At 73.5% G+C, this 52,259-nt stretch carries 50 protein-coding genes, 3 tRNA genes and 1 pseudogene (1 of these 54 running past the window's edge); 22 read left to right on the top strand and 32 right to left on the bottom strand.

The annotated features are described in order from the left end of the window. Positions 1-553: 553 nt before the first annotated feature. Positions 554-2,755, bottom strand: a complete 2,202-nt coding sequence (recG, locus tag ACIBR0_RS16650) for an ATP-dependent DNA helicase RecG (RefSeq protein WP_396716419.1) — start codon at positions 2,753-2,755, stop codon at positions 554-556. Continuing rightward, entirely contained in the window at positions 2,752-4,365 is a 1,614-nt protein-coding gene (locus tag ACIBR0_RS16645; protein WP_396716417.1) for a DAK2 domain-containing protein, read from the bottom strand. The genes recG and ACIBR0_RS16645 overlap by 4 nt, the downstream gene beginning before the upstream one ends. Positions 4,366-4,559: 194 nt before the next feature. Between ACIBR0_RS16645 and rpmB the strand changes: the two genes are divergently transcribed. Beyond that, positions 4,560-4,751: a 50S ribosomal protein L28 gene (gene rpmB, locus ACIBR0_RS16640; RefSeq protein WP_007456456.1), complete on the top strand. Its 192-nt coding sequence runs from the start codon at positions 4,560-4,562 to the stop codon at positions 4,749-4,751. Between the two features lie 164 nt (positions 4,752-4,915). Here the strand turns inward: rpmB and ACIBR0_RS16635 are convergent, their stop codons facing one another. The 4 genes from ACIBR0_RS16635 to ACIBR0_RS16620 all read right to left on the bottom strand — a co-directional run bounded on the left by ACIBR0_RS16635 (position 4,916) and on the right by ACIBR0_RS16620 (position 7,953). Beyond that, complete coding sequence (locus tag ACIBR0_RS16635; protein WP_396716415.1) at positions 4,916-5,383, bottom strand: GNAT family N-acetyltransferase; 468 nt, start codon at positions 5,381-5,383, stop codon at positions 4,916-4,918. A 63-nt stretch (positions 5,384-5,446) separates the two neighbouring features. Continuing rightward, complete coding sequence (locus ACIBR0_RS16630; protein ID WP_396716413.1) at positions 5,447-6,415, bottom strand: hypothetical protein; 969 nt, start codon at positions 6,413-6,415, stop codon at positions 5,447-5,449. Further along, a complete protein-coding gene (locus ACIBR0_RS16625; RefSeq protein ID WP_396716411.1) occupies positions 6,412-6,945 on the bottom strand; it encodes an RNA polymerase sigma factor in 534 nt (177 codons plus the stop codon). Before ACIBR0_RS16625 ends, ACIBR0_RS16630 begins: the two co-directional genes overlap by 4 nt. Before the next feature lie 57 nt (positions 6,946-7,002). Next, positions 7,003-7,953: a thiamine-phosphate kinase gene (locus ACIBR0_RS16620; protein ID WP_396716410.1), complete on the bottom strand. Its 951-nt coding sequence runs from the start codon at positions 7,951-7,953 to the stop codon at positions 7,003-7,005. 96 nt (positions 7,954-8,049) lie between these two features. Between ACIBR0_RS16620 and ACIBR0_RS16615 the strand changes: the two genes are divergently transcribed. Then, positions 8,050-8,283, top strand: a complete 234-nt coding sequence (locus ACIBR0_RS16615) for an Lrp/AsnC ligand binding domain-containing protein (protein WP_155333652.1) — start codon at positions 8,050-8,052, stop codon at positions 8,281-8,283. Positions 8,284-8,307: 24 nt separating this feature from the next. Further along, a complete protein-coding gene (locus tag ACIBR0_RS16610; RefSeq protein ID WP_396716408.1) occupies positions 8,308-8,925 on the top strand; it encodes a DUF3515 family protein in 618 nt (205 codons plus the stop codon). A gap of 111 nt (positions 8,926-9,036) precedes the next feature. On the opposite strand, the gene ACIBR0_RS16605 is transcribed toward ACIBR0_RS16610, so the two are convergent. Then, complete coding sequence (locus tag ACIBR0_RS16605; protein WP_396716406.1) at positions 9,037-10,143, bottom strand: D-alanine--D-alanine ligase family protein; 1,107 nt, start codon at positions 10,141-10,143, stop codon at positions 9,037-9,039. A gap of 195 nt (positions 10,144-10,338) precedes the next feature. Here ACIBR0_RS16605 and ACIBR0_RS16600 point away from each other — a divergent pair, with 195 nt between their 5' ends. Next, a complete protein-coding gene (locus tag ACIBR0_RS16600) occupies positions 10,339-11,616 on the top strand; it encodes an ATP-binding protein (protein ID WP_396716404.1) in 1,278 nt (425 codons plus the stop codon). Positions 11,617-11,674: 58 nt separating this feature from the next. Here ACIBR0_RS16600 and ACIBR0_RS16595 read toward each other — a convergent pair whose 3' ends face one another. Beyond that, positions 11,675-11,941, bottom strand: a complete 267-nt coding sequence (locus tag ACIBR0_RS16595) for a hypothetical protein (RefSeq protein ID WP_357035731.1) — start codon at positions 11,939-11,941, stop codon at positions 11,675-11,677. Between the two features lie 229 nt (positions 11,942-12,170). Between ACIBR0_RS16595 and ACIBR0_RS16590 the strand changes: the two genes are divergently transcribed. Beyond that, positions 12,171-13,016, top strand: a complete 846-nt coding sequence (locus ACIBR0_RS16590) for a helix-turn-helix transcriptional regulator (RefSeq protein ID WP_357035728.1) — start codon at positions 12,171-12,173, stop codon at positions 13,014-13,016. A gap of 4 nt (positions 13,017-13,020) precedes the next feature. Beyond that, a complete protein-coding gene (locus ACIBR0_RS16585) occupies positions 13,021-13,221 on the top strand; it encodes a DUF397 domain-containing protein (RefSeq protein ID WP_396716401.1) in 201 nt (66 codons plus the stop codon). Between the two features lie 52 nt (positions 13,222-13,273). Here the strand turns inward: ACIBR0_RS16585 and ACIBR0_RS16580 are convergent, their stop codons facing one another. The 5 genes from ACIBR0_RS16580 to ACIBR0_RS16560 are packed head-to-tail and all read right to left on the bottom strand — an operon-like array spanning position 13,274 to position 18,092. Then, the gene (locus ACIBR0_RS16580; protein WP_396716399.1) at positions 13,274-14,326 is read right to left on the bottom strand and encodes an ROK family protein; all 1,053 of its coding nucleotides are present in this window, start codon (positions 14,324-14,326) and stop codon (positions 13,274-13,276) included. Between the two features lie 38 nt (positions 14,327-14,364). Then, positions 14,365-15,180, bottom strand: a complete 816-nt coding sequence (locus tag ACIBR0_RS16575) for a putative protein N(5)-glutamine methyltransferase (protein ID WP_396716397.1) — start codon at positions 15,178-15,180, stop codon at positions 14,365-14,367. Then, on the bottom strand, positions 15,180-16,301 hold the full coding sequence (locus tag ACIBR0_RS16570) for a cystathionine gamma-lyase (RefSeq protein WP_396716395.1): 1,122 nt from the start codon (positions 16,299-16,301) through the stop codon (positions 15,180-15,182). The genes ACIBR0_RS16575 and ACIBR0_RS16570 overlap by 1 nt, the downstream gene beginning before the upstream one ends. Then, complete coding sequence (locus tag ACIBR0_RS16565) at positions 16,298-17,296, bottom strand: NAD(P)H-dependent glycerol-3-phosphate dehydrogenase (RefSeq protein ID WP_396716393.1); 999 nt, start codon at positions 17,294-17,296, stop codon at positions 16,298-16,300. The genes ACIBR0_RS16570 and ACIBR0_RS16565 overlap by 4 nt, the downstream gene beginning before the upstream one ends. 55 nt (positions 17,297-17,351) lie before the next feature. Then, positions 17,352-18,092: a lysophospholipid acyltransferase family protein gene (locus ACIBR0_RS16560; protein WP_396716391.1), complete on the bottom strand. Its 741-nt coding sequence runs from the start codon at positions 18,090-18,092 to the stop codon at positions 17,352-17,354. A gap of 114 nt (positions 18,093-18,206) precedes the next feature. Here ACIBR0_RS16560 and cofC point away from each other — a divergent pair, with 114 nt between their 5' ends. Genes cofC through ACIBR0_RS16535 form a run of 5 tightly spaced genes read left to right on the top strand, consistent with a single transcriptional unit; the run spans position 18,207 to position 23,877 of the window. Further along, positions 18,207-18,869: a 2-phospho-L-lactate guanylyltransferase gene (cofC, locus tag ACIBR0_RS16555; RefSeq protein WP_396716389.1), complete on the top strand. Its 663-nt coding sequence runs from the start codon at positions 18,207-18,209 to the stop codon at positions 18,867-18,869. Positions 18,870-18,879: 10 nt separating this feature from the next. Further along, positions 18,880-19,077, top strand: a complete 198-nt coding sequence (locus ACIBR0_RS16550; protein WP_357040171.1) for a cold-shock protein — start codon at positions 18,880-18,882, stop codon at positions 19,075-19,077. A gap of 54 nt (positions 19,078-19,131) precedes the next feature. Beyond that, entirely contained in the window at positions 19,132-21,462 is a 2,331-nt protein-coding gene (locus ACIBR0_RS16545; RefSeq protein WP_396716387.1) for an RNA degradosome polyphosphate kinase, read from the top strand. Positions 21,463-21,481: 19 nt separating this feature from the next. After that, a complete protein-coding gene (locus ACIBR0_RS16540; protein WP_396716385.1) occupies positions 21,482-23,014 on the top strand; it encodes a CHAD domain-containing protein in 1,533 nt (510 codons plus the stop codon). Beyond that, positions 23,002-23,877, top strand: coding sequence for an NUDIX domain-containing protein (locus tag ACIBR0_RS16535; protein ID WP_396716383.1), 876 nt, complete (start codon positions 23,002-23,004; stop codon positions 23,875-23,877). Before ACIBR0_RS16540 ends, ACIBR0_RS16535 begins: the two co-directional genes overlap by 13 nt. 165 nt (positions 23,878-24,042) lie before the next feature. Here the strand turns inward: ACIBR0_RS16535 and ACIBR0_RS16530 are convergent, their stop codons facing one another. From ACIBR0_RS16530 to leuC, 3 genes are all read right to left on the bottom strand, one after another. Continuing rightward, positions 24,043-24,741 (bottom strand): HU family DNA-binding protein, encoded by a 699-nt coding sequence (locus ACIBR0_RS16530; RefSeq protein WP_396716382.1) that lies wholly within the window; start codon positions 24,739-24,741, stop codon positions 24,043-24,045. Positions 24,742-24,913: 172 nt separating this feature from the next. Continuing rightward, positions 24,914-25,501 carry a 3-isopropylmalate dehydratase small subunit gene (gene leuD, locus ACIBR0_RS16525; protein WP_357038111.1) on the bottom strand — a complete coding sequence of 196 codons (588 nt, stop codon included), beginning with the start codon at positions 25,499-25,501 and terminating at the stop codon, positions 24,914-24,916. Positions 25,502-25,516: 15 nt separating this feature from the next. Continuing rightward, on the bottom strand, positions 25,517-26,962 hold the full coding sequence (leuC, locus tag ACIBR0_RS16520; RefSeq protein WP_396716379.1) for a 3-isopropylmalate dehydratase large subunit: 1,446 nt from the start codon (positions 26,960-26,962) through the stop codon (positions 25,517-25,519). A 49-nt stretch (positions 26,963-27,011) separates the two neighbouring features. Between leuC and ACIBR0_RS16515 the strand changes: the two genes are divergently transcribed. Next, positions 27,012-27,698, top strand: a complete 687-nt coding sequence (locus ACIBR0_RS16515; protein WP_357038117.1) for an IclR family transcriptional regulator — start codon at positions 27,012-27,014, stop codon at positions 27,696-27,698. A 153-nt stretch (positions 27,699-27,851) separates the two neighbouring features. Here the strand turns inward: ACIBR0_RS16515 and ACIBR0_RS16510 are convergent. The 4 genes from ACIBR0_RS16510 to ACIBR0_RS16495 all read right to left on the bottom strand — a co-directional run bounded on the left by ACIBR0_RS16510 (position 27,852) and on the right by ACIBR0_RS16495 (position 29,337). Next, positions 27,852-27,924: transfer RNA gene (locus ACIBR0_RS16510), tRNA-Glu, on the bottom strand. A gap of 223 nt (positions 27,925-28,147) precedes the next feature. After that, positions 28,148-28,220: transfer RNA gene (locus ACIBR0_RS16505), tRNA-Glu, on the bottom strand. 134 nt (positions 28,221-28,354) lie between these two features. Beyond that, positions 28,355-28,426 (bottom strand) — tRNA-Gln (locus ACIBR0_RS16500). A 107-nt stretch (positions 28,427-28,533) separates the two neighbouring features. Then, on the bottom strand, positions 28,534-29,337 hold the full coding sequence (locus ACIBR0_RS16495; RefSeq protein ID WP_396716377.1) for a fumarylacetoacetate hydrolase family protein: 804 nt from the start codon (positions 29,335-29,337) through the stop codon (positions 28,534-28,536). A gap of 186 nt (positions 29,338-29,523) precedes the next feature. Here ACIBR0_RS16495 and ACIBR0_RS16490 point away from each other — a divergent pair, with 186 nt between their 5' ends. From ACIBR0_RS16490 to ACIBR0_RS16480, 3 genes are read left to right on the top strand one after another with little or no spacing between them, the layout of a single operon-like run. After that, entirely contained in the window at positions 29,524-30,822 is a 1,299-nt protein-coding gene (locus ACIBR0_RS16490) for a hypothetical protein (RefSeq protein WP_396716375.1), read from the top strand. A gap of 34 nt (positions 30,823-30,856) precedes the next feature. After that, the gene (locus tag ACIBR0_RS16485; protein WP_396716373.1) at positions 30,857-31,726 is read left to right on the top strand and encodes a 3-methyladenine DNA glycosylase; all 870 of its coding nucleotides are present in this window, start codon (positions 30,857-30,859) and stop codon (positions 31,724-31,726) included. 57 nt (positions 31,727-31,783) lie between these two features. After that, a complete protein-coding gene (locus tag ACIBR0_RS16480; protein ID WP_396716371.1) occupies positions 31,784-34,246 on the top strand; it encodes a low temperature requirement protein A in 2,463 nt (820 codons plus the stop codon). A 7-nt stretch (positions 34,247-34,253) separates the two neighbouring features. Here ACIBR0_RS16480 and arfB read toward each other — a convergent pair whose 3' ends face one another. The 7 genes from arfB to ACIBR0_RS16445 all read right to left on the bottom strand — a co-directional run bounded on the left by arfB (position 34,254) and on the right by ACIBR0_RS16445 (position 39,801). Next, positions 34,254-34,679, bottom strand: coding sequence for an alternative ribosome rescue aminoacyl-tRNA hydrolase ArfB (gene arfB, locus ACIBR0_RS16475; RefSeq protein ID WP_396716369.1), 426 nt, complete (start codon positions 34,677-34,679; stop codon positions 34,254-34,256). Positions 34,680-34,729: 50 nt separating this feature from the next. Continuing rightward, the gene (locus ACIBR0_RS16470; RefSeq protein ID WP_396716367.1) at positions 34,730-35,029 is read right to left on the bottom strand and encodes a hypothetical protein; all 300 of its coding nucleotides are present in this window, start codon (positions 35,027-35,029) and stop codon (positions 34,730-34,732) included. A 109-nt stretch (positions 35,030-35,138) separates the two neighbouring features. Then, entirely contained in the window at positions 35,139-35,999 is an 861-nt protein-coding gene (locus ACIBR0_RS16465; protein ID WP_396716365.1) for a S1C family serine protease, read from the bottom strand. Positions 36,000-36,043: 44 nt separating this feature from the next. Continuing rightward, positions 36,044-37,003, bottom strand: a complete 960-nt coding sequence (locus tag ACIBR0_RS16460) for a VWA domain-containing protein (RefSeq protein WP_396716363.1) — start codon at positions 37,001-37,003, stop codon at positions 36,044-36,046. Beyond that, positions 37,000-38,043 carry a DUF58 domain-containing protein gene (locus tag ACIBR0_RS16455; RefSeq protein WP_396716361.1) on the bottom strand — a complete coding sequence of 348 codons (1,044 nt, stop codon included), beginning with the start codon at positions 38,041-38,043 and terminating at the stop codon, positions 37,000-37,002. Before ACIBR0_RS16455 ends, ACIBR0_RS16460 begins: the two co-directional genes overlap by 4 nt. Next, positions 38,040-39,089: an AAA family ATPase gene (locus ACIBR0_RS16450; protein ID WP_396716359.1), complete on the bottom strand. Its 1,050-nt coding sequence runs from the start codon at positions 39,087-39,089 to the stop codon at positions 38,040-38,042. The genes ACIBR0_RS16455 and ACIBR0_RS16450 overlap by 4 nt, the downstream gene beginning before the upstream one ends. Before the next feature lie 175 nt (positions 39,090-39,264). Next, positions 39,265-39,801 (bottom strand): hypothetical protein, encoded by a 537-nt coding sequence (locus ACIBR0_RS16445; protein ID WP_396716357.1) that lies wholly within the window; start codon positions 39,799-39,801, stop codon positions 39,265-39,267. A 357-nt stretch (positions 39,802-40,158) separates the two neighbouring features. On the opposite strand from ACIBR0_RS16445, the gene ACIBR0_RS16440 reads away from it, so the two are divergent. Continuing rightward, positions 40,159-41,151, top strand: coding sequence for an endonuclease/exonuclease/phosphatase family protein (locus ACIBR0_RS16440; protein WP_396716355.1), 993 nt, complete (start codon positions 40,159-40,161; stop codon positions 41,149-41,151). A gap of 30 nt (positions 41,152-41,181) precedes the next feature. On the opposite strand, the gene cimA is transcribed toward ACIBR0_RS16440, so the two are convergent. After that, complete coding sequence (gene cimA / locus ACIBR0_RS16435) at positions 41,182-42,765, bottom strand: citramalate synthase (RefSeq protein ID WP_357029668.1); 1,584 nt, start codon at positions 42,763-42,765, stop codon at positions 41,182-41,184. A 346-nt stretch (positions 42,766-43,111) separates the two neighbouring features. Between cimA and ACIBR0_RS16430 the strand changes: the two genes are divergently transcribed. The 4 genes from ACIBR0_RS16430 (at position 43,112) to ACIBR0_RS16415 (ending at position 45,564) form a co-directional block, all read left to right on the top strand. Then, complete coding sequence (locus ACIBR0_RS16430; protein ID WP_396716353.1) at positions 43,112-43,672, top strand: peroxiredoxin; 561 nt, start codon at positions 43,112-43,114, stop codon at positions 43,670-43,672. Position 43,673: 1 nt separating this feature from the next. After that, positions 43,674-44,204, top strand: coding sequence for a carboxymuconolactone decarboxylase family protein (locus tag ACIBR0_RS16425; protein WP_396716351.1), 531 nt, complete (start codon positions 43,674-43,676; stop codon positions 44,202-44,204). A gap of 97 nt (positions 44,205-44,301) precedes the next feature. Continuing rightward, on the top strand, positions 44,302-44,760 hold the full coding sequence (locus ACIBR0_RS16420) for a PRC-barrel domain-containing protein (protein WP_357029659.1): 459 nt from the start codon (positions 44,302-44,304) through the stop codon (positions 44,758-44,760). A gap of 60 nt (positions 44,761-44,820) precedes the next feature. Beyond that, positions 44,821-45,564 (top strand): tyrosine-protein phosphatase, encoded by a 744-nt coding sequence (locus ACIBR0_RS16415; protein WP_396716348.1) that lies wholly within the window; start codon positions 44,821-44,823, stop codon positions 45,562-45,564. Positions 45,565-45,616: 52 nt separating this feature from the next. Here ACIBR0_RS16415 and ACIBR0_RS16410 read toward each other — a convergent pair whose 3' ends face one another. Together ACIBR0_RS16410 and ACIBR0_RS16405 are read right to left on the bottom strand one after the other, a co-directional pair. After that, positions 45,617-46,714: a branched-chain amino acid aminotransferase gene (locus tag ACIBR0_RS16410; RefSeq protein WP_396716346.1), complete on the bottom strand. Its 1,098-nt coding sequence runs from the start codon at positions 46,712-46,714 to the stop codon at positions 45,617-45,619. Between the two features lie 265 nt (positions 46,715-46,979). Beyond that, positions 46,980-48,011 carry a 3-isopropylmalate dehydrogenase gene (locus ACIBR0_RS16405; protein WP_396716344.1) on the bottom strand — a complete coding sequence of 344 codons (1,032 nt, stop codon included), beginning with the start codon at positions 48,009-48,011 and terminating at the stop codon, positions 46,980-46,982. A gap of 218 nt (positions 48,012-48,229) precedes the next feature. Here ACIBR0_RS16405 and ACIBR0_RS16400 point away from each other — a divergent pair, with 218 nt between their 5' ends. Next, a complete protein-coding gene (locus tag ACIBR0_RS16400) occupies positions 48,230-49,078 on the top strand; it encodes an FAD:protein FMN transferase (RefSeq protein ID WP_396716342.1) in 849 nt (282 codons plus the stop codon). 335 nt (positions 49,079-49,413) lie between these two features. Next, a complete protein-coding gene (locus ACIBR0_RS16395) occupies positions 49,414-49,770 on the top strand; it encodes a hypothetical protein (RefSeq protein ID WP_396716340.1) in 357 nt (118 codons plus the stop codon). 60 nt (positions 49,771-49,830) lie between these two features. Here the strand turns inward: ACIBR0_RS16395 and serA are convergent, their stop codons facing one another. Together serA and ilvC are read right to left on the bottom strand one after the other, a co-directional pair. Next, positions 49,831-51,429, bottom strand: a complete 1,599-nt coding sequence (gene serA, locus ACIBR0_RS16390) for a phosphoglycerate dehydrogenase (protein WP_357029639.1) — start codon at positions 51,427-51,429, stop codon at positions 49,831-49,833. A gap of 447 nt (positions 51,430-51,876) precedes the next feature. Then, positions 51,877-52,259 (bottom strand): annotated as a pseudogene (gene ilvC / locus ACIBR0_RS16385) (ketol-acid reductoisomerase); its annotated part runs 649 nt beyond the window's last position; the annotation flags it as partial.

Here is a 52,259-nt window from a genome sequence, read left to right as displayed (position 1 = left end):
GGCGGCCAACTGCTCCGGATCGATGTCGCCCTCGGCACCCTCGGCGCCCTCGGCCTTGCCGGCGGCCTTGGTCGCCTTCGCGGTACCGGCGGCGGGGGGGCGGGGGGGGGTGGGGGGGGGGGGGGGGGGGGGGGGGGGGGGGGGGGGGGGGGGGGCGCGCGGGCGCGCCGCGGCCCCCCCCCCCCCCCCCCCCCGCCCCCGGCCGCCCCCCCCCCCCCCCCCCCCCCCCCCCCCCCCCCCCCCCCCCCCCCCTCCCGCCTGTCCACACTCCACAGGAACAGGCCCACCCCCACACCCACTCCCCGCGCGCCCACCGTGCGCGCCGCCTCGCGCGCCCCATCCGCTCGCCCGCTCGCCCGCTCGCCCGCTCGCCCCAAGATCGTGCTCGATCATGGAAGTAGTGGCCTCCATTCGCGATCGAGACCACTACTTCCAGGATCGAGCGCGATCTTGGCAAGGACGACGGACGCCGATCCGACACAGGGCCGCCGCACGGTCAGGGCGATTTTGCCGAGGACGGCGGGGCGAGCCTGGCGGGCGGAGGCCCGGAGGGTCAGCCCTTTTCGAGGTACTCCGCGCGTTCCTCGTCGACCAGCGCCGCGACCGAGGCGGCCAGTGCGGGGTGCCGGGCCAGCTCCGGGTCCTCCTCGACCAGCTCGATCGCCTCGGCCCGGGCGTCCCGGATCAGGTCGGCGTCGCGCAGCAGCGAGAGCAGCCGCAGGTGGGAACGGCGGCCGGACTGCGTCGCCCCCAGCACGTCACCCTCGCGGCGCTGCTCCAGGTCCAGTTCGGCGAGCTTGAACCCGTCGGTCGTGGACGCCACCGCGTCGAGGCGCTCCCGTGCCGGGGAGCCCTCGGCCGCCTCGGTCACCAGCAGACACAGACCGGGAGCGCTGCCCCGGCCCACCCGGCCGCGTAGCTGGTGCAGTTGAGAGACGCCGAACCGGTCGGCGTCCAGCACGATCATGACGGTCGCGTTGGGTACGTTGACGCCCACCTCGACCACGGTGGTGGCGACCAGCACCTCGACGTCACCGGCGGCGAAGGAGCGCATCACCGCGCCCTTCTCGTCGGCGGGGAGCCGGCCGTGCAGGACGCCGATGCGCAGCCCGTGCAGCGGCCCATCAGCGAGCAGCGGCGCCACCTCGGTCACCGCCATCGGCGGGCGCCGCCCGTTGTCGTCCTCCTTCGGCGGCTCCTCCTCCGACGCCGGCCCCTCTCCGATCCGCGGGCACACCACGTACGCCTGGTGGCCGGCGGCGACCTCCTCGCGCACCCGACGCCAGGCCCGGTCCAGGAAGGCCGGCTTCTCGGCCACCGGGACCACGTGCGAGGCGATCGGCGACCGTCCCTGCGGGAGCTGGGACAGGGTGGAGGTCTCCAGATCCCCGTACACGGTCATGGCGACCGTGCGCGGGATCGGGGTGGCGGTCATGACCAGCACGTGCGGCGGCTGGTCGGCCTTGGCCCGCAACGCGTCGCGCTGCTCCACGCCGAACCGGTGCTGCTCGTCGACGACCACCAGGCCGAGGTCGGCGAAGTCGACGCCCTCGTACAGCAGGGCGTGGGTGCCGAGGACGATGCCGGCGGCGCCGCTGGCGACCTCGGCCAGCGCCCGGCGCCGGGCCGCCGCGCCCAGCGAGCCGGTGACCAGCTCCACCCGGGTGGCCTGCTCGGCGGCACCCAGCTCACCCGCCCGGCCCAGCGGCCCCAGCAGATCGAGGATGCCGCGGTGGTGCTGGGCCGCGAGCACCTCGGTCGGGGCGAGCAGCGCGGCCTGCCCGCCGGCGTCGACCACCTGGAGCATCGCGCGCAGCGCCACCACCGTCTTGCCCGAGCCCACCTCGCCCTGGAGCAGCCGGTGCATCGGGTGCGCGGTGCCCAGGTCCGCGGCGATCTCGACGCCGACGTCGTGCTGGCCGGAGGTCAGCTCGTACGGCAGTCGGGCGTCGAACGCGTCCAGCAGGCCGCCGGATGTCGCGGGCCGGGGACGGGCCGGCCAGGCGGCGGCCCGGTGCTTGCGCTGCACCAGGGTGAGCTGCACGGCGAACGCCTCGTCCCACTTGAGCCGCCGCCGGGCCCGGTAGAGCGCCTCCTTGCTGGTGGGGCGGTGGATCTCGCGCAACGCCCCGGCGATGCCGACCAGGTTGCGGGTGGCCCGCACGGTCACCGGCAGCGGATCCTCGGGCGGGGTGAACGTGTCCAGGACGACCCGGACGCAGCGGGCGATCACCCAGGTCGGCACCGCCGCCGCGGCCGGGTAGACCGGGATGAGCGCACCGGCGAACTCCTCGATCTCCTCGCTGGCGGCCGCCTCCCCGTCGCCGCCCTCGCCGAGCAGGACGTACTCCGGGCCGTTGAGCTGCCGCTTGCCCCGGAACTCGGTGACCTTGCCGGCGAACAGCCCCCACCGGCCGGGCCGCAGCTCCCGCTCGCGCCACGCCTGGTTGCCGAAGAAGGTCAGGGTCAGCGACCCGCCGGAGCCGTCGCCGACGGTCACCTCCAGCAGGTTGCCCCGGCGCTGCCGCATCGGGCGTACGGCGGTGCGCTGCACCTGGGCCAGCACGGTCACCTGCTCGCCGACGTCCAGCGAGCGGATGTCGGTGTGCTCGCCGCGCTCGTCGTACCGGCGGGGGAAGTGGTAGATCAGGTCACCGGCCGTGTGCAGGTCGAGGTGGGAGGCGAGGGCCTTCGCCGTCTTCTCACCGACCAGCTTCTTCAACGGGGTGTCGACGGTGGCCGCCTCGGACGTCATTCGACACCTACCAGGAGCGGGTAGTGCGGCTGTCCGCCGGGGTACGCGTGCACCTCGACGAAGGGCCAGCAACGGGTGACATGGTCGCGCACGGCCTCGGTCAGCCCGTCCGGCGCGTCCGCGCCGGCCAGCAGGGTGACCAGCTCCCCGCCGCCGCCGAGCATCCGGTCGACCACGGCCGTGCAGGTCTCGACGAGGTCCGCCCCGATCAGGTGCACCTCGCCCTCGACCAGCGCCAGCACGTCACCCGGTCGGCAGGGACCGGCCACGGTGAGCGCCTCCCGGCTGGCGTGGCACACCTCGGCGTACCGGCAGGCGCCGGCCGCCTCGGCCATCGCGATCACGTCGTCGGAGAAGCGGCGGGCCGGGTCACGGACCGCGAGCGCGGCGAGCGCCTGCACCGGGGAACGGGTCGGCACCACGCTGACCTTCACGCCCAGGCGGTGCGCCTCCTTTGCGGCGGCGCCGGCCACGGCCTGGGTGTTGGGGTCGTTGGGCAGCACGACCACGCGGGCCGCGCCGGTGGCCCGGATCGCGTCGAGCAGCTCACCGGTCGACGGGTTGCCCGGCACCACCGTGGCGCCCTCGGCCGCGAACAGCTCGGCGATGCCGGCGCCCGTGGCGACCACCACCGCGGCACGGCCGTCCGGCAGCGCCGGCACCGGCGGCGGGACCTGGTCGGCGAAGCGGGTCACCGAGATCCGGTGCGGCCGGCCGGCCTCCACCCCCGCCTCGATCGCGGCGCCGACGTCGTTGACGTGGACGTGCACGTTCCAGGTGCCGTCGCCCGTCCCCCCGTCGCCGACCACGACCAGCGAGTCGCCCAGCTCGGCGAGGCGGGTCCGCAACCGGGCCACGGCCCCCGGCTCGGCGTCGAGCAGGAACTGCACCTCGTACGCGTACTCCTCGGAGCCGGTCTCGCGGGCGGCCGTGACCGGCGGTCGGACCGGGCGCGGGGCGGGCGCCAGATGCTCCGGGCTCTCCCCCGTGACGACCTCGACCAGCGCGTCGAGCAGCACGCAGAGGCCCTGGCCGCCGGCGTCAACGACGCCGGCGCGGGCCAGCGCGGGCAGCTGCTCCGGGGTGCGGGCCAGGGCTGCCGACGCGGCCCGCGCCGCCGCCCGGACGACCGCGGCAAGCTCGTCGCTCGCGGTCCGCTCGGCCCCGACGGCGGCGGCGGCCACGACGCTGAGCATCGTGCCCTCGACCGGTCGGGTCACCGCGGCGTACGCGGCGGTGGCCGCGTCGTGCAGCGCGACGGCGAGCTCCCGGCCGCGCAAGGCGGGCACGGCGGTCGCCGCGTCGGCGAAACCGCGCAGGATCTGGGAGAGGATCACGCCCGAATTGCCCCGGGCGCCGAGCAGGGCGCCCCGGGCCATCAGCCGCAACGCGTGCCCGTGCGGCGTCGGCCCGCCGTCCGGCAGCGTGTCCAGGTCCATCGCGAGGGCCTGCTGGGCCGAGGTGAGGGTCAGCACGAGGTTGGTGCCGGTGTCACCGTCGGGCACCGGGTAGACGTTCAGGTCGTCGATCTCGCCCTGGTGCCGTTTCAGCGCGGCCAGCCCGCCCGCGCACCAGCGGCGGACCGCGGCGGCGTCGAGGGTGTCCAGCACGGCGAGTAGCCTACTGGCGCGCACCGACACCCGCCCGGGTCGCCGGACCCCCTCCCGGCGTGTCCCCGCGCGCACCCTCCGCCGCCTGGGCCGGGGCGATTCGTCGCTCCGGCCGGTCATCGGGTAACCTGGCCAGGTTGCCCGGGCAGCGCCTGGCGGCGACCTCATGAACGTTTCAATCCCAGGAGTATCCCGTGGCTAGCGTGTGCGACGTCTGTGGCAAGGGACCGGGCTTCGGCCACAACGTGTCCCACTCGCACCGGCGGACCAACCGCCGCTGGAACCCGAACATCCAGTCGGTGCGTACCCCGGCCGGTGGCGGCAACACCAAGAAGTTGCAGGTCTGCACCTCCTGCATCAAGGCTGGCAAGGTCACCCGCGCCTGACGCGGTAACGAACTGCGGCGAAGCCGACGGCTCCCAAGGGGACCCGTCGGCTTCGCCATGTCCGAACCCCACCCCTGCCCCGCGATCTTGCACTTTCGGCCCCCGATACGCGGCTTTTCATAGGCTCTGTCCGGGCAGAAATGCAAGATCGCGAAAGGCGTTCCTCAGAGGGTCCTACCCAACGAGATGCAGCCCGGGGCATCGGCGTAGAAGCCGAAGTTCGGGATGCGCTCGTAGCCGGATGACGCGTACAGGGCGATCGCCTCGGGCTGCTTGTCGCCGCACTCCAGGACGATCCGCTTGCGGCCCCGTTCCCGTGCCGAGCGCTCCACCGCCGCCAGCACCGCCCGGGCCACTCCCCGACCGCGCGCCTCCGGGGTGACGTACATCCGCTTCAGCTCGGCGATGTCACCCTCTTCGCCATGGCTGCGCCAGCCGCCGCAGCCCACCGGCCGGCCCTCGATCAGGGCCACCAGGAACGTCCCGGCGGGGGGCTCGAAGTCCGCCGCGTCCACCGGCGTTTCGTCGCCGCCGCCCCCGTACCGGGCACCCAGGTCGGCCAGCGCGGCGCGGACCAGCGCCTGCGACTCCGGCGCGTCGAACCGCTGCACTCGGATCTCGATCTCACTCACCGGGCAAGGGTACGACCGCGGCCGGCCCCGGTCCGGGGCCGGCCGTCCCCGTTCGGTCGCAGATCACTCCGTTCGGCTGGTGTCCGGCACCACCGCGAACGTCCAGACCCGCTGGAGGTCCCGCTCCGGGTCGTACGACACGGGGGACGAGGTCGGCGGCGTCCCCCGGTCCCCCCAGCCGACGAACCGGTCGCCCACGACGTGCCCGGTCTCGGCGTCGAAGAGCAGGTTGCTGCCGCGCCCGTACTCGTCGGGCTGCCCCACCGCCCAGATCCGGACGCCGCCAATGGTGCTCTCGGTGACCGCGAGCCCGTCGAGTTCGGCGATCAGGCGGTAGAAGCCGACGCGCAACTCGGGCGAGAGCCGGGGCTCGGACCGGGAGAGCAGCTGGGCGAGAAAGGCTATCGGCCTACCCGTCTCCTCGCGCCGCGTCAAGGACCCGAAGGTCTCCTCGTCGAGCCGGGCCCGCAGCGCCGCCGGGTCGGTCGGCACGTCCGCCAGCCAGCGGGGGGTCGGGAAGTACCAGTTGCCACCGGCGGCGACGATGTTCCGGTTGTCCTCCGCCACGCTGCCCGGGTTGTCGGGGCCGTCGATCGAGGTGTCCGCCCCGTCCACCCGGATCCTCAGCGGCATGATCGTCTGGCCGTCGAACCAGGTCTCCGAGGTGCGTGGACCAGGATCCTCGCCCCCGGTGAGCGCCGTCCGCACGTACAGGATCTGTCCCGCCGGCACGGCGACCGGTTCGATGCCGGCCGCCTTCTCGATCAGCTGGTCCATCACCTGTCGGGCCGTCAACGGGGCGGGCGGAGTCTCCTGCCGGGTCGGCGCGAGCAACACCGCCGCGCCGACGGCCAGCACGGCGACCAGCCCGGCTGCGGCCGCCGGGACCAACCAGCGGCGGAACCGCGAACGTCGGACGGCCGACCGGCGCGTGATCGTGTGCCAGGTACGGGTGACGGACTCGTCGGTGGGCTCCGGTCGGCCGGGCGGCAGATCCCGGACCGCCATGATGTCGGGCTCGGACCCTCTCATCGGGCTTCTCCTTGGGCGGACAGGGCGGCGCGAACCTTGGTCCGGGCGCGGTGCAGGGCGGACTGGACCGAACCCAGCGGGATGTCCAGGGCGGCGGCGATCTCGGCGTACTCCAACTCGGCGACGGCGTAGAGCAGCAGCACGTCGCGCTGTCGCCGGGGCAGGCCGGCCAGCACACCGGCCAACCGGGCCACCGTCCGCTGGGCGTCCACCCGCTCGGCGGTACGCCGCGACGGGCCCTCGGTGTCCGCGTCGCCCCGCGCGGCCGACCGCAGCGCCCGGACCTCGGCGCGACGGTGTCGGCGCAGCAGATTGGTGGCTATGCCGTACAGCCACGGCAGCAACTCACCCCGGTCGCGGTCGTACCGGTCCCGGTGCTCGTACGCCACCAGGAAGGTCTCCGCCACCACGTCCTCGGCGATCTGCTCACCGACCCGCCGGGTGCAGTAGCGCAGCAACTCCCGGCCGTACCGGTGGAAGAGGCCCGCCAGGTCGGCGGGGTCCACCCCGCTGGCGGCTGTCGTGGGCATCGTCATACCCCTACTTGCCGCTGAGCTGGCGCCGTGTTCCCGCGGACGCCGGCGCCGTCAGCGGAAGTGGTCCCAGCCGGCGGGGCCTTCCCAGGGCCGGCCGTCCACCGTCACCCCCGAGCCGGCGGTGACCGTGCCGATCGGCCGCCAGCCCTCCGGCAGCGCCGTCGGGGGGAAGGTCGCGGCCAGCGCGTGGTCGTCGCCACCGGCGAGGATCCAGGCGTACGGGTCGACACCGAGGGCCTGGGCGGCGTCGCGCATCTGCCGGGGCACCTCGAAGGCGTCCCGGCGCACGTCGATCCCGACGCCGCTGGCCTTCGCCACGTGCCCCAGGTCGGCCAGCAACCCGTCCGACACGTCGATCATGGCGGTCGCCCCGGCCTCGGCGGCCTGCGGCCCGGCCGCGTACGGCACCTCGGGCCGCCGGTACGCCTCGACCAGCACCCGGGGTGTCCGGAAGCCCCGGGAGAGCACGGTCAGCCCGGCCGCCGCGTACCCGGTCCGGCCGGTCACGGCGAGCACGTCACCGGGCCGGGCCCCGGCGCGGGTCACCGGCGCCCGACCGGCCAGGTCGCCCAGCGCGGTCACCGCGACGGTCAGGGTCGGGCTGGCGGACATGTCGCCGCCCACCACGCTCGCGCCGACCGTGGCCGCCTCGGCCGCCAGCCCGTCGGCGAGTTCCTCGGCCCAGCCGGTGTCCAGGTCCGGCGGCATGCAGAGGGCGACCAGCAGCGCCGTCGGCCGGGCGCCCATCGCCGCCACATCGGCGAGGTTCGCGGCCGCCGCCCGGTGGCCGACGTCACCCGCCGACGACCAGTCCCGCCGGAAGTGCCGTCCCTCCACCAGCACGTCGGTCGAGGCGACCACCCGTGCGTCCGGTGCGGCCACCACCGCCCCGTCGTCGCCCGGACCGAGCAGAACGGTCGATCCGTACGACAACCGGGCGGTCACCCGGTCGATCAGGCCGAACTCCCCGACCCTGGCGACATTCACGCCGCGCTCGCTCACCGCTTCTCCTCGACCACCGATAGGGATCAGACCTGGTCCGTAAGGTACTTTCTCCCTTCGGGCCGCCCCACGGCGGCGACGGACGGAGGTCTTGTCGTGGTTCAGGCGTACATCCTCATCCAGACAGAGGTCGGCCGGGCACGTGACGTGGCCGGCGAGATCGCGGACATTCCCGGCGTGGTCCGCGTCGACGCCGTCACCGGGCCGTACGACGTGGTCGTGCTCACCGAGGCGAACACGGTCGACGAGCTCGGCAAACTCATCGTCAGCAAGGTGCAGATGGTGCCCGGCATCACGCGCACCCTCACGTGTTCGGTGGTGCGCCTGTAAGTGGACAAGATCACTGACTCCCCCGTGACCGAGAACGATCGGGCCGCTGCCGGCCCGGCAGCGCCGGAACGACCGGCCCCGGACCCCACGACCCGCCGCGCCGCGCTGATCGCGACGGCGGTCGCCTTGCCGATCACGCTGCTGGTGGCGTTCCTCGCGCTGACCGCACTCGCGCCGGACGAGCCGGCCGCCGACCCCAGCCCCAGCGCGTCGGCGCCCCGGGCGCAGTCCACCGCCCCGGTGGAGATGGCGGCCCCGGCGCTGGCCGAACGCCCCGCCATCGTCTGCCGGGCCCTGCTCTCCCAGCTCCCGGACACCGTGCGGGACCTGCCGCAGCGCCCGGTCACCGCCGGCCCGGAACAGAACGCCGCGTACGGCGACCCGGCACTGACCCTCTCCTGCGGGGGTGCCGAGCCGACCGTCGGCCCGACCGACGACGTGTGGACCGTCAACAAGGTCTGCTGGTACGCCACCGAGGAGCCCGACGCGACGGTGCTCACCACCGTCGACCGGGAGACGGCCGTCTCCGTCCGGGTGCCGCGCACCTACGAACAGCCGTTGCAGTGGGTCTCCGGCATCTCGGACACCATCGTCGCCTCGGTCCCCTCCGCCGACCCGATCCCCTCCGGCTGCAAGGGCTGACCCGCACCCGGGCGGTGTGGGCGACAGTTTCGGGGAAGATGCGCACTCCGCGTGGGCGGAGGGGACATCTTCCCCGAAGTTGCGCGGATCAATGGCACGGCGCGGGCGCGGTCAGTGCAGGCCGGTGCCGCGGTGCAGGGCGGTGCGGATGAGGCGGTTGACCAGCTTCGGGTACTCCAGGCCGCTCGCCGCCCACATCCGGGGGAACATCGAACTCGGCGTGAAGCCGGGCATCGTGTTGATCTCGTTGAGGTAGATGTCCAGCTCCGGGGTCACGAAGAAGTCGACCCGGGCCAGGCCGGCGCAGTCCAGGGCGGTGAAGGCCCGCACCGCGTACTCCTGGACCTGGCGGGTCACCCGGTCCGGCAGGCCGGCCGGGATGTCGTACTCGCAGGCGGACTCCGAGTCGATGTACTTCGCCTCGAAGTCGTAGAAGTCGTAGTCGCCGACCACCCGCACCTCGGCGAGCACCGACGCCTCGGGCGCCCCGCCGGCCTCGCCCTCCAGCACGCCGCACTCGATCTCGCGGCCCACGACCGCGCCCTCGACGAGCACCTTCGGGTCGATCTGCCGCGCGGTGGCGACCGCCTCGTCGAGGTCGGCCCAGTCGCTGACCTTGGTGATGCCGAACGACGAGCCGGCCCGGGAGGGCTTGACGAAGACGGGCAGGCCGAGGCGCTGCTTGTCCTCCTCGCTCAGCGTCATCCCGTTGCGCAGCACCGCGTACGGGCCGACCGGGATCCCCTCGGCGGCGCAGAGCTTCTTGGTGAACTCCTTGTCCATCGCGGCGGCCGACGCGAACACGTTCGCCCCGACGTACGGGATGCCGGCCATCTCCAGCATGCCCTGGATGGTGCCGTCCTCGCCGTACGCGCCGTGCAGCACGGGGAAGACCACGTCGACGTCGGCGAGCGCGCGGGGCCCCTCGGTCGGGTCGAGCACCATCAGGCCGTTGCCGGTGGGGTCGGCGCGCAGCACGATGTCGGTGCCGGACGTGGCGGTGATCTCCGGGAGGCGGCGGTCCTGGATCGCCAGCTGGCCCGGTTCGCCGCTGGTCAGCACCCACTGGCCGGCCCGGGTGATGCCCACCGGCACCACCTCGAACTCGTCGGGGTCCAGCGCGCCGAGCACGCTGCCGGCGCTGACGCACGAGATGCCGTGCTCCGGGCTGCGGCCGCCGAAGACGATCGCCACGCGGGTCCTGCCTGGGGTGGTCACTGGGTCACCTCTCGTACGCGAGTCTCTCGCTCGTACGCGCTCACCCGGTTGACCTTACTGTGCGTGGCCAGCGTCGGCGGCCGATACCCGGGCACACAAGCGGCAGCCCGGCAACCGGTCAACGAACGGTATACGGTGCGTCACGGGCGTCGCGGGTCATCGGGGCGCGGGGAGGGCTATTACGCTGCTCGTCCTATGAGCCCCGATCCTCTCATCGCCTCGCTGACGGCGGCCCTCGACAGCCGCCCGGACGATTTGCCGCTCCGTCTCCACCTCGCCACGCTGCTGCTGGACGCGGGCCGGCCCTCCGAGGCGATCGCCCAGATCGGGCAGGCACTCGCCCGGGACCCGGGCAGCGACGCGGCGCAGGCGCTCATGCAGCGGGCGCTGGGCGGTGGGACCGTACCGCCGGCTGCGACGCCGCCCCCGGCGGACCCGCGGCCGCCCGCGCAGCGACCGGGGCCCGCCGGTCCGACCGCGACCGCCGGGCCGGATCCGCTCGCCGCCTACGAGCAGGAACTGGCCGATGTCGTGCCGCCGCGCTTCGCCCGCGCGGGCGACGAGCCGGAGCCGGTGACCGGCGAGGGCGACCGGGTGTACGACGTGGAGGTCTCCGGGATAAGACTGGCCGACGTGGGCGGCATGGCGGCGGTCAAGGAGCGGCTGGAGCTGGCCTTCCTCGGCCCGCTGCGCAACCCGGAGCTGCGCCGGATGTACGGCAAGAGCCTGCGCGGCGGCCTGATGCTCTACGGCCCGCCGGGCTGCGGCAAGACGTTCCTGGCCCGGGCGGTGGCCGGCGAGATGGGCGCGAAGTTCATCTCGCTGTCCATCGTGGACGTGCTGGACATGTGGATGGGCAACTCGGAGCGCAACCTGCACGAGCTGTTCGAGGCGGCCCGCCGCAACGCACCCTGCGTGCTCTTCCTCGACGAGGTCGACGCGCTCGGTCACAAGCGCTCGCAGGTCGGCTCCAGCTCGATGCGGACGCTCGGCAACCAGCTGCTGGCCGAGCTGGACGGCATGGAGGGCAGCAACGAGGGCGTCTTCGTGCTGGCGGCGACCAACACCCCGTGGGACGTGGACCCGGCGCTGCGCCGCCCCGGGCGCCTCGACCGGGTGGTGCTGGTGCTGCCGCCGGACGCCGAGGCCCGTGGCTCGATCCTCGAGTACCACCTGCGGGAGCGGCCGATCGCCAACATCGACCTGCGGAAGGTCGTCGCCGCGACCGAGGACTACTCCGGCGCGGACCTGGCCCACCTGTGCGAGACGGCGGCCGAGTTCGCGATGGCCGACTCGGTCCGCACCGGCGAGGTGCGGATGATCGAGCAGCGGGACCTGGAGCGGGCGCTGAAGGAGGTGCGGCCGTCCACCCGTCCGTGGATGGCGACCGCCCGCAACGTGGCCATGTTCGCCAACGAGGGTGGCGTCTACGACGACCTGGTGGCGTACCTGAAGCGACGCAAGCTGCTCTGAGGCGGACCGGGAGGCCCCCGGCGAGGTCATCGGGCCACGCCGTCGCCGGGGGCCGGTCTCATCCGGTGCGTCGCCGGCCGATGGCGATCACCTTCACCCGCTGCCGCCCCGCCCGCACCATGCCGAGGGCCATGAACGCGCCGGCGATCCGGTCGGCGGCCTCGCGACTGCTCGCGCCGACGACCTGACGCCGGCGTTCCGGTGTGGTGCGCTCGTCACGCCCGCCGCCGTCGCTCGTGCGGACGTCCGTGAGCACCACCAGGAACCGCGTGAGCGTCGAGCCGCCGCCGGCCCGGTCGGTGCGGTGCTGCTGACCAGTACGCACGTCGAGTCCCTTCCGGCTGGCGCCCAACGGGCGAGGCACGCGGTGATCGGGTACGGGGGAGAAACCCGATCACCGCGCGCCCCATCCCCTCCGGTCTCCCACCACCACCGTCGCCACGACAACCGGCGGTGAGGACGCCATGACAGATTGGCATCATCACACCCGTGAATGCAACTCTCATCGACGTTCTCTCATGTACACGTTCCCGGAAACATGCAACCATCGATGCATGGCTCCGAAGACCGCCCGGGCCCGCCGGCTCGGCATCGCCCTGCGCGCCCACCGGGAGGCCGCCGGCCTCACCCTGGAGGCCGCCGCGGACGAGATCAACAGCACCCGCAGCACCCTGTCCCGCTACGAGAACGCGCAGACCCTGGTCAACCCGGCGACCGTGCGCGCCCTGCTCACCCTCTACGGGGTCGGCGGCGACGAGGTCGCGGCAGCGGTGCAACTCGCCAAGGACGCACGCAAGCCCGGCTGGTGGGTGTCCTACTCGTACCTGCTCGACCGCCGCACCATCGACTTCATCGCGCTGGAGGCCGAGGCGACCGGGATCGCCAACTTCGAGCCGTCCGTGGTGCCCGGGCTCCTCCAGACCGCCGACTACGTCCGGGGCGTGATGCGGGGCGGCCCGCACACCCTCGGCGACGACCAGGTCGAGCAGCGGGTCCAGCTACGGCTGGACCGGCAGCAGCGGCTCACCGGGGACGACCCGCCCATCCTCGACGCGATCCTCGACGAGGCCGCGCTGCTCCGGCCGGTGGGTGACCGCTCGGTGATGCAGGGCCAGTTGCGCCACCTGCTCAAGGTGGGCGAGCTGCCGAACATCACCGTGCAGGTCATCCCCCTGTCCGCCGGCTACCACCGGGGCACCCGGGGCTCGCTGCACATCCTGGAGTTCGCCGACCCGGAGGACCCGATCATCGCCTCCGTGGAGACCGTGGCCGGCCAGATGGTCCTCGACCGGCCGGGCGACCTGCGTACCTGCACCAAGATCATGGAGCACCTGCGGACCGTGGCGCTGAGCCCGGCGGACAGCCGGGACCAGCTCCTCCAACTGCTGAAGGGACGGTAGACAGATGACCACGACGACGGGCGCGGAACCGGCGCGGGCCGACTGGCGCAAGAGCAGTCACAGCGGGGACGAGGGAGCGTGCGTGGAGGTGGCCCGGCTGCCGCGGACCGTCGGGGTCCGCGACTCCAAGGACCCGGCCGGCCCCGTCCTGCTCTTCCCACCGGACGCCTGGGCGGCGTTCGCCACCGCACCTCCCCGGGCCTGACCCGGACGTCACGCGCCCCGCTCCCGCCCGGGACCGGGGCGCGTGGCGCGGGTCAGCCGCCGACGAGCGGTCGCGGCGCGGGCCCGGCGCGCAGCGCCTCCAGTGCCGCGATCGCCACCCCCCGGGCACCGGCCATGTCGCGCTCCGGTACCAGCGCGAAGGTGGCCACCGCCGCCTGCTCCTCCCGCAGCACGGTGTGCTCGCGGACCGTCGCCAGGAACCAGTCGCGGAACTCCGGCGCCGCCTCCACCACGCCGCCCCCGACGAAGTACGCGTGCGGGTCGGTGAAGTTGGCCGCGATCGTGAACAGCCGGCCGATCGCCGCCGCCTGCTGCCGGAAGATCTCCCGGGCCAGCGCGTCGCCCCGCTCGCCGTACGCGCGGACCAGCTTCGCCGCCCGGGCCAGTGGCTCGGCCGCCAGCGGGTGCCCGGGGAAACGGGCCAGCCAGTACGGCAGCAGGTTCCGCTCGATGGCGGTCAGCGACGCGACGCTCTCGGCGTCACCGACGAACCCGCACGCGCAGGTCGGCTCCGGCTGGTCGGGAGTGAGCACCCCCAGCAGCGGCAGGTGCACGTGGCCCAGCTCGCCGGCCATCCCGGCCGCCCCGGCGATCACCCGTCCGGCCTCCACCACGCCACCGCCGAGCCCGGTGCCGACGATCGCGGACACCGACGAGCGGCGCATGGCGTCCGCGCCGAAGTACGTGTGGTGGGCGTAGAGCGCGGCGGCGTTGCCGTCGTTGAGGTAGACCACCGGCAGGCCGAGACGTCGTTCCAGCGCGCCCCGTACGTCGTAGCCCCGCCACTCCGGCTGAGAGAAGTTGGTCGAGCCGCGCGACGAGATCACCCCGTCGGCACTGGCCGGACCGGGGGTGTCCAGCCCGACCGCCCGGACCAGCTCGCGGGGCACCCCGGTCAGCGCCAGCACACCGTCGAGCGCGCGGGCCAGCGCCTCGATGGCCGCTTCCGGCCCGACGCGCACCTCGCTGGGGATCTCCACCAGGCCGTCGACGAGGAACCGACCGTCCACGGTGAGGACCGTGGCGTTGTTGCTGGTGCCGCCGTTGTCCAGCCCGACGACCACCGGCACACCTGCGTTGCCCACCCGACCCCGCCCTCCGCCGTCACGAACCTGACGCGAGGCTAGTTCCCTCTTTGCCCGTCGGCCACGCCCGAGCGGCCGGACCCGCTGGCCCGACCGGTGACGGCGACGGCGTCCCGCTCGTCGTCGCGTACGACCACCGGCACCAGGCCGACCGCCGTCATCGCGGCGCACAGCGCCCCCGACTGCCCCTCGCTGACCTCCACCACCAGGTGCCCACCCGGCGCGAGCCACCCGGCCGCGCCCTCGGCCACCCGGCGCAGCACCGCCAGGCCGTCCGGGCCGCCGTCGAGGGCGACCGGCGCCTCGTACAGCCGCGCCTCGGGCGGCATGAGCGCCACGGCGTCCGTCGGCACGTAGGGGGCGTTGGCCACCACCAGGTCCAGCCGACCGTGCCACGCGCGCGGCAACGGCGCGAACAGGTCGCCGTGGAACACCTCGGCGCCGAGCCCGGCCAGGTTGCGCCGGGCGTACGCCACGGCCTCCGCGTCCACGTCCGTCGCGGCCAGCCAGCGCGGTGCGAGCCGGTCCGCGAGCAGCACGCCGATCGCGCCGGAGCCGCAGCAGAGTTCCACCACGGCCGGCGCCGGGCCGGTCACCGCCGCGGCGGCGTCCACGAGCAGGGCGGTACGCGCGCGGGGCACGAACACCCCCGGCCCCACCGCGATCCGCCGGCCGCAGAACTCGGCCCACCCCAGCAGGTGCTCCAGCGGCTGCCCGGCGACCCGTCGGTCCACCAGGTCGGCCAGCTCACCGGCCGTGCCCGCCTCGGCGGCGAGCAGATCCGCCTCCTCCTCGGCGTAGACGCAGCCGGCGGCCCGCAGCCGCCTGACCAGGGCGGCCCGCTCGTCGGGCATCAGCCGGCCGCCTCCAGGGCCGCCGTCACGTCGGCGACCAGGTCGACGGTGTCCTCCACGCCGCAGGAGAGCCGGACGAAGCCCGGGGCGGTGTCGTCTCCCCACTGGGCCCGCCGGTCCGCGGAGGTGTGCAGGCCACCGAACGAGGTGGCGGCGGCCACCAGCCGTGCCGCGTCGAGGAAACGGGCCACCCGCCCGGCGTCGCCGAGGTCGAAGGAGAGCACTCCGGGCATCCGTCGCATCTGGACCGACGCGACCGGGTACGCCGGGTCGTCCGGCAGCCCCGGCCAGCGCACCCCGGTCACGTCGGGACGCCCGGCCAGCAGCCTGGCGACGGCCTCGGCGTTGGCGGTCTGCCGGGCCAGGCGCAGGTCCAGCGTGGCCAGCGACCGGTGGGCCAGCCAGGCGTCGAAGGCGCCCGGGACCGCCCCGGTGACCGTCCGCCAGTTGGTCACCGCGTCCAGCAGTTCGGGCGTACGGGTGGCGACGTAACCGAGCAGCAGGTCCGAGTGACCGGTGAGCGCCTTGGTGCCGGAGGCGACCACCAGGTCGGCACCCAGGTCCAGCGGGCGCTGCCCGAGCGGCGTAGCGGTGGTGTTGTCCACCGCGACCAGGGCACCGGCGGCGTGCGCGCGGGCGGCCAGCGCGGGCACGTCCACCACGTCCAGGCCGGGGTTGGCGGGGGTCTCCAGCAGCACCAGCCGGACCCCGTCGAGGTCCGGGTACGGGCCGCCGGTGGGCGCGAAGAGGACCCGTACGCCCATCGGATCCAGGGTCTCGGTGGCGAAGGCGCGCACCGGGAAGTAGCCGTCGGACGGGAGCAGGACGGTGTCGCCGGGCTTCAGCAGCGCCAGCAGCAGGCCGGTGATTGCGGCCTGTCCGCTGGCGAAGACCCGGCAGTCGCCCGTCTCCAGCTCGCCGACGGCCGCCTCCAGCAGCCGCCTCGTCGGGTTGTCCGGGCGACCGTAGCCGTTCGGCGACGCGGCCGGCCCGGCCCACGGGTCGAGGTGGTAGGGCGCGGCGAACACCGGGCCGGGCAGGAACGGCTGCCCGGGCACCGGCTCCGGCAGCCCGGCGTGGACGCAGCGGGTGCCGTCGTGCGGCCCGGTCACGGCGCTCATTCCGGCTTCGTCGTACGGCTCATCAGGGCGTCCACCGCGAGCCGCGGGTCGACGCCCTCGTGGCAGACCAGCTCGACCTGCTCGGTGATCGGCATCTCCACGCCGTGCGCCCGGGCCAGGTCACGGATCGCCAGGGCGCTCTTGACGCCCTCCGCGGTCTGCCGGGTCGCGATCCGGGCCTCCTCCAGCGTCGCGCCCCGGCCCAGGTGCTCCCCGAAGGTCCGGTTCCGGGCCAGCGGCGACGAGCAGGACGCGACCAGATCGCCCATGCCGGCCAGGCCGGCGAAGGTGAGCGGGTCGGCGCCGAGCGACACGCCCAGCCGGGCGGTCTCGGCCAGCCCCCGGGTGACCAGCATGGCGCGGGTGTTGTCGCCGAAGCCCATGGCGGTGGCGATGCCGTACGCGAGGGCGATGACGTTCTTGACCGCACCGCCCAGCTCGCAGCCGATCACGTCGTCGTTGGTGTACGGCCGGAAGTACGGCGTGGTGATGGACCGCTGCACCAGGGTGGCCCGGTCGGAGTCGGTGCCGGCGACCACCGTGGCGGCCGGCTGCTCGACGGCGATCTCCGGCGCGAGGTTCGGCCCGGAGACGACCACCACCCGGTCCGCCGCCACCCCGGCGGTCTCCACGATCACCTCGCTCATCCGCTTGGTGGTGCCCAGCTCGATGCCCTTCATCAGCGACACCAGCGTGGCGTCGGGGTGCAGGTGCCGGGTCCAGTCGGCGAGGTTGCCGCGCAGCGTCTGCGACGGCACGGCCAGCACCACCACCTCCGCCCCCGTGATCGCCTCGGCGGCGTCCCCGGTCGCGGTCACCCGCCCCGGCAGCACCAGGCCCGGCAGGTACTCGGGGTTGCGCCGCTCGGCGCGGATCTGGTCGGCGACCGGCGCCCGGCGCGCCCAGATGGTGACGTCCCGCCCGGCGTCGGCGAGGATCTTGGCGAACGCCGTCCCCCAGGAGCCGGCACCCAGGACCGCCACGTGCCCACTCACGGAGCCACCTCCGATCGCGACTGCGGGGCTCGCAGATCCGGCTCACTCCTCGCGCTCACGCCGCCGCCTCCGGACGCTGCTCGCGGCCGACGGCCGGACGGGGTGGGCGCTCCCGGAGCGGTGGTGGTGTCCCGCCCCGGATCTCGGCGAGCATGTCACGCAGGCGCAGCATGATGGTGTCGGTCATCTCCTCGAGGACGGCCCTGGTCGGTGTGGCACCCGCCCAGCGGCTCAGGTCGACCGGTGGGCCGGCGACCACGGTCACCGGAATCCGGGGGCGGACGTTCAAGCGCGTGGTGCGGGGGTCGAAGATCCGCTCGGGGCCCCACATCGCCACCGGGACGACCGGTGCGCCGGTGGCCAGCGCGAGCCGCGCCGCGCCGGTCTTGCCCTTCATCGGCCACAGCTCCGGCTCGCGGGTGGTGGTGCCCTCCGGGTAGATGACCACGGCGCCGCCCTCGTCGAGCGCGGCGACCAGCGCGTCCAGCGACTTGACCGCGTCGACCGAGCCCCGCTCGACGGGGATCTGACGGCACCGGTGCAGGATCCACCCAATCACCGGCACGCGGAACACGCTGGCCTTGCCGAGGAACTGCGGCCACCGTCCGGAGTCGTACACGAAGTGCGCCACGACCAGCGGATCGGCGTGGGAGATGTGGTTCGGCACGATGATCACACCGCCGTCGCGGCGCAGGTGCTCCATGCCGCGCCAGGTCCGCCGCGTCCAGATCGTCATGACCGGCTTGACCAGCACCACGGCGAACCGTGGCCAGAATCCCAGCCTGCGCCGCCCCACCGTGCCTCCTCCTGCTGCCCCGACCCGCACCCTGACACCCGCAGCGGAAATCATGCCTGCTCGCCCCGGGTCCGGCCAGTGAGGGTACCGCCGTCCGGCTGGCAGGATTGCGCCGTGAGCCCGACAGTCTCCGAGCCGAGCTGGACCGTGGTGGTGCCGGTGAAGCGCCTCGCCGCCGCGAAGAGCCGGCTGCGGGGCGCGCTGCCGGCCGTACCGCACGAGGAGTTGGCCCTGGCGCTGGCGGCCGACACGGTCCGCGCGGTGCGGGCGTGCCCGGCGGTGGCCGGGGTGGTGGTCGTCACCGACGACCCCCGCGTCGCGGCGGCGGTCGGCCCCGCCGGTGCCCGCGTGGTGGCGGACACGCCGGACACCGGCCTCAACGCCGCGTTCCGGCACGGCGCGTCCGCCGTCGCCGGCGGGTGGGTGGCCGGGCTCACCGCCGACCTGCCCGCGCTGCGTCCGGCCGAGCTGGCGGAGGCGCTGCGCGCGGCGGGGTCCGGCCCCGAGGGCGTACGCCGCTACGTCGCCGACGCGCCCGGCACCGGCACCGTGCTGCTCACCGCGCCGCCCGGCGTGCCCCTCGACCCGCGCTTCGGTGCCGAGTCGGCAGCCGCCCACGCCGCCAGCGGAGCGGTGGCCCTGACCGGTGACTGGCCGAGCCTGCGCCGGGACGTGGACACCGCCGACGACCTGACCGCGGCGGCCCGCCTCGGTCTGGGGCCCCGGACGGCGGCCCTGACGTCCGCCGGCGCTCCGGCGTCCGCGCCGGCGGTGTAGCGTCCGGGGCATGCAGGGGACGGTGGCCAGCTTCGACGCGTCGACCCGCGGTGGTGTGCTGCTGCTCGACGACGGCACCGAGCTGACCTTCGACGCGCGGGCGTTCGACGCCTCCGGGCTCCGGCTGCTCCGTCTCGGCCAGCGGGTCCGCATCGACCGCGAGCCGGACGGCACGGTCGTCCGCGTGACATTGCCGACGATGGCCTGATCCGCCCCGCCCAAGTTCATTTTGCGTTAACCCGGTTCGGGTGAAGATGAGCGGGTGAGCACCCCTCGCGAGCACCCCGACCCGCCCCACGCCGCCGAAGCACCCGGCCCCCGCAACGGCACCCGCATCCGGGGCGCCGACGGCCGGTTCCGTCCCGTCCCGGGCGTCGAGCGTGTCCGCCAGGACGCCGACCTGCCCTCGGACATCGACGCCGCGGCCGACTCCGCCGGGCTGGAGGAGGTACTGGATCCGGCCGGCTCCCCCGTGCCGGCGCCGGCCGTCCCGCCCTCCCTCGCCGACGAGGACAGGCCGGCCGCCGAGCCCCTGCCCGAGGACCGGTTCCTCAACCGGGAGCTGTCCTGGCTCGACTTCAACGCCCGGGTGCTGGCCCTGGCCGAGGACCAGCGCACCCCGCTGCTGGAGCGGGCGAAGTTCCTGGCCATCTTCGCCAGCAACCTGGACGAGTTCTACATGGTGCGGGTGGCCGGCCTGAAGCGGCGGCTCTCCGCCGGCCTGCCGGTCCGCGGCGGTGACCGCCTGCCGCTGCGCACCCAGCTGGAGCGGATCGCGGAGAAGGCCGCCACGCTGACCGCCCGGCACGCCGCGTGCTTCGTCGACGACGTGCTGCCGAAGCTGGCCGCCGAGGACATCCGCATCCTGCGGTGGGCCGAGCTGGGCGACGCCGAACGGGAACGGCTGCGCACCTACTTCCGGGAGCAGATCTTCCCGGTGCTCACCCCGCTCGCGGTGGACCCGGCGCACCCCTTCCCGTACATCTCGGGGCGCTCGCTGAACCTGGCCGTCGCGGTCCGCGACCACGACGGCGGCTCGGAGTTGTTCGCCCGGGTGAAGGTGCCCAACAACGTGCCCCGGTTCGTCCGCGTCGACCGGGACCGGCCGGGCGTCCGGATGCTGCCCGTGGAGGACCTCATCTCCGTCCACCTCGGGCAGCTCTTCTCCGGCATGCAGGTGGTGGAGTGCCACCTGTTCCGGGTCACCCGCAACGCCGAGGTGGAGGTCGACGAGGACCGCGACGAGGACCTGCTCCAGGCGCTGGAACGGGAACTGGCCCGGCGCCGCTTCGGCCCGCCGGTACGGCTGGAGGTCGCCGCCTCCATCTCCGACCACATGCTGGAGCTGCTCGTCCGGGAGCTGGACATGGACGCCCACGACGTCCTGCGGGTGCGCGGCCTGCTCGACCTGTCGGCGATGTGGCAGGTCTACGGCGAGGCCGACCGGCCGGACCTCAAGGACCCGCCGTTCGTGCCGGCCACCCACCCCCGGCTCGCCGAGGGCGAGGTGCCCCGCAGCGTCTTCGCCACCCTGCGCGACGGTGACGTGCTGGTGCACCACCCGTACCACTCGTTCGCGACCAGCGTGCAGCGCTTCGTGGAGCAGGCCGCCGCCGACCCGAACGTGCTCGCCATCAAGCAGACCCTCTACCGCACCAGCGGGGACTCCCCCATCGTCGACGCGCTGGTCGACGCCGCCGCCGCCGGCAAGCAGGTGGTGGTGCTGGTGGAGCTGAAGGCCCGGTTCGACGAGATCGCCAACATCGGCTGGGCACGCACCCTGGAACGAGCCGGCTGCCACGTCGTCTACGGCCTGGTCGGCCTCAAGACGCACTGCAAGACCGCGCTCGTCGTACGCCAGGAGGGCAACCAGATCCGCCGGTACTGCCACATCGGCACCGGCAACTACCACCCGAAGACGGCCCGGCTCTACGAGGACTTCGGGATGCTCACCGCCGACCCGGAGATCGGCGCCGACCTGACCGACCTGTTCAACGTGCTCACCGGCTACAGCCGGCAGACCGCGTTCCGGCGGCTGCTCGTCGCGCCCCAGGGCATCCGCCGCGGCCTGGTGGAGCGGATCGACCGGGAGATCGCGCACGTCCGGCTCGGCATGCCCGGCCTCGTCCAGTTCAAGGTGAACTCCCTGGTCGACGAGGAGCTGACCGACGCGCTCTACCGGGCCTCCCGCGCCGGGGTCCACGTCGACCTGCTGATCCGGGGCATGTGCACGCTGCGCCCCGGAGTACCGGGACTGTCGGAGAACATCCGCGTCCGGTCGATCCTCGGCCGGTTCCTGGAGCACTCCCGCATCTTCCGGTTCGGCAACAACGGCGACGCCGAGTTCTGGATGGGGTCGGCCGACCTGATGCACCGCAACCTGGACCGCCGGGTGGAGGCACTGGTCCAGGTGAGCGACCCGGTCGCGCGGGCCGAGCTGGACCACGTGATGGCCACGGCGATGGGTCCGGACGTGGACGCGTTCGAGCTGGCCGGCGACGGCACCTGGACCCGGCGTGCCGGCAGCGCGGACGCGCCCCTGGTGGACCTCCAGGAACTGCTGCTGCGTCGCGTCGGCGGCACGGCCGGCTGACCCCGCCTAGGCTGACGAGATGGTCGAGGAGGAGCGGAAGTACGCGGTGGACGACGGGTGGGTCCTGCCGGACCTGGCCGGCTCCGCCCCGGCCGGTGGCGGCGTACGCGCCCACCCGGCGGCCACCCTGGTCGCCACGTATTTCGACACCGTCGACCTCCGGCTGGCGCGGGCCGGGGTGTCGCTGCGCCACCGCCAGGGCGACGACCTGCCCTGGACGGTGAAGCTGCCGACCGACAGCCCCGGTGTCCGGCACGAGATCTCCCGAGCCGGCACCGCCGACGAACCCCCGGCCGAGCTGGTCGAGCTGGTCACCGTCTTCCACCGGGGCGCACCGCTGGCACCGGCCGCGGTGGTCCGCACCGTGCGGGAGGCGTACGACGTGCACGACGCCGACGGCACGGTGCTCGCCGAGGTGGTGGACGACCACGTCACCGTCGAGGACGTCGACGGGACGGCCACCGGCGCGTTCCGCGAGCTGGAGGTCGAGCGCAAGGCCGGGGACCGGACCCTGCTGGACCGGATCGGCACGCTGCTGCGCACGGCGGGCGCCCGCGGGGGCGGGTTCACCCCGAAGCACGTACGGGCGCTGGGGCCGGCCGCCGAGGGCGAGCCGGACCTGGTGGCCCCGACCGGCCTGCCCGCCGCGCCCACCGCGGGCGACGTGGTGACCGAGGCGGTACGCCGGGAGGTGCGCCGGCTGCTGGCGCACGACCCGCTGGTGCGGCAGCGCGTCCCGGGCGACGACGGCAGGACCGCCGTGCACCAGATGCGGGTGGCCTGCCGGCGGCTGCGGGCGGACCTGAGGACGTTCGCGCGCCTGCTCCGCCCCGACTGGGCCCGCCCGCTGCGCGACGAGCTGACCTGGCTCGCCGGTGCGCTCGGTGACGCCCGGGACGCCGAGGTGCTGCGGGAGCGGCTGCGGCGTACGGCCACCGCCGACCCGACCAGCCCGCTCGACGGCGAGGCGGTGGGCCGGCTGGACGAGGTCCTCGCGCGGCGGCAGGAGGAGGCGCTCGCCGCCGTCGACGCGGCGCTGCGGTCCGAGCGGTACGTGGCCCTGGTGGAGGCGCTGGTCCTGGCCGCGCGCTCGCCCCTGTTCACCCGACGGGCCGAGCGGCCGGCGCGGCGGACGCTGCCCCGGCTGGTGGCCCGGCGGTGGCGACGGCTGGCCGGTGACGGGTCCCGGCCGGGCAGCGTGGCCGCGCTGGAGCAGGACGGCCCCGACGAGCAGTGGCACGACGTCCGCAAGGAGGGAAAGCGGGTCCGGGCGGGGGTGAAGTCGATGACGCCCGCGCTCGGCGAGGACGCCCGGGAACTCAACCGCCGGCTGGGCCGCGTGCAGGACCTGCTCGGCGAGCACCAGGACGCGGCGGTGGCGGCGGACACCTGGCTCTCGGTGGCCGACAGCCGGCCGGGCGACCACGCCTTGGCGGTCACCGCCGGACGGCTGGCCGAGCGCGAACGGGCCGTGGTCCGCCGCGTACGCGCGGAGTTCCCCGCGGCCTGGCGCCGGGCCAGCCGGCGGCGGCGGACCCGGTGGCTGCGGTGACCGAGATCCGGGCGGCCGGCGGGGTGGTCTGGCGGCCGGTGCCCGGCGGTGTCGAGGTGTGCCTGGTGCACCGTCCCCGCTACGGGGACTGGACGCTGCCCAAGGGCAAGCTGGAGCCGGGCGAGCATCCGTTGTCGGCCGCCGTCCGCGAGGTGGCCGAGGAGTCCGACAACCGGGCGGTGCCGCAGGTGCGGCTGCCCACCGTGCACTACCGCAGCGAGGGACGGCCGAAGCGGGTCGACTACTGGTCGATGCGGGCGGTGGCCACCGGCGGCTTTCAGCCCGGCACCGAGGTCGACGACATGTGCTGGCTGGACACCGACGAGGCGATCCGCCGGGTCAGCTACCCGCACGACGCCGAGGTGCTGGCCGCATTCGCCGCGCTGCCCCGGGTCACCGGGACGATGGCGCTGGTGCGGCACGCGCACGCCGGCAAGCGGACGACGTGGTCCGGGCCGGACACCGGCCGGCCCCTCGACGCCCAGGGCTGGGCGCGGGCCCACGAGCTGGCCACACTGGTGGCGCTGGTCCGGCCGTCCCGGTTGCTGTCCGCGTCGGCCCGCCGCTGCGTACAGACGCTCGACCCGTCGGCGGCCCTGCTGGACCTGCCGATCGAGGTGTGCGGCGACCTCGACGAGCCGCAGCCCGGTCAGCAGCCCGAGGAGTGCACGCTGGCCGCCGCGGCCCGGTTGACGGCGCTGGCGGGCGGCGGGGAGCCGGTGGCGGTGTGCAGCCAGGGGAAGGTGATCCCGGGCGCCCTGGAGCGTCTCACCGGCCGCACCGACGACTTCACCACTCCCAAGGGCGGCGGCTGGCTGCTGGCCTTCGCCGACGACCGGCTCCTCGCCCTCGACCGGCTGTAAGGAAGGGCCCCCGCTTAACGCCTGCGGTAGAGAAAGGGCCCCCGCTTAACGCCTGCGGTAGAGGAAGGGCCCCCGCTTAACACTCGCCCTGGGGCGTACCGCCCGGAGAACGCGAGGCGGGCGCCCACCGCAACCGGTGGACGCCCGCGTCGTACGCCTTGGGGGTCAGCGCTTGGTCGCCGCCTTCTTGGCCGGCGCCTTCTTCGCGGTGGTCTTCTTGGCCGCCGCGCTCTTGCTCGCCGCCGTGGCGGTCTTCTTCGCCCCGGTGGCCTTCGCGGTCGCGGCGCTCTTCTTCGCCGGGGCCGCCTTCGCGGTCGCGGTCTTCTTGGCCGCGGTGGTCTTCGTGGCCTTGGTGGCCTTGGTGGCCTTCGCCGCGGTGGTCTTCTTCGCCGCAGCCGTCGCCTTGGTGCCGGCGGCCTTCGCGCCGGTCGCCTTCGCGCCGGTCGCCTTCGCGCCGGTCGCCTTCGCGCCGGTCGCCTTCGCGCCGGCGGCCTTCGCGCCGGTCGCCTTGGCCCCGGTCGCCTTCGCGCCGGTCGCCTTGGTGGCGGCCGTGGCGGTCTTCTTCGCCGCCGCCGTGGCCTTCGGCACCTTGCCGCTGGCCACCATCTCCTTGAAGCCGGCACCCGCGCGGAAGGTCGGGACGGACGTCTTCTTGACCTTCACCGCCTCACCGGTCCGCGGATTGCGTGCTGTTCGGGCACCCCGGATGCGCTTTTCGAACGCTCCGAATCCCGTGATCGCCACCTTCTCGCCCTTGGTGACCGCCGCCTGGACCTCAGTGAGAACCGCGTCGAGCGCGGCCGTCGCCGTCTTCCGGTCCCCCAGGCGAACGGCGAGCGCCTCGATGAGCTCGGCCTTGTTCACGACTTCCTCCCGATTGTGCAACTAACCCGACGCGAGCCATTCTGCGCGCACGGTATGCCCTGTGCTGCCGGGACACAAACATTCGCAGGAAAAAAGCCCTTGTGTCGCAACGGATTCGCCCCCACCGGCAGGACCGGCGGGGGCGAAATCCGCTGTGCGATGGGGCGTACGGCTATGCGACCGACGGCAGGAACGAGGGGCGGGACGCCTCGAAGGCGGTGATGTCGGCCTCGTGCCGGAGGGTCAGTCCAATGTCGTCCAGGCCCTCCATCAGACGCCAGCGGCTGAAGTCGTCCAAGGGGAAAGACCAGGTGGCGTTCCCGGCCCGGACCTCCCGCGCGGTCAGGTCGACGGTGACCGGCGTGGTCGGGTCGGCCTCGACGAGATGCCAGATCTCCTCGACCGCTTTCAATTCCAACTCGACCGGGAGCAGACCCTCTTTGAGGGCGTTGCCCCGGAAGATGTCACCGAAGCGGGGCGAGATGACGGCCCGGAAGCCCCAGTCGCGCAGCGCCCACACTGCGTGCTCGCGGGACGACCCGGTGCCGAACTCCGGACCCGCCACCAGAATCGACGCACCGGAATACGCGGCATCGTTCAGGACGAATTCCGGGTCCTCCCGCCAGGCGTTGAACAGGCCGTCCGCGAAACCGGTCCGTGTCACCCGCTTGAGGTACACGGCGGGGATGATCTGATCGGTGTCCACGTTGGAACGGCGCAGCGGCACGGCGGTGCCGGTGTGGGTGGTGAACCTGTCCATCAGCGGTTTCCCCTTCTACAGGTCGGCGGGAGCGGCCAGGCGACCGACCACGGCGGTGGCCGCGGCGACCGGCGGGGAGACCAGGTGGGTGCGTCCGCCCCGGCCCTGGCGACCCTCGAAGTTGCGGTTGGAGGTGGAGGCGGCGCGCTGGCCCGGGGACAGCGTGTCCGGGTTCATGCCCAGGCACATCGAGCAGCCGGCGAAGCGCCACTCGGCACCGGCGTCGGTGAAGACCTTGTCCAGCCCCTCGGCCTCCGCGGCCTCGCGCACGGCCGCGGAACCGGGCACCACCAGCATCCGTACGCCGTCGGCGACCGTGTTGCCCCGCAGCACGTCGGCCGCCGCGCGCAGGTCCTCCAGCCGACCGTTGGTGCAGGAGCCGACGAAGACCACGTCGACCGCGAGGTCCCGCAGTGGGGTGCCGGGCGTGAGGCCCATGTACTCCAGCGCGCGGTGGGCGGCGGTCCGCTCCGCCTCGGTGACGAACTCCGCCGGCTCCGGCACGGCCGCACCCAGCGGCACGCCCTGACCCGGGTTGGTGCCCCAGGTGACGAACGGCGTGATCCGGCTCGCGTCGAGGGTGACCTCCGCGTCGAACGTCGCGCCCTCGTCGGTGGGCAGCGTCCGCCACCAGGCGACCGCCGCGTCCCAGTCGGCGCCCGTGGGGGCGTTCGGCCGCCCCTTGAGGTACGCGAAGGTGGTCTCGTCCGGCGCGATCATGCCCGCCTTGGCACCCCACTCGATGGACATGTTGGCGATCGTCATCCGGCCCTCCATCGAGAGGGCCCGGATCGCCTCGCCCCGGTACTCGACGATGTGCCCGCGACCGCCGCCGGTGCCGACCTGTGCGATGAGGGCGAGCACCAGGTCCTTGGCGGTGACACCGGGGCCGAGCTGGCCGGTGACGTTCACCGCCATCGTCCTGGGTCGCGTCTGCGGCAGCGTCTGGGTGGCCAGCACGTGCTCCACCTCGCTGGTGCCGATGCCGAAGGCGAGCGCACCGAACGCGCCGTGGGTGGCGGTGTGCGAGTCGCCGCAGACGATCGTCATGCCCGGCTGGGTGAGGCCGAGCTGCGGGCCGATCACGTGCACGATGCCCTGGTTCTCGTCGCCCAGCGGGTGCAGCTTCACGCCGAACTCGGCGCAGTTGCGGCGCAGGGTCTCGATCTGCGTACGCGAGGTCGGGTCGGCGATGGTGAGCAGATCGCCGCGGCGCGAGCGGAACGACGGGTCCGCGTACCCGGTCGGGGTGTTGTGGTCCTCCGTCGCGATCGTCAGGTCGGAGCGGCGGACGGGGCGACCGGCGAGGCGCAGCCCGTCGAAGGCCTGCGGGCTGGTCACCTCATGCAGCAGGTGCAGGTCGATGAAGAGCAGATCGGGCTCGCCCGCGACGGACCGTACGACGTGCGCGTCCCAGACCTTCTCGGCCAGGGTCCTCGGCTCAGGAGTGACTCCCACCATCTGGACATCCTAAATTCTGGGAGGTAAGTTTCGGCTTGTGGGACACAGTATGAGCGGTGTCGGCGTTCTCGACAAGGCGGTGGTCATCCTGGCCGCCTGTGTCGACGGCGCCAGCCTGGCCGAACTCGTTGAACGAACCAAGCTGCCCCGAGCCACCGCGCACCGGCTCGCGCAGGCTCTGGAAATCCACCGGATGCTGGTACGGGACACCCAGGGCCGCTGGCGCCCCGGCCCACGCCTGGGTGAGCTGGCCAACGCCGCGCCGGACGTGCTCCTGACGGCGGCGGAGCCGTTGCTCGCCGCGCTGCGGGACGCCACCGGCGAGAGCGCCCAGCTCTATCTGCGCCGCGCCGACGAGCGCATCTGCGTGGCCGCCGCCGAGCGGGCCAGCGGCCTGCGGGACACCGTTCCGGTCGGCTCGGTGCTGCCGATGACCGCCGGTTCGGGGGCGCAGATCCTGCTCGCCTGGGAGCCCCCGGAGGCGGTGATGCCGCTGCTGCCCCGGTCGAAGTTCACCGGTCGCACCCTCGCCGAGGTACGCCGTCGCGGCTGGGCGCAGAGCGTCGCCGAGCGGGAGTTGGGTGTGGCGAGCGTCTCCGCGCCGATCCGCGACCGCACCGGCCGTGTGATCGCCGCCATCAGCATCTCCGGCCCCATCGAGCGCATCGGCCGCCGCCCCGGCGAACGCCACGCGATGGCCGTCGTCCGCGCCGGCCAACGCCTCTCCGGCCTGTAACCCGTCGACGGGACAAGATCGACTCGACGTCAGTGACGTCGGGGTGTCGCAGTCGCCCGGACACCCCGATGTCACTGACGTCGAGTCGATCACCGGCCGCGCAGGACATGAAACGGTCCGCCTCGCGGATGCGAGACGGACCGTTGCGATCTGTAGCCCCGACCGGATTCGAACCGGCGCTACCGCCTTGAGAGGGCGGCGTCCTGGGCCGCTAGACGACGGGGCCAGGCACTTTTCCTGCTTCACCGCCCTGACGAACGGTGCGGCAGTAGTCTAGCGGCACCGGTCCCGCCCTCGACGACGGGGGCCGCCCGCTCCGCACGCCGGCGGAACCCGACCACGAAGGCCCGCACGACCACGGAAGCCCGCCCGACCGGGGAGGCCGGACACGAAGGCCGGACACGACGAAGCCCGTCCCACAAGAGTGGAACGGGCTGTCACTGCTGCTGTAGCCCCGACCGGATTCGAACCGGCGCTACCGCCTTGAGAGGGCGGCGTCCTGGGCCGCTAGACGACGGGGCCAGAACCTTCCCTGCTGCACCGCCCTCGCGAGCAGCGCCGCCGAACTCTACCAGACCCGTCGCCCGCCTTTGGCGAGGCGGGTGCCGAACTCCATCAGAATCCAGCGATCGACGTTCTTCCGAACGTCGATTGCGCTGGGGTACCAGGACTCGAACCTAGACTAACTGAACCAGAATCAGTCGGGCTGCCAATTACCCCATACCCCATCGGCCCCTTGCGGTGCCGGGTACAAACCTTACCTTCCCCGTGCCCGGAGGCCAAATCGATACCCCGAAACGGCCTCTGAGCTGCGAAAACAGGGTTGATGACCGGATCAGGCGACGGGGACCACCGGGTTGCTCAGCTCCCCGATGCCCTCGATCCGGACGGTGACCGTATCCCCCTCCGTGACCGGGCTAACCCCCGCCGGCGTGCCGGTCAGCACGATGTCGCCCGGAAGCAGCGTCATCACGTGGGAGACGTACGACACCAGGGCCGGCACGTCGAAGACCATGTCCCGCGTCCGGCCGATCTGGCGGACCTCCATCTCCTCCGGGTTGCGGCCCACCTCGCAGCGGATCTCGAGGTCGGTCACGTCCAGACCGGTGGTGATCCACGGCCCGATCGGGCAGAACGAGTCGAAGCCCTTGGCACGGGTCCACTGGCCGTCGGTGCGCTGGAGGTCTCGCGCGGTGACGTCGTTGGCGCAGGTGTAGCCGAAGATGGCCCGCTCGGCGGCGGCCCGGTCGGCGCGGCGGGCGCCCGGAGCGCCGATCACCACGGCCAGCTCCGCCTCGTGCTCCACCTGCTTGGAGAAGATCGGCAGCCGGATGGCGTCCCGGGGGCCGATGACCGAGGTGGAGGGCTTGAGGAAGAGCAGCGGCTCCTTCGGCACCTCGCTGCCGTGCTCGGCGGCGTGTTCGGCGTAGTTGCGGCCGACGCAGACCACCTTGCTGGGCAGGATCGGCGAGAGCAGCCGGACGTCGGAGAGCGCCCACCGGGCGCCGGAGAACTGGATCTGCCCGAACGGGTGGCCCTCGATCTCGGCGATGGTCAGCCCCGCCGGGCCGGCCTCCGCCTCGCCCTCGACGACCCCGAACGACATTCCCTTGGCATGAGCGAAACGAGCGATACGCACCCGGCAACACTAGCCCCGACGACGAACCGGCCCACCCGGGCCACGACGGACGCGACCAGGGCCACCGCGGACGGGACGACCGGCGGCGCAGCCTACGTCGGATCCGGCCCGGCGGGGCGGACTTCCCGCCTTCTCACCCACACGAACAGACCGCGCCCCTAGCGTCGGCTCCGGAGGTTCGTTCGTATGCCTGCATCGACACGACACCACAGGGCCCTCGCAGTGTTCGTGCACTGCCTCGGCATCCTCGCCGCCGTTCCGGCACTGCCGGCGGTGGCCCCACACGCGGCGGCGGCGGAGCAACGCCCGGCGGCAGCGCAACCCACGGCGGCGCCATCGGCGGCACCGTCGGCCGCGCCCGGCCGGCCGTCGGCGCCACCGGCGCTGCCCACCCCGACCCGGCTCGCGGTGCCGCCGCCGAAACCACCGGTCACCGTGGCGGTCGCGCCGGAGAGCACGCCCGCGCCGCGCTACCGGATCCAGGTGCGCAACGACGGGTCCGCGCCGGTGTCGACCACCGTCCGGCAGGAGCTGCCGCCCGGTTCGTCGGCCACCGCGATCACCGCCGGCGGTCGGGCCACCCGGAACGCCGGATCGACCGAGGTGACGTGGCGGCTCCGGCTGCCCGCGCGGAGCACCACCACGCTGGGGACCACCCTCACGACCGCCGCGCCGGACCGGCCGCTGACGGCGCCCGCGTGCGCCTTCGACATCGCCGGCAGCCGGCCGTACGACTGCGCGACGGCGACCTGGAACGCGGCGCCGGCACCGACGGAACGGACCGAGGAGACACCGGTCTGGCGGCGCCCGACGGCGCTGCTGGCCGGGCTCGGCGGGGCGGCCGCGGTGGCCGTGGGTGGGATCTGGCTGGTCCGGCGGCGACGCCGGCCGACGGTGGCGGCGCTGGCCGACGGACCGGGCACGGTCTACCCGAGGCCGGCGGCACCGGACGTCATGCAGCGCCGGCGGCGGCCCTCGACGTGGCTGCTCGTACCGGCCGTGGTGCTGGTACTCACCGGCACGGCCGGCACCGCCGCCTGGACGGCCACCCGGCGGGTGTCGGCCATCGACACCGACAGCCAGCCCACCGCCGGCGCCTGGGTGGGCCGGGGCGTGGCCGGCGCGGTGGGCGAGCCGCTGCGCGAGTCGGCCTTCGAGTTCACCGTCTACCGGATGGCCTGCCAGCCGGGGCGGAGCGCCCGGCGGTGCGAGGCGACCGTCGGGGTGCGCAACGTCTCACCGGAGCGGCAGACCTGGCACGGCCGGTTGCAGCGGGCGTACCTGCCGGACGGGAACTTCGTCAGCACCGACGAACAGGCCACCCGGTTCGCCAACCAGGGCCGGGACGTGTTCGCCGAGCCGATGGCGGCGGGCAGCCGGATGGTGCTGCCGCTGGTGTTCACGGTGTACGGCGAGAAACCGCCGCAGCAGTTGGAACTGCGCAGCGGGGTCTTCTCCGCCGGTGTGCGGGTGGACGTGCCCTGACCGGTGCGGCGGGCGGCGGTCGTACCCTGGACGGGTGACCGCCGCCCTCGCCTGCACCACCCTGCTCGACGCCGCCACCTGGCGGGAGCGGCGGCAGGCGCACGAGGAGCGGGTCGGCGCCTGGCTGACGCCGCACCTGGCCCGCCGACGCCGGGGCGAGAAGCACCCGGTGGAGGACTTCCTCTTCACCTACTACTCGCACCGCCCGGCCCAGCTGCGCCGTTGGCATCCGGGGGCCGGGGTGGTGCTGCGCGACGCGGACCCGGCCGAGTTCGGTCGGGACTACCGCGCCGACGCCGCCGGGGTCACCCTCGACACCGAGGGCGTACGCGCGCGGCGCGCCGAGTCGATCACCTGGATCCGGCCGCTGCTCACCGCCACCGCAGGCCGGCCCGCCCACCTGGGCTGTTTCGGGATGCACGAGTGGGCGATGGTGTACCGGCAGACCCAGGACGAGGTACGCCACAACGCGTGGCCGCTGCGCCTGACGCCGGAGCGCACCGCCGAGGTCGTCGAGGAGCGGGGCGTCCGGTGCAGCCACTTCGACGCGTACCGCTTCTTCACCGCGCCCGCACGGCCACTGAACCTGCTCACCCCGACCCGGGAGACGCAGCACGCCCACGAGCAGCCGGGCTGCCTGCACGCCAACATGGATCTCTACAAGTGGGCGTACAAGCTGTCCCCGTTGGTGCCCAGCGAGTTGGTCGCCGACGCGTTCGCGCTGGCCCGGGAGATCCGCACCCTGGACATGCGGGCCAGCCCGTACGACCTGGCCGCGCTGGGGTGCCCGCCGGTGCGGGTGGAGACCCCGGAGGGTCGGGCCGAGTACGCGACCGCCCAGCGGGGTTTCGCCGAGCGGGCCGCCGTGCTGCGCGCCCGGCTGCTGGAGGCCGTACCGGCATAGGGGCCGGTTTCCGGCGAACCGGGCGGCCGTGGCCGCGCCGCTTGACAGAGTTGGACGGTGAGGAACACCGGGCCGGTGGCGCACTTCGGCCGGATCCACCTGGCCGAGCGGACGGCCGGTGTGAGTCGCCTGGAACTCTTCGTCGACCTGGTCTTCGTCTACGCGTTCCTCAACGTCACCAATGTGACCGCCGAGCAGTTCAACCTCGCCGGGGTGCCGCGCGGCATGCTGCTGCTCGCGCTGCTGTGGTGGTGCTGGATGCACTACGCCTGGCTGGGCAACGCGGTCAGGCTCACCCGGGGCGCGCTGCCGGCGGTGACGTTCGGCCTGGCCGCCACGCTCTTCGTGATGGCGCTGACCGTCCGGGAGGCCTTCGTGGACCGCCCGGGCGGGCTGCCTGGGCCACTGGTCTTCGCGGTGGGCTACGTCCTGGCCCGCGGCGGTCCGCTGCTCATCGCGACGCTGGCGCTGCGCCACGATCCCGCCAAGCTCCGGCAGTTCCGGCGGGCCTGGTGGCCGGCCGCCGCCGGGATGCTGCTGCTGCTCGCCTCCGCCCTCCTGCCGGGGCTGGTCGACGACCGGATGGTCCGGGACATGACCCGCTTCGGTCTCGTCGTCCTCGCCCTCGTCGTCGACTACGGCGGGATCTTCGTCATCGGCACCGGCGCCTGGCGACTGCGGTCCATCCCGTACTGGGCAGAACGGCACAGCCTGATCATCCTGATCGGCTTCGGTGAGACGATCATCTCGATCGGCCTCAGCCAGGGGGCCGCCGTCGCCCAGCCGCTGACCTGGCCGGTGATCGCCGGGGTGCTGGTCAGCGTCCTGCTCGTCGGCTCGCTGTGGTGGACGTACTTCGACATCGCCCGGTACGCCGCCGAGCAGGCGCTGGAGCGGATCTCCGGCGCGCGACGGGCCCGGCTCGCGCGGGACGCCTACAGCTACCTGCACCTGCCGATGATGGCGGGGCTGATCCTGGTCTCCCTCGGGCTGAAGACGGCTCTCGCGCAACTGCGTGTCCCGTCCGAGCCGACGCTGCTCGGGCCGCTGGTGCTGTACGGCGGCGTGGCGCTCTACCTGACCGGCCTGTTCGCCTTCGAGGTACGCACCCTGCGCATCATCGGCCGCTCACCGCTGGTCGGCATCGCCCTGTCCCTGGGCCTGCTGCCCCTCGCGATCGGCCTGCCGGTGCTCGGCCAACTGGTTCTGCTGGTGGCCGCCACCGGGACGATGGCGCTGGCGGACGCGACCGTCTTCCGGCACCGCCACCGGGTCCTCCACGAGGAGATCGGGCCGGCCGAGGAAGCGGGGGGCGGGGTCACACCGAAGGAACTCTTCCTCGACCTGGTCTTCGTGTTCGCGTTCCTCCAGGTGTCCGCCCTGCTCGCGGAGGACCCCACCTGGTCGGGCCTGCTGCGGGGCCTGCTGGTGCTCACCGTCCTCTGGTGGGCGTGGTGCGCGTACGTCTGGCTGGCCTGCGCGGTCCGGTCGGAGGCCGCCGTGGTGCGGGGGGTGATGGTGGTGGTGGTGGCCGTGACCGCGGTAATCAGCATCGCCGTGCCGCAGGCCCTGGCGGACGCCCGCGGCGGGCTGTACGGGCCGTTGGTCTTCGTCACCTGCTACGCGGTCCTCCGGCTGTCGCAGATCGCCGCCCTGTGGGTGACGGCGTGGCGGGAGCGGGACCCGGACCGGCGCGCGCAGGCCGTCGCCACGACGTGGCCCGCACTGCTCGCGCTCGCCGTGCTTCTCGCGGCCGCCCTGGTACCGGAGCCGGTGGGTGACATCCGGCTGCTCTCGCCGGCGCGGGTCGCCCTCTGGCTGGTGGCGATCGCGGTCGACCTCGGCGGAGCCCGCCTGGTCAACGTCGCCCGCTGGCGGATCTGGTCGGCACCGCACTGGTCGGACCGCTTCAGCCTCATCGTCATCATCGGTCTCGGCGAGGCGGTCATCGCCATCGGCGCGGCCGTCGTCTACTCGCCGGTGTCGGGCCGGATCGTCGTCGCCGCCGTCCTCGGCACGGCCCTGCTGGGTGCCCTGTGGTGGATCTACTTCGGTTGCGACGCCGACGTGGGCGAGCGTGCCCTGGCGGACCGGACGGGACGGGCGCGGATCGCCCTGGCCCGGGACGGGTACGCCTACCTGCACCTGCCGATGATCGCGGGCATCGTGCTGGTCTCCCTCGGCCTGCGCAAGACGATGGGCGGCCTCGGCACCCAGACTCTCTTCGTGGACACCCCTCCGTTGGGTGCGGTGCCCCACCTGGCGCTGTTCGGCGGGGTGTTGCTCTACCTGGTCGCCGACGAGGTGTTCTGGCGGCTGGCCACGGGCGGATGGCGCCGGCAGCGGCTGCTCACCGCCGCGGCGGTGGCGGCGCTGATGCCGCTGACCGTTCCGATCGGCCCGCTGGCGGCGCTCGGCGTGCTGGTGGGGGCCGTCCTGCTGCTGGTCGCGGTCGAGGCGTCGGGCGGAGCCGAGGTGCGGCGCGACGACCCCGCCCGCCGTACGGGGTCAGGCGCGTGACCGTGGGTCAGTCGCCGTCGACACGACGGTCGCGTTTGCGCTGCGCCTGGCGCTTCTTCTCGGCCAGCCGGCGTTCCTTGGCGCCCCGGGACGGACGGGTCGGACGGCGCGGCGGCGGTGGCGGGGCGACCGCCTCGCGCAGCAGGGCGGCCATCCGTTCCCGGGCGGCCTCCCGGTTGGCCAACTGGGCCCGGTGCTCGCTGGCCGCCACGGTCAGCACACCGTCGACCAGCCGTCCGGCGAGCCGCTCCAGGGCCCGGGCGCGCAGCGACGCCGGGATGCCGGGCGACGTGCCGAGGTCGAAGCTCAGCTCGACCCGGGAGTCGGTGGTGTTGACGCCCTGCCCGCCGGGGCCGGACGAGCGGGAGAAACGCTCGCGCAGCTCGGCGGCGGGAACCACCCACCGGTCGGTCACCCGCAGTCCGTCGTCCACACCCCGAGGCTAGCGCCCGAGGCGCCCGTCGGGCGTCGCACCGGGTGCGGTCAGCGGGCCACCCGGGTCGTCGTCACGGACACCGACGGGGTCGGTGACGGGTGCACGGCCGGCTCGTCCGAGTCGGCCGCGGCGTACGCGACCGCCCCGACCAGCAGCAGCGCGATCACCCCGATCTTCGTGGTGACCACCTTGATCAGCAGCCACGCGGCGCGACGGGCGCCGGGCACGGTCTTTTTGGCGGTCTGGTAGTCGGTCCACCCACGTCGTGCGCGGGCGTACGACGACCCCACACCGGTTCCGATGATCAGGCCCATCAGCAGGAGGGCCGCGATGACAGGACGCTCCACCCACGCCAGTATCCATACTCAGCGTAATATTTCCATGGTCCGATCCCTGGACGCCGGAAACCCGACAGTTTCACGTTCCCGGCGTGGCCGGACGGTGACGGTGTGCCGCTCAGCCGCCCTTTCCGATGATCGTGTCGGCGGTCTGCTGGACCTGGTCGATCGGAATGGCGAATCCGATGCCGATCGAGCCGTTGCCGTCGATGGTGGCGATGGCGGTGTTGACGCCGACCACCTCGCCGCGCGCGTTCACCAGCGGGCCGCCGGAGTTGCCGGGGTTGATCGATGCGTCCGTCTGCACGGCGGTGTGCCGGTTGTCGCCGAGGCGTACCTGACGGTCCAGCGCGCTCACGATCCCGGCGGTGACCGTGCCGGGCAGTCCGAGCGGGGACCCGACCGCCAGCACCGGCTCGCCGACCCGCGTCGCACCCGGCTTCGCCAGCGGCAGCGGTGCGAGTCCCGACGACGGTGGCACCCGGAGCACCGCCAGGTCGCTGCGCGGCTCCCGACCGACGACCTCGGCGGCGAGCCGCCGCCCGTCCGGCAGCTCCACGGTCACCGGGCCGCCCCGCCCCCGGGCCAGGATGTGGTCGTTGGTGATGATGTGCTGCTGGTCGTCGACGGCGAAGCCCGACCCGGTCGCCGAGGCTCCCCCACCGCTGCCGACCAGCACGGACACCACGCCCGGCACGGTCTTCCCGGCGGCGGTGACGAGCTCCGCCGGCACCGCGGCCGCCGAGGCCGCCGCCGGCCCGGGGGTACCGTCCCGGCTGGCCACCACACCGCCGGCCAGCGCACCCGAGGTCGCGGAGATCGCCACCACGGCCAGCACGGCGAACAGCCGGCCGGGCCGTCGTCCGCCCGGATCGCGGTCCGATCCGGGTCCGTCCCACCGCGACCGCCCGTCCGGATCCAGCTCGGGCGAGATGAACCAGGGGCCGTGCGGCTCGCCCAGCCCGGTCTGCACTGCCATGCGTACGCTCCTCACGTGTTCCCGCTCGACGATGGCCGTACGGCTCAGGGCAGTCGGGAGAACCACCGCATCGACCCGAACGCCGCGCCCATGGCGAACATCAGCCCGAGGCCGATGAACCGGGCGGACACGTCCTGCCGCATGGTGCGGTACCCGACCGAGCTGCCGATGTCCTCGTAGACCTGCTGCAGCTCGTCACTGGTGCTCGCCTCGTGGAACAGGCCGCCGGTCTCCTCGGCCACCGCCCGCAGGGTCTGCCCGTCCACCGGAACCTGGATCGGCCGGCCGCCCCGGTCGACGAAGCCCGACGGGGTGCCGAAGGAGATGGTGTGCACCGGGACCTTCATCTCGACGGCGTCCGCCGCGGCCTCCATCGGGTCCATCCCGGACGTGTTCGCGCCGTCGGAGAGCACGATCACGCGGGCCGGTGGGGGGTTCTCGGCCGCCTGGCCGTCAAAGCCCTTGACCGCGCCGAGCGACGTGTTGATGGCCTCGCCGATGGCGGTGCCCTGGACGCCGGTGGCGCCCTCCACCAGCCGCTCGATCCCCTCGTGCAGGGCCTCCCGGTCGGTGCCCGGCGGCACCAGCACCGCCGCGCTACCGGCGAACGCGACCAGACCGACGTTGAACTCCTCGGGCAGCCCGTCGACGAACCGGCGGGCGGCGTCCTTGGCGGAGGTGAGCCGGTCCGGTTCGACGTCGCGCGCGAGCATCGACGTGGAGACGTCGACCGCGACCATCACGGTGGCCCGTTCCCGGGGTACGCGCACCTCGGCCGTGGGTCGGGCGAACCCGACCACCAGCAGCGCCAGCATGGCCAGGAACAGTCCGGCCGGCACGTGCCGCCGCCAGGCCGGCCGCTGCGGGGCGACGCGGTCCAGCAGCCGCAGGTTGGTGAAGCGGACCGCGTACCGGCTTCGTCGGCGCTGCATCAGCAGGTAGCCGACCACCAGGGCGAGCACCCCGAGCAGCAGCCACAGCCGGACCGGTGACTGCCAGCTCACGCGACACCTCCCCGGGCTGCGCCGGCCGGAGCCGCGGCCAGCCGGCGCTGGGCGTGCACGTGCCGCACGATGTCGGCGCCCCAGTCCCGGTCCGTCCGCAGTGGCAGGTGGGCCGCCCCGGTCCGGCGCAACGCCTGGCGCACCTGGTCGCGCTGGGCCGCCGCGGCGGCCGCGTACCGCTCGCGCAGGCCGGCGTCGCCGGTCCACACCTCGCGCCGCCGGCCGGTCTCCGGGTCGACCAGCGTGATCAGGCCGACGTCCGGCAGCTCCAGCTCGCGGGGATCGGTGACCTCGACGGCCAGCACCTGGTGCCGTACCGCCAGCCGGCGCAGGCTGCGTTCCCACGGCGGCGCCTGCCCCGGGTCGTCGGGCAGGCCGTCGAGGAAGTCGGAGACCACCACGACCAGGCCGCGCCGGTTGGCCACCCGGTGCACGGCGGCCAGCGCCTCGACCAGGTCGGGTGGTGCGAGCGGCGCGGCGTCCTCGTCGTACCCGCCGACGCGCGGGGCGTTCAGCAGCGCGCGCAGCAGGCCGAGCAGGTGCGTACGCCCGCTGCGCGGCGGGAACCGGCGCAGCCCCTCCGGGGTCAGCACCTGCGCGCCGAGCCGGTTGCCGACCCCGGCGGTGAGGAAGCCGACCGCCGCCACCGCGGCCACGGCCAGCTCCCGCTTGTCCAGGTCAGCGGTGCCGTACTCCATGCTCGGGCTGGCGTCGACCAGCAGCCAGGTGGTCAGTTCCCGGTCGGCGTCGACCTCACGGATGTGCGGCACGGTGGTCCGCGCGGTGACCGCCCAGTCCATCCGGCGCACCTCGTCCTCGCCCGGGCGGTACTCGCGGCTGCCGGCGATCTCGCTGCCCGGTCCGGGCAGCAGACCCCGGTACTGCCCGTGCAGGAGACCGTCGAGCCGCCGGGTCACGGTCAGCTCCAGCCGCCGCAGTCGCTGGTCCGACGCGAGGTCGGTGAGGCCCGGGTCGGTGCGGCCCGGGCCGGCGACGCTCGGGGCGGCCGGCGCCGGGACGGTGGTTCCGCGCCACCTCATGCCGCCGCCAGGTCGGCCGCGTGTTCCGGGTGGCCGGTGGCGATGCGGGGCGGTGGTACGGCGTCGACCAGCCGCCGGACCACCGACTCGGCGGACACCCCGTCGGCGACCGCGTCGAACGAGAGCACCAGACGGTGGGCGAGCACGTCCACGGCGAGTTCACGGATGTCCTCGGGCAGGACGTACAGCCGTCCCCGTAGGAGCGCCTGCGCCCGGGCGGCGGCCACCAGGCCGAGGGTGGCCCGCGGGCTCGCACCGTACGCGAGCAGTCGGGCCATCTCGGGCAGCCCGAACCGGCCGGGGTCCCGGGTGGCCAGGATCAACCGGACGACGTACTCGGCGAGGGCGTGGTGCACGAAGACGTGCCGGGCGCGGGCCTGCAGGTCGAGCAGGCGCTGCGGGTCGAGCACCTCGCGCGGGGTGGGCCGGTCGGCGCTCATCCGGTAGAGGATGGCGAGTTCGTCGGCGTCACTCGGATAGTCGACGACGATCTTCATGAGGAACCGGTCGCGTTGCGCCTCGGGCAACTGGTAGACACCCTCGGACTCGATCGGGTTCTGGGTGGCCAGCACCAGGAAGGGCCGGGGCACCTCCCAGCTGCGCCCACCGATGGAGACCTGCCGTTCCGCCATCGCCTCCAGCAGCGCGGACTGCACCTTGGCCGGGGCGCGGTTGATCTCGTCGGCGAGCACCAGGTTCGCCATGATCGGCCCCAGCTCGATGTCGAAGGACTCCTTCGAGGCCCGGTAGATCCGGGTGCCGACGATGTCCGACGGGACCAGGTCGGGGGTGAACTGGATCCGGGAGAAGGTGCCGCCGACGACGGTGGCGAGGGTGTGCGCGGCGAGGGTCTTCGCCACGCCGGGAACCCCCTCCAGGAGGCAGTGCCCCTCGGCGACGAGAGCGGTCAGCAGGCGCTCGACGAGTCGATCCTGCCCCACGATCACGCGTTTGACCTCGAAGAGGGTCTGTTCCAGCTCGGCGCTGGTCGCGTCGGGATCGACCGGGCTGGGCACGCTGGCCAGGGTGTCCGAGATGTCCGTCACGGTGCTTGCTTCCCGTGGCGGCGGTCGGACAAACGTCGGATTAACCGGCCCGGCGCGGGCCGAACGGGCCCAGACCGGCACGAGGACTCACGATCCCGTCAGCCCGCACCGACGGGGGTGGGACGACCGGCGGCGTCGGCCCACACTCGGGCCGACGCCGTCGAGACGGTGCGGATCAGTTGGCGATGACCAGGTGGAAGGGCCGGTTCGCCGGGTCGCCGTCCGAGTCGCGGGTCTGCACGAAGACCGAGTTGGTCAGCGGCGCGGTGCGCGGGGCGACGGAGATCTCGCCGCCCGGCGGGACGTAGCCCGGACCGGCGTCGCCGATCGTGGCCACGAACGCCTTGGTGGACACGTTGTACGGGAAGGAGACCTGGTACTGGCCGGGGCCGTACAGGGCGACCGAGAACCGCAAGGAGGTGACGCCGCCCGACGACCGGGCCAGCGTGCCGTCCTCCCGGACGACGGCGAAGGACACGGTGCCCGGGGCCGTGGCGAGCGTGCTGACACCGGCGGCGGCCCTGGCCTTGCGGGCCGACTCGCCCGTCACCGGCGGTTGCCCGTCCGGGCGGGGCTGGCGGACCGGTCCCTGCGCGACCTCGACCGGGGCCTTCGCGGCCGGCTGGGCGATGGCGACGCCGCCGCCGGCGAGGCTGAGCGCCGCGACGGCGAGCGTCACCACCGCTGCCTTGCGTCTGAGAATGTTCACCATGACAGGTCTCCCTTGCGAGCGTGCGGGGCTGACCGTTTCGCTTCTGCGAAACGGCTTTCGTCATTCTTTGGGCCTAGCGACGTCGAGCGACATTCGACGGGACGACCTCGCCTCGGCGCGCCTCGAATACGTGACCGCTCAACGTTTTTTAAGTGGACTCTGACCTGGTATTACTACTCAGCGTTGCGACGTCACAACCACGTGGAAACTAGCATCGTAAAAAGCTGGGCGTCAATAGTAGATCACGCGTTTCGGCACCGTTTCGACGCGACCGGAAAATTGTGAAAGGCGAACGCCGGACCATTCATGAACTGCGCGGGACACCCTCGGCTGGGTGCGGCGGCTAGGCTCGCCGTCATGATCGACGAGCACCGCCCGGACCGCCGCCGCGTCCGCCGGGTCGCCACGGCGCTCTGCTGGCTCGCGGTCACGCCGGCCGTGGTCTGGGCCGGCGCCCGACTGCTCGGCCTCGACCGGGGACCCGGCGTCCAGTTGCTCGCCTTCACCCCGTACGCCGCGGCGGGAAGCCTGGTCCCGCTGGTGCTGGCGGTCGCCCTGCGGCGGCGGTGGACGGCGGCGGTCGCGGCGGTGACCGCGGCCGTGCTGGTCGCCCTGGTGGCGCCCCGGACGCTCTCCTCGCCACAACCGGGCGCGAGCGGCCCCACCGTCCGGCTGCTGACCGCCAATCTGCTCGCCGGGGCGGCCGATGCGCGGACCCTGGTCGACCTCGTCCGCCGGCACCGGGTCGACGTGCTCACCGTGCAGGAGTTCACCCCCGGCGCGCAGGCGGAGCTGGACCGGCTCGGCCTGACCGAGCTGCTCCCCCACCGGCAGCTCCACCCGCAGGTCGGCACCGTCGGCTCGGGCCTCTACGCCCGCTTCCCGATCGGTGACGGCGGGGTGCGGCACAACCGGGGAGGCTGGGGCTTCGACCAGGCGTACGGCACGGTGGCCGTCCCGGACGGCCCGCCGGTGCGGGTGGAGTCGGCGCATCCCGCCGCGCCGTACGCGGTCGACCAGGTCGGGCACTGGCGCGCCGACCTCGCGGCGCAGCCGCCGGCCACCCCGGACGGGCCGCTGCGGATCCTCGCCGGGGACTTCAACGCCACCCTCGACCACACGCCGCTGCGCGACCTGCTGGACACCGGCTACGTCGACGCGGCCGACGCCGCGGGAGCGGGGCTGGTCGGCACGTGGGGCCCCTACGACGGCGACCCGATCCCGCCGGTGACCATCGACCACGTGCTCGTCGACCGGCGGATCGCCGTCCGCGCGGTCTCCGTGCACGCCGTGAAGGGCAGCGACCACCGCGCCGTGCTCGCCGAGCTGACCCTCCCGGCCGGGGTGTGAGGAAGGGCCCTGGAGAGCCCTTCCGACACGTCAGACCCGAGCCCGGTCCAGGCCGTACGTCAGGGCGTCGACCAGGGCGTGCCAGCTCGCCTCCACCACGTTCGGGTGCACCCCGACGGTCGTCCAGTCCCGGCCCGCGCCGTCGGAGGTCTCCACCAGGACCCGCGTCACCGCGCCCGTGCCGTGGCTGCCCTCCAGGATGCGGACCTTGTAGTCGGCCAGCTCGAAGGCGCGCAGCTCGGGGTAGTGCTTCGCGAGCCCGACCCGCAGCGCCTCGTCCAGGGCGTTGATCGGGCCGTTCCCCTCGGCGGTGGCGATGACCCGCTCACCCCGTACGCGGATCTTGACCGTGGCCTCGGAGACCACCGCGCCGTCCTCCCGGTGCTCGACCTGCACGCGGTACGACTCCAGCGCGAACGGCCGGGTCAGGGCGGCACCCGGCAGCTCGGAGCGGACCAGCAGCTCGAACGAGGCGTCCGCCGCCTCGAACGACCAACCGCCGGCCTCCAGCTCCTTGACCCGGCTGGTCACCTTCGACAAGGTCTCCGGATGGCCGGCCAGGTCCAGGCCCAGCTCGCGGCTCTTGAGCTCGACACTCGCCCGGCCGGCCATCTCGGTGATGAGGATCCGCATGTCGTTGCCGACCACCTCGGGCTCCACGTGGTTGTAGAGCAGCGGATCCACCTTGATCGCACTCGCGTGCAGGCCCGCCTTGTGGGCGAAGGCCGCGGCCCCGACGTAGGCCTGGTGGGTGTCGGGGGCGATGTTGGCGATCTCGGCGATGGCGTGGGAGACCCGCACCATCTGTTCCAGGCAGCCGTCCGGTAGGACCGGCATGCCGAGCTTGAGCTGGAGGTTCGCGACGACGGCGAAGATGTCGGCGTTGCCGGGCCGCTCGCCGTACCCGTTGGCGGTGCCCTGCACGTGCCGAACCCCGGCCTCGACGGCGGCGATGGTGTTGGCCACCGCGCAGGCGGTGTCGTTCTGGCAGTGGATGCCGAGGAGCTCGGGGGCGACACCGATCCGGTCGGTGAGGTCGGCGATCGCGGCGGTCACCCAGGAGGGCAGCATGCCGCCGTTGGTGTCGCAGAGCACGAAACGCTCGGCGCCCGCGGCGAGCGCGGTCTCGACGACCGCCGAACTGTACGCGGGGTCGTGCCGGTAGCCGTCGAAGAAGTGCTCGCCGTCGACGAACACCCGGCGTCCCTCGGCGACCAGGTGCGCGACGGTGTCGTGGATCATCGCCAGGTTCTCGCCCGCGGAGGTGCGCAGCGCCCGCTCGACGTGCCGCAGGTCCGCCTTGGCGACCAGGGCGATCGCCGGCGTCCGCGCGTCGAGCAATCCGCGCACCTGGGGGTCGTCGGCGACCGCGACGCCGGCCCGGCGGGTCGCCCCGAACGCCACCAGCACGGCGTGCTTCAGGGCGAGGTCGGTGCGCGCGCGCCGGAAGAACTCGGTGTCCTTGGGTACCGCGCCCGGCCAGCCCCCCTCGATGAAGCCGACACCGACCTCGTCGAGCAGCGCAGCCACCGCCAGCTTGTCGACCACGGAGTAGCTGAGCCCCTCGCGCTGCGCGCCGTCACGCAGGGTCGTGTCGTACACCTGGAACGTCATCGGGTTCCCTTCTTCGCGGGCTGTCGGGAGCAACAAAAAGACCCCCCGCGAATGCAGGAGGTCTGCGCGCTCGGCGGAGGGGCCGGCGCGCTAGCTGTCGATAATCAGGACGGTGCTGGTCACGATCGATACTGTGCCACCCCGGCCCGCTTTTGGGAGGAAGAATCCACATGCCGGGACGGTGACGCAGGGTGTCCGTACCGGATCCGACGGACCCGCCCCGGCGCGACACGCCGCCGGTGATCGACTTCACAAGTCATCCGGCCGCTGATCGGCGGAAACGCCCCTACGGAAGCATCTGGAACCGATCCAGTTACCGGCCTCGTGCCGCTGTCAAGGAGGACCTGTGCTCACTGTCGGTGACCGCTTCCCCGAGTACGAACTCACCGCCTGCGTGTCGCTCGACGCCGACCGGGCGTTCGAGACCATCAACCACAAGTCCCACGAGGGCAAGTGGCGGGTCGTCTTCTTCTGGCCGAAGGACTTCACCTTCATCTGCCCGACGGAGATCGCCGAGTTCGGCCGGCTCAACGGCGAGTTCGCCGACCGGGACGCCCAGGTCCTCGGGGTGTCGGTGGACAACGAGTTCGTCCACTACGCGTGGCGCAAGGACCACCCGGACCTGCGGGAGCTGCCGTTCCCGATGCTCAGCGACATCAAGCGCGAGCTGACCGCCGCCTGCGGCGTGCTCGGCTCCGACGGCGTGGCCCAGCGGGCCACCTTCATCGTCGACCCGGACAACGAGATCCAGTTCGCCATGGTGACCGCCGGCTCGGTCGGCCGCAACGTCTCCGAGGTACTGCGGGTCCTCGACGCCCTGCAGACCGACGAGCTGTGCCCGTGCAACTGGAACAAGGGCGGCGCGACCCTCGACGCCAACTCCCTCCTCGCCGGCGCCGGTGCCTGACATGGGTCTGGACGTGGTCAAGGCGGCCCTGCCCGAGTACGCCAGGGACATCCGGCTCAACCTCGGCTCCACCATCAGCACGTCGACCCTCAAGCCGGAGCAGGCCTGGGGCACCGCGCTGGCCTGCGCGGTCGCGGCCCGCAACGCGGTCGTGCTGAGGGAGATCGCCGACGAGGCGGGCAGCCACCTCACACCCGAGGCGGTCGAGGCGGCCAAGGGCGCCGCCGCCATCATGGCGATGAACAACGTCTACTACCGGGCGAAGCACCTGATCGGGGACGAACAGTACCAGTCGATCCCGGCTCGGCTGCGGATGCAGATCATCGCCCGACCGGGCGTCGAGAAGGCCGACTTCGAGCTGTGGTGCCTCGCCGTCTCGGCGATCACCGGCTGCGGTGTCTGCCTGGAGTCGCACGAGAAGACCCTGCGCAACGCGGGTTTCAGCCGCGACCAGGTGCACGAGGGGCTGCGCATCGCCGCCGTCGTGCACGCCGCCGCGGTCACCCTCGACGCCGAGGCCGCGCTCGCCTGATTCCGCTCCTGGTCGGCGTGTATCGATCGCCACAGGGGGGTAGGAACCGTACGACAGGCAACATCCCCCGAGAAAGTCGAGAAAGGGAGTGAACGCCATGGAGCGGCTCGACCCTCGAACGACGCACGGGACGCCGGATCCGCTCGTCCACGGCGGACAGGGAGCCTTCCCGGGCGACGTGCCCGGCGGCACCTTCGACCCGTGGCGCTACCGGGACGAGGCCGGCGTGACCGGCGCCGACCTGGTGGGCTACAAGGTGGAGGCGAGTGACGGCGGCATCGGCAAGGTGGACAGTGCCAGCCACGAGGTCAACTCCAGTTACCTCGTGGTCGACACCGGTCCGTGGATCTTCGGCAAGAAGGTCATGATCCCTGCCGGCACCGTCAACCACGTCGACCACGACGAGCGGAAGGTCTACGTCGACCGGAGCAAGGACCAGATCAAGGCCGCGCCCGAGTACGACGAGACCGCCGACACCGACCCGGCCTACCGGGACAAGCTCGGTGGTTACTACGGCGAGACGTACTCGGCCATTCCGCCGGGTACCGCCAGGTAACGGTTGATCCTGTTCAGTGGCCGGTGGGGCGGAAGCCCCACCGGCCGCTACCGTGTCGACGTGGACACCATCGGTACGGACCGCAGGATCCCCTTCAGTGCGATGTTCAACTTCCGCGACGTCGGCGGCCACACCGGCCACGACGGCCGGACGGTGCGACGGAGCCGGCTCTACCGCTCCGACTCCCTGCACCGCATCGACGACACCGACCGGGAGGCGTTCGCCGCCCTCGACGTACGGACCGTGATCGACCTGCGCCGCCCCTACGAGGTCGAGCGGGACGGCCGGGTTCCCGACTTCGCCGGGTTGACCTGGCGCAACATCCACCCGGAGCACGCCGAGTGGCACGAGCGCCCGTACGAGCCCGGCGCCGACCTGGCCCGCTACCTCGCCGACCGGTACGCCGACCTCGCCGCGACCGGGACCGCCGGGCTGGCCGAGGCGATCGGGCTGATCGCCGACTCGGCGAACGCCCCGGTCGTCGTACACTGCGTCGCCGGCAAGGACCGCACCGGCATCGTCTGCGGCCTCACCCTCGCCGTGCTGGGCGTCCCGGACGAGGACATCGCCGCCGACTACGCGCTGAGCACCGAGGCGGGCGAACGGTTCATGGCGTGGTTCGCCTCCACCGGCCAGCAGATGCGCCCGGGCCTGCCCCCGCTCACCTGCCCGGAGCAGGCGATGCTCCTGTTCCTCGCCGAACTCCGCGAGGGCCACGGCTCGGTGGAGGACTACCTCCGCCACGCCGGCGTCACCGACGCCCAGCTCACCGCCCTCCGCGAGCACCTGCTGGAGCGTGTGTAAGGAAGGGCCCCTTCTTAACGCCTGGCGTTAAGAAGGGGCCCTTCCTTACATCTCAGAGGACGCGGTGGACCCAGTTGTGCGGGTCGGCGACCTCGCCACGCTGGAGGTCGACCAGCTGCTGGCGCAGGGCCATGGTGACGCGGCCCGGCTCACCGCCACCGACGAGGAACTCCCCGTCGGGGAAGCGGACCGTGCCGATCGGCGTAACCACCGCCGCGGTGCCGCACGCGAACACCTCGCGCAGCCGCCCGCTGGCCGCGTCGGCCTGCCAGTCGGCGAAGGTGACCGGCCGCTCCTCGACCCGGTGGCCCGCGTCCCGGGCCAGGGTCAACACCGACTCCCGCGTGATGCCGGGCAGGATGGTGCCGGTCAACGGCGGGGTGACCAGGGTGTCGTCGTCGTAGACGAAGAAGACGTTCATGCCGCCCAGCTCGTCGACGAAGCGCCGCTCGACGGCGTCCAGGAAGACCACCTGGTCACAGCCGTTCTCGATCGCCTCGGCCTGGGCCGCCAGCGACGCGGCGTAGTTGCCGCCGCACTTGGCCGCACCGGTGCCGCCCGGCGCGGCGCGGGTGTAGTCCGGCGAGACCCAGACCGTGACCGGCTTGACCCCGCCGGCGAAGTACGCCCCGGCCGGCGAGGCGATCACCACGTACAGGTACTCGTTGGCCGGCCGCACACCGAGGAAGACCTCGCTGGCGAACATGAACGGTCGCAGGTAGAGGCTGCCGTCCTCACCCTCGGGAATCCACTCGCGGTCGATCTCGATGAGCCGGTGCAGCGACTCGACGAAGGTCTGCTCCGGCAGCGGGGGCATCGCCATCCGACGGGCCGAGTCGGCGAACCGGGCGGCGTTCGCGTCCGGCCGGAACATGGTGACCCCACCGTCGGCGGTGCGGTACGCCTTCATCCCCTCGAAGATCTCCTGCGCGTAGTGCAGGACAGCCGCCGCCGGGTCCATCGGGATGGGCGCGCGCGCCTCGACCCGGGCGTCGTACCAGCCCTTACCGTCGGCGTAGCGGACGGTGACCATGTGGTCGGTGAAGACCCGCCCGAAGCCCGGGTTGGCCAGCAGGGCGGCCCGTTCGGCGGCGGATACCGCCGCGGGATTCGGACGGATCTCGAAATCGAGCTTGTCACCACCGCTCATGCGCTGACCTCCTGCGAGAGACGGCACACGGGTCCGCATGCCGAGAAGTAGGGTGCGAGAAACTTACCCCGAACGGTCGTTCAGCGGGTAGCGCCGCTCCGGCGCGCTCGCGGTGCCGGAGCGGGGGTGGTCCGCCGCGCACTCCCCGTGATCGGGACAGGCGCCGGTGGGCCGGGGTGACCGGACCGGGTCGGTTCGGGTCGGGAGGGGGTCGCCGGCCGGGTGCGGCCGGCGACCGCACCGGCCGGGTCGGCCGGCGGCGGGTCTAGACGGTGGCGTGTGCGGCCAGCCGGTCCCCGACCTCCTCGGTGCGTACCGGTACGCCCGCTACGCGGCCGGCCAGCTCGGTGCCGACGGCGGCGGTGATGCGGGCGGCGGCGTCGGCGTGGCCGAGCTGGTCGAGCAGGAGGGCGGCGGAGAGCACGGCGGCGACCGGATCGGCCAGGCCCCGCCCGGCGATGTCCGGTGCGGAACCGTGGACGGGCTCGAACATGGACGGGTACGTCCCGTCGGGGTTGATGCTGCCGCTGGCCGCGAGCCCGATGCCGCCGGTGACGGCGGCGGCGATGTCGGTGAGGATGTCGCCGAAGAGGTTGTCGGTGACCACCACGTCGTAGCGCTGCGGCTGGGTCACCAGGAACATCGCGGCGGCGTCGACGTGCTGGTACTCCGTGGACACGTCGGGGTTCTCGGCGGCCACCGCGTCGAAGGTGCGGGCCCACAGGGACCCGGCGTGGGTCAGCACGTTGGTCTTGTGCACCAGGGTGACCTTGCGCCGCTCCCGGCGCCGCGCCCGCGCGAACGCGTCGCGGATCACCCGCTCCACCCCGTGCCGGGTGTTCAGGCTCTCCTCGGTGGCGATCTCGGCCGGGGTGCCCCGGTGCAGGCTGCCGCCGGCGCCCGCGTACAGGCCCTCGGTGCCCTCGCGGACGACCACCAGGTCCACCTCGCCGGGCTTGACGCCGCCCAACGGGCCGGCCGTGCCGGGCCAGAGGCGCGACGGCCGGAGGTTCACGTACTGGTCGAAGGCGAAGCGCAGCTTGAGCAGCAGCCCGCGCTCCAGCACGCCCGGCGGGACGGTCGGGTCGCCGACGGCGCCGAGCAGGATGGCGTCGTGCCCGGCCAGCTCCTCCAGCACCGAGTCCGGCAGGACCTCGCCGGTGCGGTGGTAGCGTGCCGCGCCGAGGTCGTACTCGGTGGCCTCGACCCCGGGAAGCACGGCGTCGACGACCTTGCGGGCCTGCGCGACCACCTCGGGGCCGATACCGTCCCCGGCCACCACCGCGATCCGTGCCACGTCTGCTCCTTCGTCCGGCCGTCCGCCCGACGGTACGCTCCCGTCCCGCCTCCCGGTACGGCGGTTCCACAATACGGGAAACCCGGATGCACAGGAGCCTCCCAGGTGACATTCATGGTGTGGTCATGTGCCCTGCCTAGGGTGATGGCCAGCGGGTCACGGGGGCCCGTGTGCGGCGACGCGACGACAGCGGGACCGCTCGGGTGAGGAGCAGTGCGATGCGGATCGACGAGCAGCCACGGACCCGGTGGGTGGACCCGACGGCATTCCGGCAGGGCTGGCGGGCGGACCTGCGGCTCGGCGCCCTGCGTCACCGCGTCGACCGGTCCGGCGTCGTCGCCGGGGACCGGATCGCCGTGCAGCACAGCGTGCGCACCGCCACCGCCGAGTACTCGCTGCTGCTCAACGCTCCCGGGTGGCTGGGCCGCCGGGGTGTCGGCGAGGCGCTGCGGGACGCCGTCGCGGAGCTGCGCGCCATCGACCTGACCTACGGGCCGGCCCGGCCGGAGAGCCTGGTCTCCCGGCTGCGCCGGGGGGAGATCAGCCCCGAGTCGTACCCGCCCCTGACCGATCTCGTGGACCGCTGCGCCGCGATGCGGGCGGCCACCGACGGCTGGTTCGACGCGTGGGCGGTCCCCGGCGGCTTCGACCCGGGCGGCCTGCTCGGCGGGTGGGCGGTGGAGCGGGCCGCGGCCCGGTTGCGCGCCGCCGGCATCCACGACTACGCCGTGCTCACCGGAGCGGACCTCGTCGTACGCGGGCACGCGGCGCACGGCGGCCCGTGGCGGGTGGCCGTGCACCACCCCACCGACCGGCGGCGCGCACCACTGGTGCTGGAGATGACGGCGGGCGCGGTCGGCACCTCGGGCGTGACCGGCCGGCAGGGACACGTGGTGGATCCGCACACCGGGGAGCCCGCCGACCAGTTGGTCGCCGCGACGGTCGTCGGCCCGGACCTCTCGGTCGCCGACGCGTACGCGACCGCTCTCTACGCCGCCGGCCCGACCGGGCTGGCGTGGTTCCGCAACGGGTCCGACTACCGTGCGCTCTTCGCCCACCGGCGCTGACACCGCTGTCGGGAGAAGCGAGCGAGACCACCTCCGGGCCGCGATCGGCCCCCACGGTCTCGGCAACGACCGTGGGGGCCGGCCAGCGTCGAGTGCGCGTGGCTCGCGCAATCGAGGGGTGCGGGCCGGTCGGGTCGCGGCATCGACCTCGTCACCCGAAGACGGGTCCATGTCGCGAACTCGGCCAGTGACCGCACGGGTACGCTAGCGAATCGACGCAACTCGACGCAAGAGTCTCCACTCCGGACCGTCCGGCCAGGATCGGCTCATCCGACCGGTTGGCCTGCGGCGGGGCAGTTGCGTACCGGTGAACGACGAATGGCACTCTGTCCGCCGTGAGTTTCGATCTGAGCGTGTGGGCCCTGGCGGACGGGGCGACGCCCGAGGACGTACGGGCAGCGGTGGAGCGGTGCCGGCAGGGACAGCACGTCGACCGCTACCCCGACCCACGGGTGGTGCGGTTCTACCGGGCGATCACCGCGTCCTACCCGGACCGGCACCCGGGGGCGGACACCCCGTGGGCCGTCACACCGCTGCACGCGGCCAACGACCACGTCGAGCTGAACCTGCACCCGACCTGCGAGGACCAGGTGCTGCTCGACATCGAGCGCCTGGCCGGGGAGAACGGGCTGATGCTCTTCGACGCCCAGGACGGTTCGGTCTACCCGCCGCCGGCGCGCCTGCCCGGCTGACGACCCCCGCGTACGACGAAGGGGCCCGGCGGATCGCCGGGCCCCCGCTGTCGTACGTGCCTACTCGTCGCGGAGGTCCGCGGCGCTGGCGGCGACCGCGCCGATCGAGTCCGCTGCCGAGGTGAGCAGGTCGGCGCCGAGCGCCTGGTCGACCGTGAGGGTCATCAGGGTCTCGCCGCCGGCCTCCCGGCGGGCCACCTGCATCGCGGCGATGTTGATGCCGGCCTCGCCGAGCAGCGTGCCGACGGTGCCGACGACGCCGGGCCGGTCGACGTAGCGCAGGAAGACCAGGATGCCCTCCGCGCCGATCTCGACGTCGAAGCCGTCCACCTCGGTGAGCTTGAGGACGTCGCGGGTGCCGGCGGTGGTGACGGTGCCGGAGACGCTGACCGTACGGCCGTCGGGCAGCGCGCCCCGGATGGTCACCAGGTTCGGGTGGTCGACCGTCTCGGTCTGGGTGGCCAGCGTGACCTCGACGCCGCGCTCCGCGGCCAGGTGCGGCGCGTTGACGTAGGTGACCTGCTCCTCCACGACGGAGCTGAACAGGCCCTTGGTGGCGGCGAGCTTGAGCACCGAGACGTCGTGGTCGACGACCTCACCGCGCACGTCCACGACGACGCTGGCGGCGACGCCGCCGGCGACGGCCGTGAAGGCGCGGCCCAGTTTCTCGGCCAGCGGCAGCAGCGGCCGGACGTCCTCGGCGACGACGCCGCCGGCCTGCACGTTGACCGCGTCCGGCACGAACTCGCCCTGGAGCGCGAGCTTGACGCTCTTGGCGACGGCCAGGCCGGCCTTGTCCTGCGCCTCGCCCGTAGAGGCGCCCAGGTGCGGGGTCGCCACCACGTTGTCGAAGGCGAACAGGGGCGACGAGGTGCACGGCTCCTTGGCGTAGACGTCCACGCCGGCGCCGGCGACCCGGCCCTCGGCGATCGCGTCCGCGAGGGCCTGCTCGTCCACCAGCCCGCCGCGGGCGGCGTTGACGATCCGCACGCCGGGCTTGACGATCGCCAGCTCCTTCTCACCGATCAGGCCCACGGTCTCCGGGGTCTTCGGGAGGTGGATGGAGATGAAGTCGCTCTCCCGCAGCAGCTCCTCCAGGCCGACCAGGCGCACGCCGAGCTGGGCCGCGCGGGCCGGCTGGATGTAGGGGTCGTACGCGATGAGCCGGGTGCCGAAGGCCGCGATCCGCTGCGCGAACAGCACGCCGATGCGGCCGAGGCCGACCACGCCCACCGTCTTGCCCTGGATCTCCACGCCGGTGTACTTCGACCGCTTCCACTCCCCCGCCTTCAGCGCCGCGCTGGCGCTGGCGGTGTTGCGGGCCACGGCGAGCAGCAGTGCGAGGGCCTGCTCGGCGGCGGAGACGATGTTCGAGGTGGGGGCGTTGACGACCATGACGCCCCGCGCGGTGGCGGCCGGCACCTCGACGTTGTCCAGACCGACGCCGGCGCGGGCGACCACCTTCAGGCGCGGCGCGGCGGCGATCGCCTCGGCGTCGATCTGGGTGGCGCTGCGGACGATGACGGCGTCGGCCTCGGAGAGCGCGGAGAGCAGGGCCGGGCGGTCGGTGCCGTCGACGTGACGGACGTCGAAGTCGTGGGCGAGCACCTCGATGGCGGCGGGAGCGAGTTCTTCGGCGATCAGTACGACAGGATTCATTGGTCCTCGTAGATGTCGTCAGAGCGGGCGGCGGGGCGGCGGGAGGCGGCGCTGCGCCCCGCGCTGGTCCGTGCCATGGCCGTCAGGTGCCGGCTGCGCACCTATCTGGGATCGTAGGGGGCGGGCCGGACGACATGTCCCGGACACCGGGGTGAGTGCCCTCACAAACGGCGCGTGACGTGCGGATTAACGATCGTTCACGAGGTCGTGGGGCGGGGTCGAAACAGCATGATCCACTCGGCCTCGCTGAAGTCGGGGTGTCCTGGCTCGGGAAGGGGCCGACTTCAATGACGCCGAGTGGATCATGCGGTAGCTCGGGAGGGCGAATCCGGCCCGGGTGGCGCGACCGGCGGTCCGGCGTCGACGTCGGGGAGAACGTCGACACCGGACCGCCGGCCGACCACACGCCGGGAACGAAGCCCGCCGGCGGTCGGACCGTGCGCCAGGTCAGGCGGTCTCGGTGATCGGGCGGTCCACCCAGCTCATCATGCCGCGCAGCTTCGCGCCGGTCTCCTCGATCGGGTGCGCGGCGCCCTCGGCCTGCCACTTGGCGAAGTTGGGCCGCCCGGCCTCGTCCTCGGCCACCCACTCCCGGGCGAACTCGCCCGACTGGATCTCGCCCAGGATCTTGCGCATCTCCTCCTTGACCCGGGAGTCGATGACGCGCGGGCCCCGGGAGAGGTCGCCGTACTCGGCGGTGTCGGAGATGCTGTAGCGCATCTTCGCGATGCCGCCCTCGTACATGAGGTCGACGATGAGCTTCAGCTCGTGCAGGCACTCGAAGTACGCGACCTCGGGGGCGTAGCCCGCCTCGGTGAGCACCTCGAAGC

The sequence above is a fragment of the Micromonospora sp. NPDC049497 genome (assembly GCF_044465805.1).
Lineage (GTDB): Bacteria > Actinomycetota > Actinomycetes > Mycobacteriales > Micromonosporaceae > Micromonospora.
Note: the sequence above shows the minus strand (reverse complement) of the source record. Positions and strands in the feature narration are given on the sequence as shown.

What these genes read in the sequence shown, in the direction of transcription:
- recG (WP_396716419.1), bottom strand. Translation starts at nt 2,755, where the DNA reads ATGACGTCCGAGGCGGCCACCGTCGACACCCCGTTGAAGAAGCTGGTC.
- ACIBR0_RS16630 (WP_396716413.1), bottom strand. Translation starts at nt 6,415, where the DNA reads ATGAGAGGGTCCGAGCCCGACATCATGGCGGTCCGGGATCTGCCGCCC.
- ACIBR0_RS16625 (WP_396716411.1), bottom strand. Translation starts at nt 6,945, where the DNA reads ATGCCCACGACAGCCGCCAGCGGGGTGGACCCCGCCGACCTGGCGGGC.
- ACIBR0_RS16600 (WP_396716404.1), top strand. Translation starts at nt 10,339, where the DNA reads ATGAGCCCCGATCCTCTCATCGCCTCGCTGACGGCGGCCCTCGACAGC.
- ACIBR0_RS16590 (WP_357035728.1), top strand. Translation starts at nt 12,171, where the DNA reads ATGGCTCCGAAGACCGCCCGGGCCCGCCGGCTCGGCATCGCCCTGCGC.
- ACIBR0_RS16585 (WP_396716401.1), top strand. Translation starts at nt 13,021, where the DNA reads ATGACCACGACGACGGGCGCGGAACCGGCGCGGGCCGACTGGCGCAAG.
- ACIBR0_RS16575 (WP_396716397.1), bottom strand. Translation starts at nt 15,180, where the DNA reads ATGCCCGACGAGCGGGCCGCCCTGGTCAGGCGGCTGCGGGCCGCCGGC.
- ACIBR0_RS16570 (WP_396716395.1), bottom strand. Translation starts at nt 16,301, where the DNA reads ATGAGCGCCGTGACCGGGCCGCACGACGGCACCCGCTGCGTCCACGCC.
- ACIBR0_RS16550 (WP_357040171.1), top strand. Translation starts at nt 18,880, where the DNA reads ATGCAGGGGACGGTGGCCAGCTTCGACGCGTCGACCCGCGGTGGTGTG.
- ACIBR0_RS16540 (WP_396716385.1), top strand. Translation starts at nt 21,482, where the DNA reads ATGGTCGAGGAGGAGCGGAAGTACGCGGTGGACGACGGGTGGGTCCTG.
- leuD (WP_357038111.1), bottom strand. Translation starts at nt 25,501, where the DNA reads ATGGACAGGTTCACCACCCACACCGGCACCGCCGTGCCGCTGCGCCGT.
- leuC (WP_396716379.1), bottom strand. Translation starts at nt 26,962, where the DNA reads ATGGTGGGAGTCACTCCTGAGCCGAGGACCCTGGCCGAGAAGGTCTGG.
- ACIBR0_RS16515 (WP_357038117.1), top strand. Translation starts at nt 27,012, where the DNA reads ATGAGCGGTGTCGGCGTTCTCGACAAGGCGGTGGTCATCCTGGCCGCC.
- ACIBR0_RS16490 (WP_396716375.1), top strand. Translation starts at nt 29,524, where the DNA reads ATGCCTGCATCGACACGACACCACAGGGCCCTCGCAGTGTTCGTGCAC.
- ACIBR0_RS16465 (WP_396716365.1), bottom strand. Translation starts at nt 35,999, where the DNA reads ATGGCAGTGCAGACCGGGCTGGGCGAGCCGCACGGCCCCTGGTTCATC.
- ACIBR0_RS16455 (WP_396716361.1), bottom strand. Translation starts at nt 38,043, where the DNA reads ATGAGGTGGCGCGGAACCACCGTCCCGGCGCCGGCCGCCCCGAGCGTC.
- ACIBR0_RS16445 (WP_396716357.1), bottom strand. Translation starts at nt 39,801, where the DNA reads ATGGTGAACATTCTCAGACGCAAGGCAGCGGTGGTGACGCTCGCCGTC.
- ACIBR0_RS16440 (WP_396716355.1), top strand. Translation starts at nt 40,159, where the DNA reads ATGATCGACGAGCACCGCCCGGACCGCCGCCGCGTCCGCCGGGTCGCC.
- cimA (WP_357029668.1), bottom strand. Translation starts at nt 42,765, where the DNA reads ATGACGTTCCAGGTGTACGACACGACCCTGCGTGACGGCGCGCAGCGC.
- ACIBR0_RS16425 (WP_396716351.1), top strand. Translation starts at nt 43,674, where the DNA reads ATGGGTCTGGACGTGGTCAAGGCGGCCCTGCCCGAGTACGCCAGGGAC.
- ACIBR0_RS16420 (WP_357029659.1), top strand. Translation starts at nt 44,302, where the DNA reads ATGGAGCGGCTCGACCCTCGAACGACGCACGGGACGCCGGATCCGCTC.
- ACIBR0_RS16410 (WP_396716346.1), bottom strand. Translation starts at nt 46,714, where the DNA reads ATGAGCGGTGGTGACAAGCTCGATTTCGAGATCCGTCCGAATCCCGCG.
- ACIBR0_RS16400 (WP_396716342.1), top strand. Translation starts at nt 48,230, where the DNA reads ATGCGGATCGACGAGCAGCCACGGACCCGGTGGGTGGACCCGACGGCA.
- serA (WP_357029639.1), bottom strand. Translation starts at nt 51,429, where the DNA reads ATGAATCCTGTCGTACTGATCGCCGAAGAACTCGCTCCCGCCGCCATC.